Here is a 57,671-nt window from a genome sequence, read left to right as displayed (position 1 = left end):
GTTATGTGGACAGATTCGCTGCAGGCTGTGATTATGATTATTACGTCAACAATTGTAGCGTTATTAGTAATCGATGGATTGGGTGGATTCGGACAATTCTTTGATACCTTGCAAACGAACCACTCAGATGCGCTTTCCGTACCTGGTAATGGCTATTTTAATATCCTAACCTTTCTTGGGATGACTCTACCATGGTTTTTCTTTAGCTTGTCTAACCCGCAAGTTAGCCAGCGAATGTTCATGCCATCCTCGTTAAAAGGGTTACGTCAAATGCTGATTGGCTTTCTTGTGTTCGGTCTCATTTACACCTTTGTATCAGTCTTATGGGGTTTTTCCGCGCTTCAGTTATTTCCGGATCTTTCAACGGCAGATCTGGCAACTCCCAAATTGTTGTCATCTGACCTTGTTCCACCTGTACTAGGTGTTATCGTAATGATCGGTATATTAGCTGCCGCTGTCTCAACGATTGATTCAATTATGCTGACATTATCTTCAATGTTTGCTCGAGATGTCTATGGTAATTTGAAAAAGCGTCCAGATGATAAGAAGCAATTGCAAGTTGGAAAAATCGTCATTCCAATAATCGCTATCTTAGCATATGCATTTGCGGAACTAGAATTAAATTTAATTGCTGTATTGTCAGTTGCTGCATCTTCTGGGTTAATAGTTGGCGTTCCAGCTTTTTTCGGCACGTTCTTTTGGAAGCGTGGAACTGCTGCTGGTGTCATCTCCAGTGTATCTTTAACTGCAATTCTTGTTCTCATACTTGAATTTACTGGTATAAAACCACTAGGACTTGCTTCTGGTATTTGGGGGCTACTTGTTTCAACAATTCTTTTTATTGGGGTAAGCCTTCTAACAAAGGCACCAAAACAAAAAGCATATGCATTCATCAATATTTTAAAAACAGAATCAGAAAGCACCGAATAAAAGCCAAGGAGCCTCTTTTTATAATGAAAGGAGGCTCCTTTATATATGTGTACTATTCAGCTAAAGGGGCAATACATGCATCATCATTATTCCTAGCAGTATTTACATAGCTGGAAACATTATATGCATTTAATTTCTCCGCTTCAACGGTTTGCAAAAACTGATGTATTTCGTTTGGATGCTGTTTACCAGATGCAATCCATTCATCTTCTTGATTTTCAGGTAAAATAATCGGCATCCGATGATGGATATCCTGCATAAAGTCGTTCGCCTCTTTTGTAAGGATGGTACAAGTAAAAAGCTCTTTATCTTCTTGCTTCCATTTGTCCCATAGGCCTGCAAATGCGAATAATTTACGATCACTAACCTGAATTCGCTTTGGCTGTTTTTCTTTTCCATCACGCTTCCACTCGTAAAAACTATCAGCAACGATCAGGCAACGCTTTTGTGCCATCAACTTTTTAAAGCTTGGCTTTTCATGTGCTGTTTCACTTCTGGCATTAATCATTTTATAACCTATCTTTTCATCATTCGCCCATGAAGGAACCAACCCCCAGCGTAAATATCCTGCTCGCTTTTCATTCCCATCATGAATGATAGCCAATACATTTTGCCCAGGTGCAATATTGTAGCTTGGCTGATATGAATCAATAGCTTGTTCAATACCAAACTCATTCAAAATCTCCAGCTCATCAGCTAATAGCGTATAACGTCCACACATTGATTATCCCCCTTTTAGAAAACTTGCATATCACCACTTTAATGGTGAAAGCTTTAGTTGCACTTATGCACTTAGAAAGTATAAATACTTTTCTACCTTCTAAAATATACTTAAATCCCATTGTTTTGCAATATGTCGCAACAGACGGATTCCTGCAATACTGTTCCCTTTGTCATCCAATGCAGGTCCATAAACACCGATACCGCAGCCATCAAGAAATGGTAATTCCTCTTCTCGCACCCTGGGAGGAACTGCAGCAAGTATACCACCGGAAACACCGCTTTTCGCTGGTATACCAACATATGTAGCAAATTTACCAGAGGCATCATACATGCCACATGTCAGCATGAGTGCTTTTGCTATCCGCGCGACTTGTCTTGGTATAATTTCCTCCTGTGTATCAGGATCTTCCCCGTCGTTAGCAAGGATCATACCAATTCGTGCCAAGTCATCCATTGTAACTTCGATCGAACATTGTTTAAAATAAGTCTCTAATGTTATATTCAAATCAGACTCCAGAAAACCAACTTCCAATAAATAGTATCCAATTGCCCTATTACGCATGGATGAATCTCTCTCTGATTCATATACTTCAACATTTATAGCAGGGCGATAACCTAACATATCTTCTAAGAGTTCGAGTATTGGCTTTAGTTTTTCATCCGAAGTCTTTCCTTCCAATAGTGATGTTACTGTTATCGCACCAGCGTTAATTAGTGGATTAAACGGCTTTTTAACCTGTTTCATTTCCAAATGAATAATCGAATTAAACGCCTCACCTGCTGGCTCAACATCAACTCTATCAAGCATGTAAGCTACTCCGCGCTCCATACAGCCTACGATAAAGCTAAGCACCTTGGATATACTTTGCATAGTAAACGGAATACTATCGTCACCTGACCGTATCGTAATTCCATTTTTTCCGATAATCGTAATACCTAAATTATCCGGATCTGCTTCTTGTAAAACAGGAATATATGATGCTACTTCTCCATCAGTAGTATGTTTCCGATAAAACGCTACCCAATCGTCAACATAGCTCTGAAGCCATTCTTCGGTTTGCTCCGTATTCCAATTCGCTATACCTTGTACCATCTTATCACCTCTCATCTCGTAGTATGCCTATATTAAAGAGAGACTTTTGGCCGGATAAATTATCAGAATATTGCCTATTGCGTCCCTACTTATGCTACCATATATATAATTATTCTGTAAGAAAAGAAAAAATCTCGCCATTCTTATATTTTGGAATGCAATCCTTAATGGAGAGTACCATAGGTGCACCTATGAAGTAAGAAAGTAAGCTTTCTTAAAAATGCTTAACTTAAAATTAAATCTGTATTTCTCTGTTTTTATAAGCATCCCCACCATCTTAATGTGATATGTGATAAAAGCCTGAATAATTTAATGATTTATTGCAGTCATCCTTATTTGATTGGTTTCCGCTAATTGGGTTCCTGAAACTGTATTTCATAAAAAAATTGGAGGTTAGCAAAATGAACAAAAGAGAAAGTATTTTGCAAGCATTGAGTGAGATCCAGCAAGAAGATCTTAACCCAAAAGGAGGCAATGTATGGGCCTACGTTTACGATAGTGGATTACGTGAAGCTGAAAGAGTAGCAAAGGAGGCACACAATATGTTTATGAATCATAATGGGCTTGATTTCACCGTTTTCCCTAGTCTTTTAGAACTGGAAAATAATATTGTAGCAGAAATCGCAGAACTCTTTTCAAATGATGCGATGTCGGTAGCAGGCACTTTTACCAGTGGTGGTACAGAAAGTATTATCCTTGCTGTAAAAGCAGCAAGAGACTATGCAAGTGAGCATAAACCAACGATTACAGCTCCAGAAATAATTCTTCCAACCACTGCACATGCGGCATTTCATAAAGCTGCACATTATTTGGGAATTAATACAGTAATCGTACCTGTAGATAATACAACATTTAAAGTTGACTCCTATGAAGTAGAAAAATCAATAACACCAAATACAATCATGCTGATAGGTTCGAGTGTCAATTATTCTCACGGGGTTAGCGATCCCATTTCTGAATTGAGCTTGCTAGCAGAAAAATATGAAGTTTGGCTGCACGTTGATGCATGCATAGGTGGTTTTCTACTAGCTTACTATAAAAAACTGGGACTTCCTGTTATTGATTTTGATTTCAACCTTCCTGGTGTTTCGTCCCTGTCGGTTGACCTGCACAAATACGCTTTCACACCAAAAGGGGCATCGGTGATTTTATATCGGGATAAACAATTACGTAAATATCAATATTATACTTGCACCAATTGGAGTGGCTATCCGGTTATTAACACAACAATCCAGTCGACCAAATCCGGTGGTCCTCTAGCTGCTTGCTGGGCGACACTTAAGTATATTGGTGACGATGGTTATAAGAAATTAGCCGAAACGATATGGCAGGCGAAGCAGGAAATTACCAAGCATTTTATGAGGCTGGATGATTTATATATTTTAGGAGATCCTGAAGGAAGCCTGTTAGCCATTGGTTCTGATACGCTTGATATTTTTCAGTTGGCAGACGAGATGAAAAAATCAGGATGGTATGTTCAAGTCCAGCCAGGTGATTTAATACACAACCCTCTATCCACTTAACAATCACACCTGTTAACCGAATAGATGAATTTTTTCAAGAATTGGAGGAAGCAATTACTCATGTAAAGTTATATCCAAGGAACTCCCTTAAGCATGAAGTAGCCTTACTGGTCAAGGATCATGGTATAACTAGTGAAACTATATCAACCCTCTTGCATGCTGCAGGAGTAAAAGCAGACGGAAGTCTCCCAAGCGAAATGGCATCCATCAATGAACTACTCCATTTATTACCCCACGAAATTACAAGTGAAGCTTTCCTCTATATAACAAATGAATTATTCACACCCAATAAATCCTTTACTAAAGGAGTCGAATAGCATGAATCGTTGGGTACACCTTACCGGCTATGCGCTACTCATATTCAGCTCACAAGTTTTATGGGTTACGTTCTCCCCCATTACAACTGATGTTGCAAAGGATATGGGTACAAGTCTAGGTAATGTGGGTACTTTAGCGGCACTATTCCCTATCATTTATATTATTGTAGCGCTTCCGGCAGGGAGATGGCTTGACTCGCATTTTAAAATTGCATTAACTATTGGGGCCGTAACAATAGGATTTGGCGCGCTTGCAAGGTTAGCTGACCCTACAAGTTATTCCTGGCAGCTTGGAATTCAGGTTGTTATGTCAATTGGTCAGCCATTTATCATTAATTCAATTTCAGCGTATGCAAGCCGATACTTTCCGGAGAAAAACCGTTCAATGGCAATATCTATTTCAAGTGCCGCCTTATTTTTCGGTGTGATATTTGCCATGTTATTTAGTCCAATATTATATGTTCTTGGCGGACTTACATTAGTTTTAACAATATTTGCAATTCCATCGGTATTAAGTATGGTTTGGGTATTGTATACACTAGCTGGGGCAAAGACCTATACAGTTACGATTAAAAAGGAAGATACTCCTAAGCTTTCTGCTCTGCTGCGTGATAAATTCTTATGGACCCTCAGTGGATTGCTGGCAATTGGGCTAGGAGTATTCGATGCATTAAGCACCTGGGTCGAACCAATCTTTGACCAATATGGGATAGCCGGATCAACAAGTGGTCCATTATTGGCTTTAATGATTTTTTCAGGAATAATTGGATCTATCTTTATGCCTTCGTTAGTAGCCAAAAAAGATACTAGAAGAGCCTTCATAATAATTGCGGTAATTTTAAATGCAGCAACATTCTCGGCAATAATTATCTGGCAATGGGTACCATGGATTGCATTCTGGCTAATTGCTGACGGTTTCTTCCTACTTGCTGGATTTCCAATTATTATGGATTGGACAGAGAAACAATTCAGGCCGAGTCAACTAGGTACAGCAATAGGATTCGTAATGCTTACAAGTCATGCTGGAGGCATTTTATTAATATACCTTGTAAAAGTACTTTTGTCCCCACCATCATTAGCATTAGGCTTATTGGTTTTCATAAGCATATTGGGAATGCTACTAGCAGTAAAATTGCCAAAACGGCAAAAGCCAATAACAGATGTTCTTGAGAAAGATCAAAAAATAATTTAAAAAAATGAGGCTGCCATTTTCACTAATGGATAGCCTCATTTATTTCATACTTACCAAGATTTGCAGTGTCCTGAGAGCGAATGGTTTCCTGTATTGTCGTTTGGATACTCGCTGCAAGCTCTCCATGTTTCTTGTCCTGATAATCACTTGGATAAATTGGTTCAGTGATAGTCATCGTGATTGTCGATGGCTTTATTTTCCCCTTATCCTCCTCCATCATTTGGTAGGTTCCATTTATTGCTACTGGTACAATCGGGACTTTTGCTTTTGTTGCCAGCCGTAAACTGCCCGATTTAAATTCATTCAGATTGCTTCCCCTGCTCCTCGTACCCTCGGGGAAAACAACAATCGAATGTCCAATTTTAAGATGTGCAATTCCTTGGTTAATAGCCTTAACTGCCTGGCGACGGTCACTTCGATCAATGAATACACAATGAATCAATTCCATCCATGTACTTACTATAGGAAGCTTTTTTGTTTCTTTTTTTGCAATAAATCCAATTGGCTTCCCTAAATAACCAATCAAAACTAAGATATCAAATAGTCCCTGGTGATTAGCAACAAATAAAACAGCTTCGTCCGGTAGTTTTACCTGTCCGTAAACATGAACGTCCGACTTCGTTTTTTGTATCACTTTCTGTGAAACCATCTTTGGTCCAGCAAATATTTTTTCTTTATTTAACTGATTACTCGATTGTGATGCGAGCTTTTTAGATTTGCGCAGTTTAAAACCGCTCCCAATCACAATGAATATAGCGTATATGTATATTTTCAAGCTACGTATCATTTATAACCCCCCTCATCCAACAGCTTAATTATACCGTCGAAATATGGAAGCGCAAGTGGTAACTGCTAAAAAAAGAGACCGACCGAAGTCAGTCTCTCAAAAGCTATTTACTTACCAATAAATTGTTGTGTCCAATAGTTACCTTGCTCTACATATCCTACTCCAATATGCGTGAAGTCAGAATTCATGATATTTTTACGGTGACCCTCACTGTTCATCCAGCCATTCACTACTTCTTGTGGAGTGCGTTGACCTTTTGCAATGTTTTCACCAGCTGTTTGATATGAAATTCCAAATTGTTTCATCATATCAAAAGGAGAACCGTAAGTTGGGCTATTATGTGAGAAGTAGTTGTTTGTAGACATATCACTAGATTTCTCACGCGCAACCTTACTTAGTTCTGTATCAACCTTAAGTGGTTCTAATCCTTGAGCAGTACGCTCTTTGTTTGTTAGTTCAACCACTTGTTGTTCAAATTCATTTAATTGTTGTGATTGTGTTTGTTCTTGTTTCTCTGGTTGTTTAGTTGTTTCTTGCTGTTGTGGTGCTGGAGCTTCTGACTGCTCAATTGGTTGCTCTTGTTCCTGTTTCTCTGTTTGTTCTTGCTTTTGCTTATTTGCCTGTGGTTGTTTTTCTTTAGACTCAGGTTTTTGCTGTTTTTGTTCTTCTTTATTTGACTGTTCTTTAGGCTGTTTTTGTTGTTTTTCTATTTTATTCCGCTCAATTTGGAAATCTTCAAAGTAGTTGTTTAATAGATTATTAAGATTCTCTTTTGAGAATTGCTGCCCATTAATAGAGTAAAATACTTTATGTGATTTATCCTCCGATTGATCTGCGCTTGCAGATGCATCTGCAGAGGTTTGAAAAGCTCCACCAAATAGTAATGCTGCGGATAATGTTGTTACAATTATTTTGTTAAACATGTGTTTTACACCTCTCCTGTGGTTTTTTGTGTTGCAAAATAATCATACCACGTGTTTCTTGTAATAATTTTGGAAGCTATTGCCATACTGACTGATAAGACTCCTATCATTATAAACAATCCTATGATTATAGATTTAAAGATAGGTTACTTCCTAGATTATTAGGAAAAACTTAAAACTAAAGGAAAAAATTACTATTTAATCCCTATTGACACTCTTGAAATCCAACCTGTTATATTACAAAAGACAACATTTTGTAATCATACTGTTACTTGATTTATTTTACAGGTTTCTCTGTTGTACTGGCTTTTAAAGGCAATATATGTAAGTTCTTTATCTACCCCCAAAAACTATGATAAAGTATAGAAATGATATAGAGAAAAACTGTCATCATTGGAGGAGCTTATATGTTATCTAATGCAGAGATTGGAATCGATTTAGGTACTGCAAATATACTTATTTATTCAAAGACTAAGGGAATTGTCTTGAACGAGCCATCAGTTGTGGCTATTGATATGAATACGAAACAGGTCGTAGCTGTTGGATCAGAAGCAAAAGAAATGGTAGGTAAAACCCCACAGAACATAGTCCCAATAAGACCATTAAAAGATGGTGTTATCGCTGACTATGATGTGACTGCACAGATGCTTAAAGAATTTTTGAAAAAAGTAAGCAAAAAAATGGGGCTATCCATGCGTAAACCGACTGTTGTTGTATGCACTCCATCAGGAAGTACAACAGTAGAACGTCGTGCCATTCATAATGCCGTTACGAGTTACGGTGCAAAGCATGTTCATTTAATAGAAGAACCGGTTGCTGCTGCAATTGGTGCTGATTTACCTGTTGATGAACCAATAGCAAATGTTATTGTTGACATTGGTGGCGGCACATCTGAAGTTGGTATTATTTCATTTGGTGGTGTTGTTTCATGTAATTCCATCCGTATCGGTGGAGACAAGATGGACGAAGAAATAACCCATTTCATACGAAAAAAATACAATATTTTAATCGGTGAGCGTACTGCCGAAAATATTAAAATGGATATCGGCCATGCACATGAGGAACATACCGAGGAAAAAATGGAAGTACGTGGTCGAGACATGGTGACAGGTTTACCGAAAACCGTAACTGTTTCTTCGAAGGAAGTTTATTCTGCATTAAAAGAATCTCTTCAGCAAATCCTGGAAACAATTCGTGCCACATTGGAAGAATGTCCACCAGAATTAAGCGGTGATATTGTTGACCGCGGAATAGTGCTTACCGGAGGCGGCGCCTTACTAAATGGCATGAAAGACTGGTTAGCAGACGAAATAATTGTACCTGTCCATATTGCACCAAATCCACTGGAATCAGTTGCAATTGGAACAGGACGAGCACTCAAAATGATAACAAAATTACAAAAAGCAGCAAAATAAGATTCTAAGAAACCATGTCACCAGCAAGGGGGAGGCGTGGTTTTTTTCGTATGGATTGTGAAGGGGGGGCGGCTGTTGATGTTCCCGTTCTTCTGTTGATGTTCTCCCTCTTCTGCAGATTCTCGCCCTCCTTCTGTTGATTCAAGCTCCTCTTCTGTTGATTCAACCCCCTCTTCTGCAGATTCACGCTCCTTTTCTGTTGATTCATGCCTCTCTTCTGCAGATTCACGCCTCGCTTCTGTCGATTCACACCCCTCTTCTGCAGATTCACGCCCTCCTTCTGTTGATTCATGCCTCTCTTCTGCAGATTCACGCCTCGCTTCTGTTGATTCACGCCCTTCTTCTGTTGATTCACACCCCACTTCTGCAGATTCATGCCTCTCTTCTGCAGATTCACGCGCCTTTTCTGGCACTTTTCCATCAAAATACTAGATAACTATTTACAAATTTTTCTGAATATAATACTATATAGATAGTGAATCATGTAAAAACGTCTCCGCGTTTATGACACATGATCGATAAAGCACGAATCAAATGAATGCTGCCTAATCTGTTTACAGTCCTATTCCAGTTCTGATTCAACAGGTAAAAGCCAGTTCAAATTGACTTACAGGGTAGTCTGTAGTCATTTTGGGGTGGCTTATTTTATTTAAGAAAGGAGTGAGCAAATGGCTGGAGCACTTGAAAATATCAAGGTTCTGGATTTGTCACGTGTACTTGCTGGCCCATACTGTACAATGATTCTTGGTGATCTTGGTGCAGAGGTTATAAAAGTAGAAGCACCCGGTGGAAGTGACGAAACGCGCAAATGGGGTCCTCCCTTTCAGAATGGAGTTAGCGCTTATTACCTTAGTGCCAATCGCAATAAAAAAAGTATAACTGTCGATCTAAAGTCGGAGGAAGGTATTGACGTTATTAAAAAACTCGTAAATGAAAGCGATGTCATCATTAATAACTTTAAATCCGGGAAAATGAAGCAATTTGGTTTGGACTACGAAACACTCGCAGAAATAAACCCTGGTATTGTATATTGTTCCATTACAGGATTTGGTGAAACCGGTCCATACAAGGATATGCCGGGATATGACTTTATTATTCAGGCGATGAGTGGTCTTATGAGCATTACTGGTGACAAGGAATCAGGTCCGCAAAAAATGGGAGTAGCGATTACTGATATTTTAACAGGATTATATGCTTGTATAGGAATTCAGGGTGCACTGCTCGAACGTACACAATCAGGTAAAGGACAAAAATTGGATATTTCTCTTTATGACTCTGCCGTCAGTGCTCTCGTAAATATTGGCAGTAACTACTTAATGGCTGAAAAGATTCCGACTGCGCTTGGGAATCATCATGCCAATATTGTACCCTACCAGACTTTTAAAACAGTTGATGGAGAAATGGTCATTGCAGTTGGAAACGACAATCAGTTTAAGAGACTTTGCAATGTTTTAGGGAAACCGGAATATTCATCAGATAAGCGATTTCAAACAAATCCCGATCGTGTTGAACACCGGGATGAGCTTGTTCCGTTATTACAGGATGTTCTTTCAACCAAATCAACAGCATACTGGCAGGAAAATTGTGAAGAAAACAATATCCCATGCGGACCTATCCAGACAATTGATCAAGTAGCAAACGACCCGCAGCTTAATGAACGGGATATGTTTATTGATAGTATTCATCCGACTGCAGGAGCTATTCGAATGATTGGGAGTCCACTTAAACTTTCACGAACACCCTTTCAGCTAAAACACCACCCACCAGATGCTGGTGAACATACTGATGAAATCTTAAATCAATTAGGAATATCAAAAACGAACAATTAGGAGATGATTAGATGGATTTTAATTTTTCAGAAGAACAAACGATGCTGCGTACTACGGTAAGAAACTTTGTTGATAAAGAGATAATGCCTAATATTGCTGACTGGGACCGCGAAGGAAAATTCGACCCTTCCATTATGAAAAAACTCGCCGATCTTGGATTAATGGGAGTTTGTATTCCAGAAAGATACGGTGGCAGTGGGATGGATTATAATTCACTTGCAATTGTCTGCGAGGAACTGGAGCGTGGCGATACAGCATTTCGTACTTCAGTTTCCGTCCATACCGGCCTTAACAGTATGTCCTTACTTCAATGGGGTACTGAACAGCAAAAAGAAAAGTACTTAATTCCGCAAGCAAAAGGTGAACAGGTTGGCGCCTTTGGATTAACCGAACCTGGTGCTGGATCAGATGTTTCCGCATTACAGTCCACTGCTGTTAAAGATGGTGATCATTATATTTTAAACGGTCAAAAAACATGGATTTCCTTATGTGATACGGCTGATAATTTTCTTGTTTTTGCCTATACCGACAAGGACAGTAAACATCATGGTATTTCTGCTTTTATTGTTGAACGAACATGGGAGGGTTTTTCCTCAAAAGCTACGAAAGGAAAGTTAGGTATTCGAGCAGGTAACACTGGGGAGCTTTTTTTTGACAATGTAAAGGTTCCAAAAGAAAACTTACTCGGTGAAGAAGGAGAAGGATTCAAAATAGCAATGGCATCACTTGATAACGGGCGATTTACAGTTGCTGCTGGTGCAGTCGGGCAAATAAGAGCATGCCTTGAAGCAAGTGTGAAATATTGCCATGAACGCGAAACATTTGGAAAACCAATCGGAAAACATCAGCTTGTTCAACGCATGATTGCCAACATGGAAGCAGGACTGCAAATGAGCAGCCTCCTCGTTTATCGTGCCGGTGAATTAAAAAACGAAGGAAAACGAAACACGCGCGAAACGTCAATTGCAAAATGGCAGGCATGCGATTTCGCCAACAAAGCAGCTGACGACGCCGTTCAAGTTCACGGGGCATATGGCTATTCAGATGAGTATCCTGTTGAACGTTACCTGCGTAACTCGAAAGCACCAGTTATTTATGAAGGAACCCGGGAAGTCCATACTCTAATGCAGGCAGATTATGTATTGGGTTATCGACAGGATAAGCAGTTAAATAAGATGTTGCCAGCTTGGGAAGGAAAATAGTCTAAGGAGGGTCTCACATATGTTCGAAAATGAAACAAAAAGTATTTTTATTAATGGTAAATGGCGAAATGTAGATTCACAGCAAACGGATACTATATACAACCCGGCTACACTGAAACCAATAACAAAAGTGGCTTATGGTGGAGCAAACGAAACTGAAGAAGCAATCAAAGCTGCATCAGAGGCATTTCAACTATGGGGTGAAATGACAGGTCGTGAACGATCACGCATATTATACAAAGCACATGAACTTATGCTTGAAGAAGTCGACCGATTAGGGGAAATTTTAACGATCGAGCAAGGCAAACCAATTAAAGAGGCAAAAGGTGAAATTAAAGGTGCTGCAAGCTTTTTACTTTGGTATGCCGAAGAAGCAAGTCGTGCGTACGGAGAATGGATTCCTTCTTCTAATAAATCTAAGCGACTGCTAGTTATTCCGCAACCTGTTGGCGTGGTCGGTGCTATTACACCGTGGAATTTTCCCGCATCCATGATAACCAGAAAAATAGCACCTGCATTAGCTGCTGGCTGTACGATTGTGTTAAAGCCAGCTCCAGAAACACCATTATCAGCCATCGAAATTGTCAAGATACTTGAACGCGCCGGCATGCCTAATGGTGTTGTAAATTTAGTGACTGGAGATGCAGAAGCAATCGGAAATACAATGCTAACGAGTAAAGAAGTTCGTTTGATAACATTCACTGGTTCAACAGAAGTCGGAAAACATTTAATGCGAGAAAGTGCTGATCACGTTAAAAAACTATCACTTGAGCTTGGCGGTCATGCACCGATTATCGTGTTTGACGATGCAGATATTGATAAAGCAACTACCCTTGCATTAGCAAGCAAATTCCGAAATAATGGCCAAACGTGTATTTGTGCTAATAGGATATATGTTCATGATTCCGTTAAAGACATCTTTACACAACAGCTTACTAAAAAAGTCGAAAAGCTAAAGATAGGTTATGGGCTTGATGATGATACAGATCTCGGTCCACTAATCAATCAACAAGCATCAGAGAAAGTTCAGAAACATCTTGATGATGCTATTGAAAAAGGGGCAGCAATTGTTACAGGCGGTGATAAATGGTCCGGAGACATGGAGGGTTATTTCTATCAGCCTACTGTTCTATCATGCATTTCGGATGATATGCTTATCATGAACGAAGAAACTTTTGGCCCCGTCATGCCAATTCAAACGTTTACAGACGAAAAGACAGCAATCCAAAATGCAAATAACACAGATTACGGATTAGCCGCCTATATTTTCACAGAAACAACAAGCCGCGCTATCCGTGTTTCTGAAAAGCTTGAATATGGAATTGTTGGTGTGAATGATGTATTTCCAGCGGTTGCTGAAGCACCATTTGGAGGTATCAAGCAATCAGGTGTTGGGAAAGAAGGCGGGCATTACGGTATGGATGAATTTCTGGAGATGAAATATGTATCGATGGGGATAGAATAAAGTAGTGCTCCCACCTCGCTCTGGTGGGGGCACTTTAGTTACCCATATAATGCTCATACTGCTTATATAAATCATTCAATGCAGATGCCAACGCATTCCCAGCTTTACCTAAATAATGCTCCTTCACTTCGTCAACAGGCATTTCAATTCCATCCTGCAAACTATGTCCTCTAAGTAATTGCTGCACAAATTGCCTTCCATGTTCTGTTGCCAGTGTACAATTAGCTGCTACAATCACGCCATATTTTTTGTCAATTTCAGCAGTGATGGTCAATGTTTCATACATATTTTTCGCAGCCATACCAGATGGCAGCCTGGCATGGCCAGCTATAAAGACTGTATTCATAACAATTCAGATCCCTTCGCAATTATAAATCTGGCCCGCGATAACCTAATTGCCTCGAAATAGTTTGAGCAGATTGCTTTGTCTTACTTTTTAGTAGTTTTAGGTTATCTCCTTCAAAATGACTGGATAACCCGCTGACAGCTAATGCGGCGATAACTTGGTTGCGAGAATCAAAAATTGGATAAGAAATTCCTGTCGTATCAGCATCTTGCTCCCCAATACTATATGCATATCCATCCTGGTAGATTGTTTCCAGCTGCTCCATTAATTGCTGTTTATCGATTGGAGTATGATCACCTAACCGATATAGTTCTGAATTACTTAATATTTCTTCCTGCCGTTCACGTGACATATTAGCAAGCAGCATCTTAGGACCAGATCCCACATACAGTGGTGAACTTTTTCCAATTCTAGTATACAATCGCAACGCTCTTGAACTGTCCACTTTTTCAATGTACGTCGCTTCATCCTGACTAGAGATAACCAAATGAATTACTTCATTAATCTCCTGTGCGAGCTCTTCCATATATGGTAAAGCAATCGTTCTTATCTCCAGTTGGTCTGATACGATTTGTCCCAATTCAAGTAACTTTAATCCCAATCGGTAGCGGCTATCATGTTCGTTTTCCTTTGTTTTATATAAAAAATCACTAGATTCCAAAGCGGATAACAGTCTGTATGCGGTTGGTTTTGGGATTTCAGCCTTATTAGCAATCTCTTTCAATGTTAATTCCGGTGTTTCCATTGTAAAGTAATTTAGTAGTTTTAATGCCTTTATCACACTTTGATTCATGGCCGAAGTCTCCTTGTTGCATCTATTTTCACCAAAACGCTGTAATTATAATAAAGAGGTTGCCTCATTTGATGTAGGACAACCTCAACAAATCCATTAAATATTTACATGCTCTTTTTCTGTATTACCTGTTTCCAGTATGTTTACATCTCTTTTTGCCATTTCCTTCATGTAAATTTCACCCGGGACACACTGTTCTGGAGGGTATACACCTCGTTTAGAAATTGTACCATTTCCAATCATTTGTGCAACTACCGAAATGGTATTGGCTGTAGCACGGGCCATTGCTGTAACATTATTTACTCTATCTTTATAAGTCGTCATTTCGTATTCATATGTTTTTGGTTTTCCATCTTTTTCACCTGAAACTTTTATTCGTAATAAAACTGCATCGTCCTTCTCTTTTAGATCTACAATTGGATCAAGGACCTTTAACAATACCTCTCTTGGATTGATTTTTTGTCCATTGACATCTACTTGATAATCCATCCGCGTCAAATTAAGATCAACAAGTAATTTAAACTTTTCTGCATGACCAGGATAACGGATTGTTTTGTATTCCAGTGTTTTTAAGTTCGGATATGATATCGATAATGTAGATGTCCCACCAGATGTATGGAAAGCCTCCAATGGTCCAAATTTTTCAAAATAAACACGTTCAACCTCAGTCAACGATGAAATTTCCTGCTTCACTCCGTTTCGAACAATAAGGGATGGGTCTGTATAATGATCAAATACACCTTCCATGGAAAATACATGATTATATTCAAATGGTGGCTCTGGTTTAAGCGGGATACCACCTACATATAGTTTAATTTCCTCTAGCTTATCTAACTTGCTAGCACCATGACCGGATAAAATGTTAATCATACCTGGAGCAACGCCCAAGTCAGGGATTAAAGTAACCCCTGCAGCTGCAGCATCCTCTTTCATCGCCAAAACTTTATCTGTCATGTGGCCAATGTGACCACCCAAATCTACTGAATTAACCCCAACTTTAATTGCTGTCTTTGCAACAATTTCATTAAACGAATAAAACAAGGCGTTTATGATCACATCAAACTGGCGCATATAGTTAGCCAATTCCTGCTCATCACTAGCATTTACCTGATAAGCTGTCAGTTTAGTAGAATTTAATTGATCACAAACCCGCTGGGCTCTCTCCAAATCAATATCTGCTAACCCTACAGCAGTTACACCTTCACTTTCTACTAAATCGCGTGCAGCTTCTTTCCCCATTAATCCAGATCCTAATACACCTATTTTCATACATCCTTCACACTCCCTGTATAAGATTTTATATTTAATTCCACCTTGTATACCTATTTTGAACAGTCGCTTTTGCTTTTCTTTGTCTGGCTGCGGCTCCTACCGACTAGTGGACTTCCTTCTCCTCCTTACGAAAATCAACGTCGTTTCGCTTACGATCTTCGCGTTTCCTTTATCTCATACGGATCAGTCCACTCCATACGTCGCTGAACAGTCGCCTTCGCTTTTCTTTCTACTCAACGTCTATTTGGGCGCGTTGGAGTTTCCCGCTGAAATCCACATAGACTGCTTTCCATTCAGTGAATACATCAAGCGCCTGAACACCAGAATCGCGATGTCCATTACCGGTTCCTTTTGTACCTCCAAATGGCAGATGGATTTCTGCTCCTGTTGTACCTGCATTGACATAAACGATCCCTGTATCAAGGTCACGTTGTGCTTTAAACACACGATTGACATCACCTGTGAAGATCGAGCTTGATAACCCAAATTCCACGCCATTATTTACTTCGATCGCTTCTTCAAAGCTTTTCACGGGTACCAATGAAACAACTGGCCCGAAAATCTCTTCTTGTGAAATACGCATTTCAGCTGTTGCGTCCGTGAACAATGTTGGGGCAAAATAGTGACCCTTTGCATGATCACCCTCATCCATAACATAGCCACCAGCCAGCATTTTAGCTCCTTCATCTTTGCCTATCTGAATATATTTTTTAATTTTTTCAAGACCTGCATTATTAATGATCGGTCCTACTTTTATTGACTCATCAAGACCGTCGCCGATTGTTAATTTCTCCATTTCAACAAGCAGACGCTCTTCCAGTCTTTCTTTTACATCTTCATGAACAATTACGCGGCTGCATGCTGTGCAGCGTTGACCACTAGTTCCGAAAGCACTCCATAAAATACCTTCGACGGCAAGGTTAAGGTCCGCATCATCCATGACAATTACGGCATTCTTCCCACCCATTTCTAGTGATACTTTTTTCAGCTGTTCCCCGCATTTACTTGCAATGCTCCGGCCAGTATCGTTTGATCCAGTAAATGATATAACACGAATATCATCATGGTTTACCATTGCATCACCAACCGCTGATCCCTTTCCAAAGACAACATTCACAACACCTTTTGGCAATCCTGCTTCTTCAAATATCTTAGCGAGTTCAAACGCCATAATCGGTGTTTCTGTCGCCGGTTTCCAAACAACTGCATTACCAGAAACAATTGCTGGAAACGACTTCCATGTTGCAATGGCGATTGGGAAATTCCATGGTGTGATAATTCCAACAACACCAACAGGACAACGTTGACTCATAGCAAATTTATCCTTTAGTTCTGCTGGTGTCGTTTGACCAAACATACGACGACCCTCTCCAGCCATGTAAAATGCCATATCAATTCCCTCTTGCACTTCGCCTCGTGCTTCTTCAATTACTTTTCCATTCTCCATTGTCAGTAATTGTGATAAACGTTCTTTACGTTCTTTCATGATGCTTCCAACACGGAACAGTACCTCCGCACGTTGTGGTGCCGGAACTAGCGCCCATTCCTTTTGAGCCTTTTTAGCAGCTTTAACAGCAGTGTTTACATCCTCACTGCCTGATAAAGGTACGTCAACAACTGTTTTTCCATTTGCTGGATTAATAACCGCGGTCGATTCATTAACATCGATCCAATTACCATTGATAAAGTTTTTAAGTTTTTCTGCCTTGAGTAATGTTTCAGTCATTCTAAATACCTCCTAAAAATTAGTGTGTAATCTATTTTGTAGCACGATCACGAATTTGCGTAATCGTGGATGAAACTGAAATCTGTTCTTTGTCGGTCAAAATCTCAATCACTGCTGGTCTGTTTTTTTCTAAGGCCATTTCAAGAGCTTCAGCAAACGCCTCTATTGTAGTAACCTGATAACCGTCAGCACCAACACTAATCGCTAAATTTTTAAAGGAAACAGTTCCTAAATCAGTACCAACCACTTTCTCCGGGTACTGAATTTCCTGGTGCATGCGAATGGTTCCATACATGTTATTATTAAAAACAAGACATATGACTGGAATATTATTTCTAACTGCTGTTTCCAGCTCCTGAACGGTCATCATAAAACCTCCGTCACCAGATAAAGAAACAACTGTTTTTTCCGGAAAGGCCAATTTCGCCCCAAGCGCTGCTGGCATTCCATAACCCATCGCTCCAGATGTTGGCCCTACATACGTATGTTTTTCGGTAAATGGATAAAAGGCATGCAGCCAACCAGCAAAATTACCCGCATCATTTGTTAATAAAGCATCTTTGGGCAACTTTTTTTCCATCAACGCAATAATATGTTTATTGATTCCGTCATTATGAGAAACATTTAAACTGTTTACCTCCTCATGTGCTTGACGACGCTCTTTCACCCAATTAATCCATGAACAATCGACATCTATCTTAGCTAACACTTGTAATGCTTCACCTACATCAGCTACAATTCCTGCATCAGGTGCGTAAACCTTTCCGATTGTGTCATAACTTAAATCAATATGGATAAGTTGTTTGTTTGCTGTAATAATTTGATAATCCTGTGTTGTTACCTCTGAAAGACGGGTGCCGAGTGCGATAACCAGATCTGCCTGCTCTACGGTTTGCAGCACTTTTTTATTGGTCCCAAGCCCAAGATGCCCTACATATAATGGATGATTATTCGGAAAAACATCCTGCCTGCGAAACGCTGCCATTACAGGGATTTTATACTTTTCAGCAAAAGCTACCAGATGTTCTTCTGCCTGCGAGCTTTTCACTCCACCTCCAGCTATAATCAATGGTTTCTTTGCTGATGAAAGCAATTCTTCAACATGGTCAATTTCCTGTTGCGCTGGTACTGGTGACGGATTAACGGTTACAGGTCCAAATTGCATAGCAGCTTCAACTGGGAGAACATCCTCCGGCAGCGAAATAATTACTGGTCCCGGTCTTCCAGTTTGAGCAATTCGGAATGCCCTCTGAACAATTTCAGGCATGCGCTCCGCATCCTTAACCTCCACTGCCCACTTGGCAATGTGCTGAAAATAACGGTCAAGATCAACTTCCTGAAATCCCTCTCTGCCTCTAAACTTGCTATGTACCTGTCCTAGAAATACGACCATTGGAGTTGAGTCTTGGAATGCAGTATGCACTCCAATTGATAGGTTTGCCGCCCCAACGCCACGTGTGGCAAGCACAATACCAGGTTTTAAGGTCGACTTTGCATACCCTTCAGCCATAAATGCCGCTCCACTCTCATGTCTTGCACTTAAAACACGAATACTCTTCTCGTCATGCAATGCGTCTAATACAGGCAAATAACTTTCACCAGGAACACAAAACACATTTTTAATCCCCTCTATTTTCAAGCATTCCACGATTGCTTGAGCTGCTGTTATGGTCTTCGTTATTCGTGTTGCTTCTACCGTACTCTTCACTTTTGGACCACCTCCTTAAAATCTAACTTTTGAATCCTTTCAATCACATCATCTAAACGTTCGGTAGTAACTGTCAGCGCTACTCTGATAAAGCCTTCACCACGTGGGCCGAACGCGTTTCCAGGTGTTACGATAACTCCTGCTTCCTCCAGTAATTTATTAGCGAATGACATGGAATTAAAGCCATCAGGAACCTTTGCCCAAAGGAAAATGGTGCCGTTCGGCTTATCAGCATAGATACCAAGTTCCTGGAAGGCATTGTGTAATTTCTCCATTCGTTCCTGATAAATCTTGTTATTCTTGGCTACTTGGGAAAAATCACTTTTCAACGCAGTAGCAGCCGCTTTTTGAATAGGGAGGAATTGACACGTATCAATGTTGCTTTTAAACGTTGATAATGCCTTAATAACTTCTTTATTTCCAACCATGAAACCAATACGCCAACCAGTCATATTAAAGCTCTTTGACAAGGACCCAAATTCCACAGCATTTTCTTTCGCACCAGGAACTTGCATCACACTAGGCGCCTTGTACCCGTTGTAAGTAACCATGTCATAGGCGGCATCATGAACGAGCAAAAGATTATTTATTCCAGCAAATGTAATCGCTTTCAAAAATGTGTTATAACCTACAGTTGCCGCCGTTGGGTTACTCGGGTAATTTAAAAGCATTAATTTTGCCCGTTTTACTGCAGCACCCTCAACTTGGTCATATAATGGAATATAGCCATTCTGTATATCCAATGGTAGTGGAACACTTTCTCCTCCAGCTAAATGAACAGCTGTCCGATAGACAGGATAACCAGGATCAGGAACTAATACCATGTCATTATGGTTTAGCGTAGCTTGCATTAAGTTGGCTATTCCTTCCTTTGAGCCAATTACAGCCATAACCTCCGTGAATGGATCTAAGTCAACATTATAATGTTTCTTATAAAAATCAGCTACTGCCTCTTTGTACTCTACGCATCCGCTATATGTCGAATACCGGTGATTTTCAGAAATCCTGGACTCCTCAGTCAATCTATCAATCACAAAATCTGGTGTCGGCAGATCAGGCGCACCAATCCCTAAATCGATTACATCTACTCCACTTGCTTCCAGTTCCTTTTTCTTTCGTTGAAACTCTGAAAATAAATAGGGTGACAAATTCTTTACTTTGTCAGAAACAAAGTTCATTCTTTCACCTCCGTATTTCATATAGTAAAACGTTGTTTCATATCTAATTTAAGTATAAATCAGTATTTTAAAATTTGCAATTGTTTTTAATATACAGAATTCAAATGATTCGAAAGTCTTGTTTACTTTTCATTCCAATAATCAAAAGATATAAGTTTCAAACCCCCTCATTCATTGTTATTATGAAGGTGGTTAGAAAACTTGGCTTATCGCAAAGCCTTAGTTGTACTTTTACAGTAAGAAAGTATAAATCCTTTCTTAACTGTCAAAAAATTTCTGAACAAATGAGGTATGATAATATGAACACGGAGAAAACATATGCGAACCAATTAGATCAAAAAGATAACTTAAAAGATTTTCGTAAGGAGTTTTATATATCAAATGGGACCATCTATTTAGATGGTAATTCATTAGGGCTCTTATCAATGCGAGCTGAACAAGCGGTAGATGACGCCGTTAACGCATGGAAAAAATACGCGATAGATGGATGGACTGAGGGAGAACATCCCTGGTTTTATTTATCCGAAAAATTAGGATCGATGACCGCACCTTTAATAGGAGCAAAAAAGGATGAAGTAATTGTAACGGGATCCACAACGACGAACATGCATCAGCTTGTTGCCAGTTTTTATAAACCGAACAACAAGAAAACCAAAATACTTGCAGATGAATTAAACTTCCCTTCTGATATTTATGCTCTGAAAAGTCAATTAAAACTAAAAGGGTATGATCCAGATGAGCACCTTATTCAAGTAAAAAGCAGAAATGGAAATACACTTGAGACAGAGGATATTGTAAAAGCCATGGCTGATGATGTAGCTTTAATTGTGCTGCCAGGAGTTCTCTACCGGAGCGGACAAATTCTTGATATGGAAAGGTTAACCAAAGAAGCACATAAACGCAATATTACAATCGGTTTTGATTTGTGTCATTCAATTGGTGCAATCCCACATCAACTATCCGAGTGGGGTGTTGATTTTGCATTCTGGTGTACCTATAAACATTTAAATGCTGGTCCGGGAAGTGTTGCCGGTCTGTATGTTAATCAAAAACATTTCGGCAATGAACCAGGACTTGCTGGCTGGTTCAGTTCTTCAAAAGAAAAACAATTCGATATGGAGCATACTTTGACACCGGCTGAGGACGCTGGTGCCTATCAAATTGGTACACCACACTTATTAAGTGCTGCACCTCTACTTGGGTCATTGGAAATATTTAATGAAGCAGGGATTAAACAGGTTCGCCAAAAATCTCTTGAGCTTACTCACTATTTAATGGAACTAATCGACAGTGAATTATCCGATTATAATTTTACTGTAGTTAGTCCGACAGATGAGGTTACTCGTGGTGGCCATATTTTCCTTGAGCACAAGGAAGCCGCTCGTATCTGCAAAGCATTGAAAGCCGATGGAATCGTACCGGATTTTCGGACGCCTAACGGAATTCGCCTTGCCCCGGTTGCTTTGTATAATACATTTGAAGAAGTGTGGAAAACTGTTCATACTCTCAAACAAATTATGAAGGAAGAACGCTATAAAAGATATGAAAACAAACGGGGGGTAATTGCATAATGACAGAATCAAAGTGGATTGATATCTCACAACCATTAACAAATGATATGGCACACTTTCCAGGAGACACGCCATTTGACTATTCACTTACCTATTCAATAGAACAAACCGGATCAGTTAATGTCGGGCAAATGACAGGAAGTTTACACACCGGAACACATATTGATGCACCTTTTCACTATGATTCAAAGGGAAAAACGATAGAAGAGCTTGACATAAATCTAGCGATTGGAAAAGCAAAAGTAATTGATGTTAGTGATGCAGAAAAAATTACAGCCGAAACATTTCAGGGTTATGAATTCAAAGGTATCTCGAGAGTGTTGTTGCATACCTCTCTGCCAAATAATCCAAACCGCTTCCCAGATAAAATGCCAGATTTAAACCCTGGTGTTGCTCCTTTTTTAAAGGAAAAAGGCGTAAAACTAATCGGTGTTGACATGCCTTCAGTTGATGCTCCTGATAGTAAAGATTTGGCCACCCATCATGCATTATATGACAATGGGATTTTTATTTTGGAAAACCTCATGCTCGACCATGTAGTACCAGGAGATTACGAGCTAGTTGCTGTCCCGCTCGCTATTACAGGTGCTGATGCTAGTCCAGTCCGCGCTGTATTAAGATCACTTAGTTAAAGGAGGAAATTTTTTTGAGCGATAATAAGTTCACTAATGAAGAGGGGATTCATACCGATTTTATGGAAGATATGAACTACGGTGATTACTTGCAGCTAAATCAGTTACTGACTAGCCAGAAACGTTTATCTGGACATCATGATGAAATGTTATTTATCATCATTCATCATGTCAGTGAGCTTTGGCTTAAATTAATTATTCATGAGACGAAAGCTGCTGTGACCTCGATTCAGGAAGATGACCTGCATACTTCGTTTAAAATGCTTGCACGTGTTTCTAAAATTCAGGAACAAATTATCCAGGCTTGGGATGTGCTATCAACATTAACACCTGCTGAATACATGGAGTTTCGTGACAAACTTGGCAATGCATCCGGTTTCCAATCCTATCAATATCGTTTGGTTGAATTTGTTTTAGGTTATAAAACACCACATGTCCTTAAGATTTACAAAAAGGACCCAGAGATCCATGCAATATTGGAAGATGCCTACTATAAACCAGGGCTTTATGACGTTTCGATTCAGGCATTAGCACGTAACGGTTTTGATATTAATCCAGATGTACTTAATCGCGATTTTTCCAAAACATATGAAAAGGATGACTCAGTTGAACAGGCCTGGATGAAAGTATATCGGAACGTATCCGACCATTGGGAGCTCTATCAGCTTGCAGAGAAATTGGTCGATGTTGAAGATTGGTTCCAGCAATGGCGCTTTCGCCATATGAAAACGGTCGAACGGATTATTGGACATAAAACGGGAACAGGCGGTTCATCTGGAGTCGGTTACCTAAAACAAGTATTGGATCACTACTTCTTTCCTGAATTGTGGGATTTAAGAACTAAAATATAAATCTTTGTCTATTTTTTTGCGCAAAGAGTAAATAATGATATAATACTGTACAACATTAAAGAAAAGGGAGGCAAAATATGAATTCAGAAAGAGATCAATGGTCATCCAGACTTGGCTTTATTTTATCATCAACAGGTGCGGCAATAGGTCTTGGGGCAATATGGAAATTCCCCTATATGACCGGAATGAATGGTGGCGGCGCCTTTTTTCTACTTTTTATTGCGTTTACAGTTATCATCGGCCTTCCTTTATTAATTTCTGAATTTATAATAGGACGCGGGGCACAAAAAGAAGCGATTAGTGCTTTCAAAAAACTTGCACCTGAAAGTGGCTGGTCAATAATTGGTCGTTTGGGTGTATTTGGATCATTTGTCCTTATGTCGTTTTACAGTGTCGTAGGTGGATGGGTACTAATTTATAGTGCATTATCCATCCCAGGTTTAATAATTAAAGACAACGCCAACTATGAGCAATTATTTGGTATGATTACCGGAAATCCTTTGATAACGATTTTAGGTTTAGGATTATTCTTAATCATAAATATTGTTGTTATTACATTTGGTATCAAAGGCGGTATTGAAAAGGCAAGTAAAATATTAATGCCATTATTGTTCATCTTTTTTATTGTATTAGTCATTCGCTCCGTCACATTTGAAGGAGCTTCGGAAGGATTGAGATTCTTTCTTCAGCCTGACTTTTCCAAAATAACCGGCGAAAGTGTTTTGTACGCATTAGGGCAGTCCTTCTTCTCCTTAGCAGTAGGTTTCTCGGTAATGGTTACGTATAGTTCCTACTTAGGGAAAGATGTTAGCTTACCGTTTTCAGCAGGTTCTGTATCAATTATGAATATTTTCGTTTCCCTGTTAGCTGGTTTAGCCATCTTCCCTGTTGTCTTCTCATTTGGACTTGAGCCAACAGCGGGGCCAGGATTATTATTCATGGTTTTACCTGAAGCATTTGCTCAAATGCCTTTTGGGGAAATATTTTTAGGCTTATTTTTATTATTATTCTTATTTGCTATACTAACGTCATCATTTAGTATGCTGGAGATTATTACGTCGGCTTTTACCGCTAATAAACAACGGTCACGTAAAAAAGTAGCATGGATTGCAGGTTTGATTGTCTTTATTGCAGGGATACCAGCTGCACTATCTTCGAGCACTTTAGCTAATTTTAAAATTTTCAACCTGACTATTTTTGATGCAAGTGATTTTCTCGTGAGTAATATATTATTGCCTGGTGGGTGTTTATTAATTGCATTGTTTATTGGATTTAAGATGGATAAAACGCTGATGAGGCGAGAGTTCAATGAAAGCAATAATTTGTCACCAAATATGTATCAGCTATGGTTCCAAATTATGCGATGGTTAGTGCCTATTACTATTGTGATTGTATTCTTAGGATCATTGGGAATATTATGATGAAAAGATGCCGAATATGGCATCTTTTTTCATGGTTCTTTTGTTGTTGCTGATAGCATTCAAAGGGCCTTTGTTGAAAAACCCATTTATTAACGGAACAAGGATCCGCTTCGACTGTTTGACGGATCCTCATTCCGCTATTTGCTTGAAAACCCTCGTTTTAAGCATGAGGGCGGATCCTCATTTCGAGTGGCAATACTTCATCCTTCTATTGTATAATTCTGCCAGTTTGAGTACAAACATACCACATACCCCTAAAACCTTTAAACAGCTTTATTCATAAATGATTAGTAAAATGGATTAAGGGGAATTTTGAAAATAGGAGGAATAAAAATGACAAATCAAATTATTATTGTCGGCGGTGTTGGTGGCGGAGCAACAGCTGCAGCACAAATTCGCCGCGTTGACAAAGAATCAGAAATCATACTTTTTGATAAAGGAAATTACGTAGCTTTCTCCAATTGCGGAATGCCTTATTACATTGGTGGTACCGTTGATGAACGGGATGACTTACTAGTTGATAATCATGAATTTGCCAAAAAGTATGATATAAACCTCAAAACAGATTCAGAAGTTGTTTCAATTAATCGTGAACAAAAGCAAATTGAATATAAAAATAATGGAGCAATCCAACATGAAACATACAATAAACTAGTCCTTTCACCTGGTGCTTCTGCAATTGAACCCAACTTGAAAGGATTAAATCCTAAACAGACATTTACGTTGCATACTATTCCAGATATGGACGACATCTATGCATTTATTAATGAACACAAGCCACGCACCTGTGCGATAATAGGCGCCGGTTTCGTTGGACTTGAAATGGTAGAGAATCTAAAATCCCTAGATATAGAATGTACTGTGGTTGACCGCTCTAAACAAGTAATGAAGCTAGTCGACGAAGACATGGCTACAATAATCCAAGACCACTTAAAAGCGAAAGGAGTTAACCTTATCTTAGAGGATGGTCTCGATTCATTTACCAATAATGGTTCAACTCTACATTTAAACAGTGGAAAAAGCATTCAGGCCGACATGACCATTCTAGCAGTTGGTATAAAACCGAATACCAAAATCGCTGAGGACAGTTCACTCGATATTGGTGAAACTGGGGCAATAAAAGTTAATGAATACATGCAAACAAATGACCCTGATATATATGCATTAGGGGATGTGGTTGAAACACAAGACTATTTGACTGACACGCCACGCCATGTAGCACTGGCTTGGCCAGCGCACAGACAGGCATTTATTATCGCAAACCATCTGCAGGATAACGATTTGGCCTATAAAGGAACACAAGGTTCAGCTATTTTTAAGGTCTTTGATTTGAGCGTTGCAGTATCTGGATACAGTAGTCATGCACTTAATAAACTAGCTATCCCATTTAAAGAAGTAACCCATGAATCGTTGTCACATGCAGGTTATTATCCCGGAGCTGAGAAAATTAGCATGAAAATCCTCTTTGAAGAAAATAATGGTCAAATTCTTGGAGCACAAGTCATTGGTGAAGATGGCGTTCATAAACGTCTAGCTGTAATTGCTACAGCAATGAAAGGGAAAATATCTGTTGAAGATTTGGCAGAACTTGAGCTCGGATATGCACCACCATACTCGTCACCCAAGGATCCTATAAATATAATTGGATACAAGGCAGGTAGTATGATGGATAAATAAAAAATTAAGCACCAGGAAAATACCTGGTGCTTTTGAATATTATATTAGTTATTTTTTGATTTGTTGGCTTTTTCTTGTTTCTTTTCAGCCTTTTTCTCAGCTTTTTCTTGTGCCTTCTCGGCTTTTTCTTCCGCTTTTTCTAATTTCTTAGCTGCTTTCTCCTGTTTCTTTTCGGATTTCTTGGCAGCTTTCTCCTGAGCTTTTTCTAATTTCTTAGCTGCTTTTTCTTCTGCTTTTTCAGCTTTTTCTTGTGCCTTCTCTAATTTCTTAGCCGCTTTTTCTTCTGCTTTCGCTAACTTCTCAGCAGTTTTATCTGTTTCATTATCGTCATTTTCCACTTCGGATGCTACAACTGTTAACTCGGATTCTTCCTCATTTGTTGGTTCCTCTTCATCTGCTTCAGGTTCAGTAGTATCTTCTTCTGACTCTTCCGCATTACCAGCACGCTTTTCAATCTTTTCTGCTAGTTTTGCAAAAGATTTTTGGATGTTTTTCAGAATTGCAGCTTGTGCATTCGGATTATCGATTTTCAGAAGTACAGCTGATAGAGCATCAATGTTATTTGCAAGATTTATTCTTACTTCGTCTGTTTCTTCATCTGTCTCTAGATCTGTGTCCTCTTCAGCGACGACATCATCTGTTTCCGTAGTATCTTCTTCTGGTGCATCGCCTTCTGTTGTAGTACCTTCTTCATTTTCTATTCCGTCTTCTTCTGTATTGGTACCTTCTTCAGTTGACGTATCGCTATCTGAATCTGCATCAGTCTCACTATCAGCAGTTTCATCTGAACCTTCAGAACTATCTAGCATATCTTCTGCCTCTTGCTGTGTTGCAGCTGCTTTTTCTAGAAGTTCAGCCGCTTCTTCTGTTTTTCCAGCGTTAATAAGTTCATTTGCTTCAGCAATACGCTCAGCAGCAAACTCAGCTAGTAATTGGCTTTCCTTATAATCATCAAGCGTAATCGCTAATTGAATATTCTCTTTTACTGCTTTAATAAAATAGAAGAAGTCCCCAGGAATTAAATTTGGTGCTTCAGCTTCCTCTTCACTTCCATCTTCTTCATTTGTGCCTTCTTCTGTTTCTTCTTCTGTTCCTTCTTCCGTTCCTTCTTCTGTTTCACCATCTGCTTCTTTGACAGTAAGTTTGTCGTCTACACTCGCAAACGCCATACCAGGTCCTGCTGTTAATGCGAATGTCACAACTAGCATCGCACTTACTACAATCTTAATAAATTTTTCGGATAATTGCATGAATATATTCCTCCTTTATTTAACTTAATACATCTTTCGAGTTTCTATAGGGGTTTATGTATGTTCCTGTAATATTTTTGTAAAAATACTGAAATATGCCTATAATAAAGTATGTATAAAGTCCCATAAACTGCAGAATCTCCTATAAGAGAATATTAGAGAGCTTGGCATTTGTTAAAGGAATTCTTATAATTATTTATGCATTCTTAACTGGTAAAAAACTCCTGAAAGTATATTTTTACCTTCAGGAGTAATTTCTACAGATCTTCTTCAAATCGATAAACTAATCTATATTTATCTTCATCTAAAACTTCACTAACATGAACCCGAACGCCATGACCGAAAACTATTTCGTTCTCTGTCATTGCAACAATCATTGCCTTTGTATTAGTTTGATTATCCAGATAAATGTCACCCACAACAGGCTTCATCTCACTATCTTTTTCTGCCAGAAACTCTGGAGATTCATCTTCTCGTTGTTGTTCTTCAGATACAAGCGCTTTATCATAATATGATATGTCTTCACTGTCTTCCATTTTACCTGGTACCATAACAACATATTCACTATGTTTTACCCCATTATCTCTAGTAGTAACTACATTGCCATCTTCTACATTATCGACTTTTTCGATTTCATTTAATGAGTAATGATCAAGAAAATCTGGGGCGGGTTTAACAATTAAAATATAATCCCCTGGTTCAGGCTTTCTATTTTGATCAACTGTGTAGCGTTTACCATAAAAAATAAACGTATCCTTATGTTTTGGTTTATACGGATGTATTTCGCTCGCTTTGGATAATATCTGCTGCATATCTTTTAAACGATATAAGTGGACAGATTGTTTAAACATCGGCTTTACCGAATATACTTTATGAAGTTCATTTTTGTAAAAAACAAACTGACCCTTCCTTACCTGAAATAACTTCACTATAAGTTAACCTCCTTTTGTATATATTATTACATACTTATTTTCCCTTAATACTAACTAAATTAAACATGAGTCAAGAAAACCGACATGTGTTTCTGCCAGATAGAGATTTCTAAGCTACTTTATTGTTTTTGAGATAGCCTGTTAATAATGTTGCAATAGTGAGTCCAGCCATTATAGCATACACGAAAGCACCATGGTGCAAATTAAATAAGTCAATAACGAATGCATCTTCAGTGCTCATCTCCCCGGCAATCCAAGCAAGAATTCCAGCTCCAATTACATGCTATCCACGGCTGCTTTTCGTGAACTCGCACAATTAATGTTTTGGTAAACCCCTTTGTCGCCATAGCGATTACAACCGCATTATCACCGGATAATACAATAATTTTAAGTAAAAGCTATCATCAATTCAAATGTAAATTCAATTCCTGCTTATCGTCAAGCTTTAATGGCGAAAGCCTTAATTGAACTAATGCAGTAAGAAAGTAGTTATCTGCCTAGGAGTTGCCACCTTTCTACAAGACCGATTATATTATACTATGTTCTGTATAATTGTAAAGTGGACTAGAAGATTCTATGTGGTAATTTGGGATATATAATGTATTGTTCATCTAGGAGTGGTGAAGAGGATAGTAAAGGGTGATAATCATAGATTTCTCAGTATGCTTACCTAATATATTCGTGTGCTCGAATTTCCTGCTATGCTAGTCCTGCTAACTCATACTTGTTCAAGCATACCAATTGTCTTATCTCCTATTTGAATAGAACAGATTATGACAGCTTTATCTTGCGTTTTCATCCATGTGAACAAAAGGTAAATCGGTGTCAACCTCCCCTAAAATACGTTTTGTTGTTATTTTTTCACCACTTAGCCATGCTGCGAAATCAAAGACAACAGGTTCCCGATCACCACCTAAAGCGAACCAGGCCTTTAGGTCTTTCGGGAAATATGCAGCAGTGTGAATTGTTCCCGACCAATTTTTATATTGATTGGAAAAAACACCCTTGTCCGTATCGTTCAGCATACGAAATGCTTTATAGGCATCAGTTGCAGTCTGTTGTTGTGCCCTAATAGCGTCCATTCGTTTGTATGAATCATCCAAGTGATGACGATTCTCATCCTTCATTACTTCAAAGTGATTCGTACAGATATTTGATTGGCGCACTTCCACCCCTCTTGGTGTTGCTTCAACTACAAATGTTTTTTCACTTTTATCCAGCACAATGTAGCTAAAAGAGTGACGATGTGGAATTTCCTTGAGCATCGAAATTGCCTGATTTACATACGCACAGCTTTCCAAAATAAGCCGTCCAATCATATTGCAAATAAACCCGTCACCAGGCTTTTTACGGTGCATAAAATTATAGCCTAAAGCAAGACCTTTTTCATTCATTCCATCCATCCGACCCGTTATTCGCTGTGATGGACCAATTACAGCATAGCCATGATCACTTGGCTGAAATATAGTGTACCTGCCTTCGTACGTTTTAGGATGATAATCATAATTGCGAATCATATAGTCATTGCCTGTGAAAATGGAACAGCCGCTTTTAACGTATTCCAGCCTGTATCCGCCAAAGTCCTGAAGAATATCCTGCATGTCCCACTCAAGCGCATCCTGCATGCCTACAAGTTCATCCCAAACCCCTGGAGCAAACCTTTTTATAGCCTGCTTTACTTCATTTATGTCAATTATGAAACGTGGTTTTCGCACCCGCCATTGCTTCTTGCGATTCTTAACCGTTAACGAGTTTTTCAAAAGTTCTCCCTGTCTATGTCCGAAATCGTAATGTGTGCCTTTAAATTGCAGAATGTCACTATATATTTTTTTCAAAAATAACGCCCCAATCATGAAACTTATTTCATCTAATTCCGTATCTATATATGTAACATATCACAACATAGGAGCTGAAATCATGACAGGAATCTTAACAACTACTATTTTATCATTCATATTATATGTGGTGCTAGCTGGTATCATTATTGCCAAGAATAATAAATCAAAAGTAGTCACAAGTAAAATCGCAGGAATTGTATTTGTTGTTCTATTTATAATCGGTGGAATCATGAATTACTTTATTCTGCTGCCAATTACCGTGCCAAATATGGTAATTTCTAATATTGCAATAGCTGGTGCAGGGATCTTTTTGGTATTTGGAATGACCTCCACCAAACTTCAAAAGAAGGCAAAAGGAACATATGAAGCTGTATTAGGGCTAATTATTATCCTTGCTGTATTGGCTGTTCCAACCATAATCGTATTAGGAATTCTTACATTGGATGACACGTATGAATCAATTGAAAAGAAAGATGTTGAAGAAGCAAAACCACTGGATGAGGATTCTACGCCAATAGCAGTATCGCCTGAGGTAGCGCGTAATAAAATCCAAAAATCAATGGGCGTTGTTCCCAATACACAATTTTACGATCTAGGTAAATTACAAGTTCAAAAGATCGATGGTCAAGTTAAGTTTGTTGCTCCCCTAGAGTTCACAGGGTTTTGGAAGTATTTCCGCGGAAAAGAAACGGAAGGATTTTTCACCATATCTGCAACCAACATCAATGCTCAGCCTGAATTCATCGATAGTAACATGAAGTACACCAATTCCAGTTACTTAAATCATAATGTTCAACGTACTATATATGGTGCTTTTCCGAACTATATTCCAAGCGGTGAAGCTCAAATCGAAGTAGACGAAGATGGTAAGCCATGGTATGTCCAAACGTTATATCAGCCAATCGGCATAACGAACAAACCGGATATGCAAAATCTGCAGGTTGCTATTGTTGACCCTGTTACAAGTGAAGTTAGTAAATACAAAACAGATGAAGCGCCAGAGTTTGTCGATGGATCAGTTAGTTCTGATGTTGCTACAGATGAAAATGAGTATTTCGGTAAATATGTCCATGGATGGTTAAATTCTCTCTTTGGTAAAAAAGATGTAAAAATACCGAATGAATCAGGTACTGAAAGCAGTGTAACACCTATTTTTGATGAACAGGGAGATATGTATTACTTTACCGATATGGCGTCGCCGAGGGAAAATATTGACTCTGCTTTAGGTTATACACTAATAAATGCGCGTACAGGTGCACTAACCTATTACAATGGAAAGAAAAACAATGGAATTATGGACAGTAAAGGTGCAAAAGAAATCGTAAACAAACAATATCCGGAGAAAAACTGGACCGGATCTATGCCGATACTCTATAACATTGACGGTAATCCAACATGGGTTGTTAACGTACTGGACCCAAATGGTTTATTCAAACAGTATGCATATATCAAAGCAGGCGATGCAGACTTTGTTGTGTTTGGGGAAACAGCAAGAGAAACATTGGAAGCATATCGGCTGCAGCTTGCTCAGGATCCAAGTAATGTCGAGGCATCCGATGAATCAGCATTTGAGACTATTCGCGGAGAGGTTAACCGTGTATTAGTAACAACAACACAGAAAACAGGTCAAGTCATTCAATTCCTGTTAAAAGATGACCAGACGATTTATACCGTTAATGCTGGAAAGGAACCACTAGCCTTATTCCTGCAAGCAGGAGATAACGTAAAGCTTAAAGCAAACATACGGGATAACGGAACTGGCATTGTTGATACAATAGAAATTGATCAATTGTCGAAGTAAGGAAGTATTTATACTTTCTTAACCGCAAAAAATGTGGCTTGGACAAAATTGTTTTGATCAAAGTAAAATCCGAACTATGATTCAAAATTCTTGAAATAGAATTCGAATCAGTTCGGATTTTTTTGTTGCTGTTTAGCGTTAAATTGCGACACAATTTGAAAAGTAATTTATGTGCGATGACACCGCTTCGGAAATACATTCCGCTTTCCGCGGGCAACGCTTCAGCTTCCTCGGAAGCAAAAACCGCTTCCTGTGGGATCTTCAGCTGTTGCTGTTCCCGCAGGAGTCTCCATGTATTTCCTACGCTACTATGCTTATTTCACCCTAGAAATTAACAAATAATTATTGTGATGGATAATAACAAAATTTTAAATTTAAACCAGCAGTTGGAATATGCGAGACTCCTGTGGAGCGAGGAGGCTCGTGGTGAGCCCAGGGAAAGCGAGTATTCCAACTGCGTGGTTAGAGAGCCACACTAAATACTACAACCGGTTATCTTAGTATGTGTCGCATTTTATATCACTACGGATTAGATACAACTTATGAAAATCAACGTTCTAAACATCCTATCCTGTTATTATTCGGCTTTAAAGTGGAAAGTTTTAGTTATGTCCTATCTCATTTTTTACTTTCCTTTTATTTCTTCCATTAATACCGAAAGTGCTTCCCAGCGTTCCATTTTTTCCTGCAGCTTATCCTCAGCTTCCTGTTGCTGTTCATAGAACTTTTGTACTTTTTCAAGGTCACTCCCTGCATTATTAATACCTTCCTGTAACTCCTCAATTGCAGCTTCCAATTCGGTTATCTCATCCTCAATTGTTTCCCATTCCTTCTGATCTTTATAGGACATCTTTTTCCGATTCTGTTGTCTTCTGGGTTTCTCCTTAACAGAAACGGATGAGTGTGATTCTTTTTGTTCTGTTTCATGCTCCAGAAACTCACTGTAATTCCCCTGATAACGCTCAATGGATTCATTATTTTTAAAAACCAGTAAATGATCAACAACACGATCCAAAAAATACCTATCGTGGGAAACAGTGATTACAACACCAGGGAATTGATCCAAATATTCCTCAAGCACTCCTAACGTTTGGGTATCCAAATCATTTGTTGGCTCATCCAAAAACAATACATTCGGCTCAGTCATTAGTACTTTCAGTAAATAAAGACGTCGTTTCTCCCCGCCGGAAAGTCTGCTAATATAGGTCCACTGCTCGGAACGTGAGAATAAGAACCTTTCTAGCATCTGTTCGGCAGTGATTTCTTCACCGCCTTTTGTATGAACTACTTGTGCAACTTCCTTAATAAAGTCAATTACCCGCTTATTCGTATCGAGTTCTTCCTCACCTTGTGTATAATAGCCGATTTTTACTGTTTCTCCAATTTCGACTTCTCCTTGATCAGGGAGGACGCGTTCAGCCATGATATTCAATAACGTTGTTTTCCCGGAACCATTCGGCCCAATAATACCAAGTCGTTCACCAGGTACAATGAGATAATCAAAGTCAGCTATTAGTTTTTTGCCTTCATATGATTTCTCAATCCCCTGAACTTCAATAACCTTTTTGCCCAGACGGGTAGAGCCTACTTGGAAAGAAACATTTTGTTTACTGGTATTAAAGTTCTTTTCCTGCATGTCATTCACACGATCAATACGTGCCTTTTGCTTGGTTCCCCGTGCTTTAGGTCCACGTTTAAGCCAGGCAAGCTCTCTCCTCAGCGTATTTTGGTGTTTTAACTGATCACTAGCCTCAAGAGCCTCACGCTCTGCCTTTTTCTCGAGAAATAATTCATAATTGCCTTCATATACATATAGATTGCCGTTATCGAGCTCATATATATGATTTGTCACACGGTTTAAAAAGTAACGATCATGGGTGACAAGCAGCAATGCTCCTTTATACGTAACTAAAAACTTCTCAAGCCACTCAACTGTTTCATTATCCAGGTGGTTTGTCGGCTCATCCAAAATCAATAAATCTGCAGGCTGAATAAGTGCTTTTGCGATTGCCACGCGCTTTTTCTGCCCACCGGATAATTCAGTAACATTCTTATGAAAGTCAGTAATTCCCAGCTTTGTCAGAACTGTTTTGGCAGAAGTGTTAGCCTCCCATGCCTCCTGATCATCCATTTGCTGTTGCATGTTGAGCAGATGTGTTTGAGCCTTTTCACTATCTGAGTCTTGTTCCAAGGCCTGAAGAGCTGTTTCATATTCTCGCATAACCTTCATTATTGTTGATTCACCATAATATATTTGTTCTATTACTGTCAGATTCGGATCGAGTTCCGGATCCTGTGCCAAATACTCAATTTGGTAGTCTTTTGCATGTTTTATCGTCCCTTTTTCAGGTTTATCCATTCCTGCAATTACCTTTAAAAAAGTCGACTTCCCAGTGCCGTTTACGCCTATCAGCCCAATCCGGTCATTTTGTGTAATCGTACATGTAACATCCTGAAACAATAATTTATCGCCATATGATTTATATAAATTTTCGATAGTGAGCATAAACATTACCTTCCTATTGTTGAATCCTCGTCACCTTTACGACCTTTCAGTATCTTCTTCAAAAAAATAATGATTAAAAATAATAGCCACGATGTTCCCATATAAAATATAACCTTGCTTACCTCATCCATTTCTGAGAAAAAGAAAGCCATACCTATCCAGATAACACCTAACCCTAAGATTTGGTACCCTAAAAATTTAATATCTATCTCCCCTTACAAAGATATTCAGATGCCGGCTATCAGTCAACTTCAATTTCCCTCACAACATTTACTGTTTCAATTGCGGCTACTGCTGCATCTGCACCTTTATTCCCTGCTTTTGTACCTGCACGCTCAATAGCTTGTTCAATTGTTTCGGTCGTTAACACACCAAAGATTACAGGCTTACCAGATTGAACTGATGCATTGGATACGCCTTTTGCTGCTTCATTACATACATAATCAAAATGTGGAGTAGAGCCACGAATAACTGTGCCAAGCGTTATAACAGCATCATAATTATTACTCATCGCCATCTTTTGGGCAACTAAAGGGATTTCAAATGCGCCTGGCACCCAAGCAACATCAATATTTTCCTCATGTACACCATGTCTTTGAAGCGTTCCAACAGCCCCATCCAGTAACTTACTTGTTATAAAATCATTGAAACGTGCGACAACTATTCCTATCTTCAAATCTGTTCCTACTAACTTGCCTTCAAACGTTCTCCCCATTATAATCATCTCCTTTAGTTATTATGAAAGTTGAATAAGTGGCCCATTTTATCAAATTTTGTATGCATGTATCTTTCGTTTTCTTTTCGTGTGCCCGTTTGGATTGGAATACGCGCACCGATTTCTATTCCATACGACGAAAGTGCAGTCATTTTTTTCGGATTGTTGGTTAACAAATCCACCTTTTTCACACCTAAGTCCTTTAAAATCTGTGCACTTAAGTCATATTCCCGTAAGTCTGGTGCAAACCCTAACTGTTCATTTGCCTCAACCGTATCCATTCCAGCATCCTGCAGCTGATATGCTTTAAGTTTATTAATTAGTCCGATTCCCCGGCCCTCCTGGCGCATATATACTAAAACACCTGCACCTGCGTCATTAATCTTATTCAAGGCTTCGTGTAACTGTGGTCCGCAATCACAACGGTAAGAACCAAATATATCGCCAGTCAGACATTCTGAATGAACTCTTGCCATCACCGTCTCATCAGAATGAATATCACCTTTAACAAGCGCAACATGCTCCTTATCATCAAGATCGTTTGTATAGCCGTATACTTTAAATATCCCAAATTCAGTAGGTAAAATTGTTTCAACAGCACGAGTTACATGAACTTCATTCTGCTTTCGGAAAGCCTTCAAATCTTCAATTGTTATGAATTTAAGATCAAATTTCTCAGCCATTTGCTTCAAATCAGGAACGCGTGCCATTGTTCCATCCTCATTGATAATTTCACAGATCACACCTGAAGGAAACGACCCACTTAACGCTGCTAAATCAACCGATGCTTCTGTATGACCAGAACGAGTCAATACGCCTCCGTCCTTAGCAACAAGTGGAAATACATGACCAGGCTGTTTAAAATCAGCAGCACCGACACCCGAATCAAGCAATGCTCTAATTGTCTTGGAACGTTCTGCCGCACTAATACCAGTTGTTGTATCGACATGATCAATACTTACGGTAAAAGCAGTTCCAAATGGATCACTACTCTGACTTGTCATCATAGGCAGGTTGATTTTTTTAGCCAAATCCGCCTTGATTGATGTACACACCAATCCTTTAGCATGGGTTATCATAAAATTGATTACTTCTGGTGTAGCCTTTTCAGATAAGGCAACAAGGTCCCCCTCGTTTTCTCTATCCTCATCATCGACTACGATTACTGGTTTTCCTGCTTGTAGATCTTTTATCGCTTCCTCTATTGTGTTAAACATATTCTCCACTTCCTTCGCTTAAATGAGTCCATTTCTATTTAGGAATGCTTGATTAAAACCATTATTATGATCGTTCAATTGATGATTAAGTAGATTTTGTACATGTTTTGCGAGCATGTCACATTCAATATTTACAACATCACCCTCATCTTTATCACCTAGAATAGTTTCTTCTACTGTATGCGGGATAAGTGATATCGTAAATGTACTTTGCCCAACATCAAATACAGTCAAGCTAATACCATCTACAGCAACAGAGCCTTTCATCATGAAATATTTCGCTAGTTCTTCCGGAATCTCTATATCATAATAAATAGCATTTTCCTGCTTTTGTTTCCGAGTGATTTTTCCGATACCATCAACATGGCCAGATACAAAGTGTCCACCAAACCGGCCATTCGCCGCCATTGATCGCTCCAGGTTTACCTTTGAACCTTCTGTTAAAACATTTAATGAAGTAGACTTAATTGTCTCCGGCATGACATCAACTTGGAAATCATTTGAAGAATAATTCGTGACCGTTAAACAAATTCCATTAACTGAAATACTGTCACCAACATGAACATCTTCCATAATTTTAGTTGAACTTAACGTCATTTCCACCGACTGCTCAGAAGCATGTTTCATTTCTTTGACGGTGCCCAGCTCTTCAATTATTCCTGTAAACATCTGCTTCTTCCTTTCGCGGTTCCGCAATAATTTTTATATCCTTATCAATCATTTCTACATGCTTAATCTCAAGTGACAATGTATCTGCCATCGATTGAAATCCATTACCTTCAATGAAAGTTGGAGCTGTTTTACCACCAATAAGCTTCGGCGCCATATAGGTTATCAATTGATTAATTCGCCGTTCTTCCAAAAAAGAACCATTAACCGTAGCTCCACCTTCCACAAACAAAGACATTATTCCTTTAGATCCTAAATCAAGTAGTGCATCTTCAATTGTTAATCGTTCCATTTTGATAACATCTATTCCACTTTTCTCTTTAAAAGGTGCCATATCTTGCTCTGTGACATCCTTCCCGGTAAAAAGCCATGTATCTGCTTGCTGATCATTTAAAATAGCAGCATCTAAAGGTGTACGGAGTGATGTGTCCAGAATAACTCGTATTGGGTTTTTCCCACCACTTGGGATACGCGTTGTAAGACTCGGATTATCAGCAATAACAGTTTCTACACCAACAAGAATTGCATCATGTGTATGTCGATAGTGATGTACATCGAGTCTTGCAGCTTCTCCAGTTATCCATTTGCTGTCACCAGTTACAGTGGCCGTTTTGCCATCTAAACTAACAGCGGACTTCATCGTGACATATGGTGTTTTCGTATTTGTATAGTGGAAAAAAACACTGTTTATCTCTGCTGCTTCTTTTTCCGCGACACCAAGTTCGACTTCTATACCAGCTGCTCGCAGCGTTTCAATCCCACGTCCAGCTACTTTTTCATTCGGATCCGTAACAGCTATAACTGCTCGACTGATTCCTTTTTCAACAATAAGGTCAGCACAAGGCGGTGTTCTGCCATGGTGGCTGCAAGGCTCAAGTGTGACATAAATCGTTGCACTTTTTGCTTTATCACCAGCCATGTTCAGCGCATGAACCTCTGCATGTGCCTCACCAGCTTTTAAATGTGCACCAAACCCTAACATCTCACCATCTTTTACAACTACAGATCCCACCGGAGGATTAGGACTTGTTTGGCCAGATACTGACCTTGCAAGGTTTAAAGCAAATTTCATATAATATTCATCGTTCATCTCTTGATCCTCCCTATCGTAACCAATTAAAAATGCCCCTGAATAAGCTTCAGAGGCATAAGGGTAGAATTTTTTTAGTATAGCGCATCTTCAAAATGTTTGATTAAAAATGAATACACAAATAACAAATAACATTGCCTAGTCATTTTTAGTAAAACATGCGTACTACCTGAAAAATTCCTTCTCCCATCCAGACTATAACTGTCGGCTCTGGAGTTTCACCAGATCCACCGCTTGGTTTTAGAAAACTTAGCTTATCGCCAAGCCTTAATGTCGAAAGTCTTAGTTGCACTAAAAACCGCACGGGTCACGGACTAAGAAGTATGCACTTCATCACCGCCGATTGGGAATTTCACCCGACCCCGAAGGAACCCGTTAATAAACGGGGTAGTTAATATTAAGTTTTAAATTAAATTCTATTATAATGTAATCATATACATATTGATTGTTTAAATCAAGAAAAATACGTGTAAAGTGAAAAAAGCAGCATCTTGTAATAAGAAGCTGCTTTTACTGTATAAGTTTCGGTTTAGGAAATCGTTGAGTGTTGTTTTTGCAGGTTTTTGACCATATATTTTTATTGAAATGACAATGTTTTAGAATTAATTATACACTGGAATATTTATACACATTTTTCTGTATCTATTTTAAGTTAGCCATTTTTTAGCCAAATTAAAATTAAACCTTCCTCCACTTTCGATAACAAGAATAGAAGGAATTTTTTATGGCAGGAAAGTCTAATGAAGCAATTGGCGATCAAGAATTTGAAATCGGAGGTTCTGATATACGAGTATACATATCGTGACGTAAAAATTCTCTAAAGGGCCGTGAGATTCGATATGAACCTACGGATGGGGATATGGTGAGTTGTGTAATAGGATGTCCGGAGAGGCAGTAATAGTAAGACACCCTAATTTCTTAGGGTATCTGGTGGGGCGGCAAGATGTAAGCTCTCCTCAAACCCTTTGATGCAAAAAGATTGGTAAAACAAAAGTTACCAACAAAAAACGACTCGTTAAGGAGTCGTATTTTGTTGTTATTCCGTATTTTCATTTGTATTTTTTACCTCAAGCATTACATTATCAATTACAATTTGGTGCTTGTCGGCAAAATTACCCATTAAAAGTTTAAGAGAGGTTAGATCATCCGCTGTCATTTCCCATTCAAATTCAAAGTGTTGCATGTCTTCATTTACAGAAATAAAGTCACTAAAATAGCGCTGATAAGCTGCATTTTCGACTGTAACTTCAAAGTCTCTTGGAAGACTCGACTTGGCATCAAAAGAAAGACTGTACGTATTTCCTTTACTCAATTCTATGTCCTTTTGCTCAATGAGAACACTCCATTGTTCATTACCTGCCTGATCAATATCTAGTTGCAGCATCTCATCAACGATGGATGTTTTTGCTTGAGCATCAAAGTGGATATATTCGGACCACGCTTCCATCCCATTGGAAAAGTCCCCGTTTTGTAAAGGATGTAGATCTACTGGGTTCGATGTTTGCACAAGCCTAACATCATCCAAATACACATTTCCGCTTTGGCCGCCAACTTCAAATAAAAGCTGCGCTTCTCCATCGGTCTTATCAGCCGGCATTTGAACCGTTATCGTATTAGAATTCATCTCCTCATTTAGATGAACCTCCTGAGCAGTTAAATAACTTGTTTGACCATCTTTACTCACGAGTTCAACCTGCATGCTTCTATCTTCCGTTGCTCGAGCTTGAAAAGTTAATTCATACTCCTGATCTTGCTTTAATGGAATACCTATTTGCTTGAACTGGATATCTTCAAGAGTATTCCCTTCCTGTACTGGATGGATTTCAAGCTCCCTTTCAGCCTCTGAAACTTTAGCTTCAGCAGAGGCGTCGTTTAGGAGTACCAGCTCCCAATAATCCATACGTGTCATATCTCCTTGATCGAAAGTACCATTATAAATCAGGTTTCCATCGCCTAAGGCAGGCTTCGGTTGATTGCCTTCCTGATCACTAGTGATATCTTCGACACGAACATTTCCTATCCAGACAGGCGCGGTGCCATTACTGCCCATATTAAACTCAAGCCTTGCTCCTAAGTCTGTGTCTTGATTCAAAGTAAAGGTATATTCGTACGATTGTACATGATCGCTCAGCTGCATCGTTTTTTCGCCAGAATAGTTGGCGTAACCTCTTTCCGCTCCACCAGAAACTTTCGTCATGATGTTCCGACTAGTATTCGATTTAGCATCAAACGTTACTTGATAGGTGTGACCTTGAAGGATCGCTAACTTCTGAATCTGTTGCAGCGACCACAAAGCATTCCCTGCATTAGTAATTTCCGTCTTTGCAAAAGTAAATCCATCAAAATTGTCTGTTGAAATCGTTCCATCCCCCTGAAAATCAGGTAGTTTTACAAAATTCCAAAGTGTTGAATGAAGTGAATCCTCTGGCTGAGCTACCACGGTAATAGGTTCTTCGTAAGCTTGATCATAGATCAAGTTTCCATCTTCTAATGGTTGTTTGGCATCTTCAGGAAGCTCTTCTTTTTCCAAAACTGGCTCTACAGGCTCTCGATAATCTCTTCCTGTCAATTCATACACTCTTACGTAATCTACTTCCATTTTACCTGGGAATTCCGTTGTTTCATCAGGATTTCCTCCATACCATCCACCGACAGCCAGATTTAATATCATATAGAATTCTTGATCAAAAGGTGCTGGATAAGCATATTTATCCCCTTGATTTGTCCCTTTACTGAACCAGTCATTCAAAGTCTGATAGAGTTCTCCATCGACATACCAGCGAATTTCACCTGGTTCCCACTCGATCGAATACGTACGAAAATCTGTATAATCTTCTCCTTCTTTGAAGTGATACTCGCTGCCTCGATAGGTGTTATTTGGATACTCTTCTCCATAATGAATCGTCCCACCAATTTCACTCGTTTCTTTCCCTGCCGCTTCCATGATGTCGATCTCCCCAGATGTCGGCCAATCGCCATATACTTCATCTTCCGGCATCATCCAAAAGGCGGGCCAGTATCCTTGCCCTTCAGGTAGTTTCATTTTTGCTTCAAATTTTCCGTATTTCTTACTAAATAATCCTTTAGTTTTCAATTTTGCGGAAGTATAATCATAGGATCCAAATTTATCGGTGATTGGCTCTTCTTCCTTTTTGGCTTCAATGACTAATTTGCCATCTTCAATATAGGAGTTATCACTTGAGTCTGTGTAATATTCAAGCTCATTATTCCCCCATCCGGGCGAAATGCCATCTCCATTATCATCGACAATCCAGTTTCCTGTATCATACGTCCATTTCGTCTGATCAATCTTTTCTGACATGAATTCATCTGACCAAACCAAAGACCAATCGGACGCTTTTTCGTTTGCATTATAAATAATCACTTGGTTGAGAGTAGAATTCCTCGAAATGACGCTGTTCTGAACGGATTTTTCAATATAAACAGTACCAGATACCTGAATATCCTCTAATTGAATGTTTCCTGGACTTGCTCCTTCAGTGATGAACAAATCGCCTTTAATTATGGTTTCGGTAAGCGTTACATTTGCAGCGTTGATCCAAGCATTTCCTTGGATGGATTCTCCCTTGTAGTTCCCTTCATTATGATAGAAAGCTTCAATAGAAGAATCCATCATTTGAAGAGCATTTAAACGCTTGAGTGGACGGTCTGACTCTAACTCCTTACCAAAGTTTGTTTGTACTTGAGGTGGAAGCAATGAATCGATCATTTTTGCGGCTGCCTCCTGCTTGATAACAGATTTCTTATTAAAATCTTTAGAAATTGATTCATAAGCTTTGTAAACATCATCCGTACTGATTCCGAATAAATTACCAAGCAAAATCGCGTATTCATCATAAGACATGGAAGCATGGACACCCTTTTTCTCATTCAAGTCATCAAACAGCGCCCGATCTGACCACCGTTCGATCAATTCTTGAGACCCTTTTTGACCATGGACTGGAAACGACACGCCAAAGAATACAAGAACGACCAATAAACAACTAAGCAATGTTTTTTTCAAACATACTCCTCCTCACATTAATCAAACTAAACTTAAAGAAACCGGTTTCGTTAACCATCAAAAAAATTTAGCGCTCAAACCCTTGATTCGTTACCGTTTGCTTATACCAGTAGTAGCTGTCTTTCCTCGTACGCTCAAATGTCCTGAAGTTAACATGAATGATACCAAATCTCTTCTCATACCCTTCTGCCCATTCGAAATTATCAAGCAGCGACCACACTATGTACCCTCGGATAGGAACTCCTGCTTGAATCGATCTGTGCAACGATGTAAGATGCTGTTCCAAGTATTGAATCCTCTCTTGATCATGAACGGCTCCATTGTCTACTTCATGATTATAGCAAGCGCCATTCTCTGTAATATAAATTGGAACATCCCCATACGTTTCGTGGATATTAGTTAAGACTTTATAAAAACCATCAGCATATATTGGCCACCCAATATCTGTTCTGCGATTATCTAACGGAACCTCTTCTACTTGGAACAATCCTTCATCCTTCTTGAAACGCCCAAGGTTTCCTGTATAATAATTGATTCCCATGAAATCAATCCGCTGTGAAATCACCTCAAGGTCTCCTTTTTCTATTTTTAAAATTGCGTTATGTTCTGCAAAAAGATTAATCAGTTCATCAGGATACGTTCCTTTGAAAACAGGATCCATAAACCATTCCTTCTGCCACATCATGGAACGATTACAAGCTGCTATGTCTACTTCACTTGAAGTATAAGGTTCTAGCCAGCCAACATTTGGAGCGTAGCCGATTTCACCGTGTGGAACAAGGTCTCTAAACGACTGTACAGCTTTTCCATGGGCTAACAGTAAGTGATGCGAAACATCAACACCTGCTTGTAAATCTGTTTTTCCAGGTGCATGGATTCCTAAATAATTTGATAAGAAAGATGCACACCAAGGTTCATTTATCGTGATCCATTTATTCACTTGACCGCCAAACTCCTTGAACATAGCAATCGCATACTCCTTGAAAGCATCGACAGTTTTTCGGTTTTCCCAGCCTCCCTCTTCTTGTAATACCTGAGGCAGATCCCAGTGGTAGAGAGTAATCATAGGTTCAATCCCATGATCGAGTAATTCTTGAATCAAGTTACGGTAATAAGCTACTCCATCCGGGTTCAGATCACCAGTTCCTTGAGGGAGAACTCTCGACCAGGAAATTGAAAATCTGTAGAGATTGACTCCAAGATTTGCTAAATGCTGAACGTCCTCTTTATAAAGGTGATAACTATTACATGCATCGTCTCCATGATCGCCGTTTTTTACGTTACCAGGAGTATGGGCAAATACATCCCAAATGGACGGTGTTCTTCCGCCTTCATGAGCAGCACCTTCTATTTGATAAGAAGCTGTAGCTGCTCCCCACTTCAATGTCTTTGGAAATTGAATGATTGTCATACTTGTAACCTCCTATTTTTATCTATTAGGGGGTAACTACCTTTCTATACTAGATGAACGAATGACCAGCTCCGGATCTACTTTGACTGGATGGATATCGTGGTTATCTTGAATAAGATCATCAAGCATATAGGCAGCTAGCTTTCCTAACTTCTGTTTATCTTGTTTGACGGTTGTGAGCGGCGGATCACTATATCGACAGGCCTCTATGTCATCACAACCGATCAATTGAATGTCTTCTGGGACAGATAATCCTTGTTCCTTCATTGCTTTTAATGCTCCAAGTGCCATCATGTCAGAAGCAGCAAATACTGCCTGCGGACGATCTTCAGCACTCAATATTTCTTTCATAGATTGATAACCGCTTTCTTCAAAGAAATCACCATAGCGAAGCCACTCTTCTCTGACGGGCAGCCCGAATTTCTTCATTGCCTCAATATATCCATCGTTTCTGATCCCAGCTATTAATGAGTCCTGCTTTCCTCCTATATAGGCGACCTTTCGAATTTGATTCAAGTAGAGGTACTCCACCACTTTCATGCCGATTTTTGCATTATCGGTCATAATATGGCTCGAATGTGGACCTTCTAACTTTAAATCGATTCCAATACATGGAATATTACTTTGATCAATTTCAAGGACGGCTTCTTCAATTTCATCACCTGCGATAACCAAACAGCCATCTACGTGGAAATGTTTACACCTTTCCAGATACTTGCTTTCGCCCTGATAAATCTTTTCGTTTGAGAAAAGCAGAAGATCGTAGCCTAAAGCTCCGACTGATTTTTTGAAAGTGTTGACCACTTCGTTGAAGAATGGGTGCTTAAAATCCACATTTATTTTACCTGCATAAATTAAACCAATTAAATTTGATTTTTTTGTAGCTAAGGATTTTGCTGAGAACGTTGGCTGATACTTCGTGTCCTCTATGATTTTATAGACTTTTTGCCTTGTAGCATCGCCTATACCTTCATAATTGTTGATAATTTTTGAAACTGTGGCCGGTGATACCCCAGCCATTTTAGCAATATCTCTAATTGTTAAGTCCATCGTGTATTACAACTCCTTATGCATTATCCGCTATCATGTTACTCATATTGTACCAACAATTAAAAGAAGTAGCACTGACTACTTGATAGATCCTTCTGTAATACTAGAAATGAACCATTTATTGAAGATAAGAAATATAACAATAAGAGGTACAGTTGCCCAGAATACTCCAGAAAGCAGCATCCCGAAATCAACACGAAAAGCGTTGTTCAAGGAAGCAAGCGCTACTTGCAATGTATAAGAGGAAGGATCACGCAGCACTGTGAATTGCCACAAGAATTCGCCCCATACAAGTGTAAACACAATGATTCCGAGTGTAGCGAATGCTGGTTTAATAATCGGCAGAACGATACTTCTGTAAATCCTGAAATTCGAACACCCATCAAGCTTCGCTGCTTCCATCAACTCATCTGGAACGGATTGGCTGATGTATTGACGCATAAGAAAGATTCCTAACGGATTAAGCAGGAACAACACCCCAGCTCCGAGCAATGTATCTAACCACCCTAGCTGTGAAATCAAGTAATATTGAGGGATTAACCCTAATTGAGGCGGAATTACCATCGTTAGCAAAATACAGATGAACAAAAAGTTTTTACCTGGGAAGTGGAATTTTGCGAACGCAAATCCAGATAAAGAACTAATGATTAACACCGCCACAGTTACCGTTGTACATAAAAGGACTGTATTCCACATCGCCTGGAAGAAAGGAATCGTATCCAGCACCTTTTGAAAGTTTTCTATAAGCATTCCACCCGGAAGAAGCGTAGGAGGGATGGAATTATAGGCTGCACTCGGTTGAGTAGCCATTACAAACATCCAGTAAAATGGGAAGAGTGATAAAATAGAAGCTAATGTCAAAACAATATATACGGGAAGTGTACCTGATCTGGATGTTTTCTTATTATTTTGCTTCATTTATTTTACCCCTCTCTTCTTTTTATTACCGACACCTGATGTTAACCAAGTATTCAGAGCTGCCGCAGCTATAATGATGATAAGCAATAATACTGCAGTTGCTGATGCTGTTCCGAATGAACCTAAATTAAATGCATCTCGGTACAAATACATTACGACTGTCATCGCTTCATCCCGATTGAAAGCTGATGCTCCAAGGAATACAGTTGGTTCAGCGAAAAGTTGAAGCGCTCCAACGGTAGACATGAATACAGTCAATATAATAAATGGTTTCAATAAAGGAATCGTGATATGAAGAAACTGTTGTACTTTATTCGCACCATCAATTGTCGCCGCTTCATATAAATCTTTAGGAATACTTTGAAGACCAGCTAAGTAAATGATGGTGTTATAGCCTACCCATCTCCAGAAAACCATTAAAGATATCGCAATTTTGGCTCCCCACTCTGAAGTTTTCCAGCTGATAGGATCGATTCCAAACCATCCGATGACATAGTTTGCAAGGGCACTTTCATTAGTACTGAAGAACACGCCAAACACTAACGCGACAGCTACCATTGATGTAATATAAGGCATGAAAATCGTAACTCTGAAAAAGTTAGTGAATCGTATAACAGCCATATTTAAGAAATATGCGAGTATAATTCCAACTATTAATTGAGGTGCAGTCCCCATCAAACCGATAATCACAGTGTTATATAATGATTTCCAGAACAATGGATCTTGCAGTACAATGGCAAAGTTACTGAACCCTACATAATCCATTTCACCTAAACCGTTCCACTTCTGAAAAGCTAGCACGATACTAAAAATAGCCGGGTAGAGTCCTATAATGCCAAAAACGATAAAGAAAGGAGCTACATATAAATAACCTGAAATCATATCTTTCTTTTTCTCAGACATTTTGCTGACTTTAGCAGAGGAGACCCGTTGTTGAGTTTGTGTATTTTCCACCTCTATTCCCCCTTATGTAATGAGGGCTAGATGAGGAACCCATCCAGCCCAGTTGATTACTTTTTAAGCAAGCCTTCGATACGCGTAACAGCGTCCTCCCATTCTTTCTCAGGATCTCCGCCTTCTTGAACATTTCTTAAGGCAGTCAAGATTTCGTTATTTACGGTTACATATTTAGGTCCTTTATAAACTTCAGGAATTTGTTTTGCCGCTTCTGCGAAGTATTTAGCTGTATTTTGGCCGCCAAAATATTCGTCTGAATTATTTTTAAACTCTTCCATTTCATACACTTCTGGAGCGGATGGGAATAAACCACTGTCTACAAATGATTCCAACTGATTCTCTGGAGATAAAAGCCATTTAGAGAACTCATACGCTTCTTCGCTATATTCCGTTTCTGAAGGAATCGCTATATAAGACCCGCCCCAATTACCAGCGAATTGAGTTGGCAGTGTAGTCACGCGCCATTTACCAGCGCCTTCAGGAGCATTCTCTGTCATGTAACCTTTCAACCAAGCTGGAGCCATTTCTACACCGAAACCACCTTTATTCAAAGCGTTCGCCCATTCTGGTGTCCACATTTCGAAGCTTCCTACATAGCCTTGTAAATCAAGTTCAACTGCATAATCGTAAGCTTCTTTAACTCCGTTATCGGATTCGCTTAGTAATAATTCATCATCACGATTGAAGTAACTAACTTGTAATGCATCCATATTTGCACGAAACGCCATTTCCATACTATCTACCATCGGTTTATCTGTAGCATCAAGTATTTTACCCGCTGCATCAGCAAAAGCTTCCGATGTAGAAATCAATTCGCTGACTTTATCAGGATCTGTTGGTAAACCTGCTTCTTCAAAAACATCTGTATGATAATACATGGCTTTAGGACCAATGTCTGTAGGAAGTCCAAACAAGAAATCTCCCTCGCCATTCTCTGCTCCATTCCATTTCCAATCTAAGTATTGATCTTTAATGTCTTCAGCGCCTAAATCATATAGATTCACAAAACGATCTTGTGCCTCGCGGTAACGGTCCAACTGATCGACTTCAATCATTGCCAAATCAGGAGCTCCTGTACCAGCAGAAATAGCAGTAAATAAACTGTTATGATGATCGCCCAATTCTGACGTCTTAATATTAATTTCCACATCCGGGTTTTCCTTTTCATACTCTTCAGCTAAAGATTCATAGTTAGTTGCTCCGAACACCCAAAAGTCCAGGGACACTTTTTCTTCACTGGAAGCCGACTTATTGTCCTCGCTGCAAGCAAATAAAATAGCACTAAAACTAAGCAACAAGACCATCAGTAAACTTTTTTTGAATTTCATTAGTAAAATTCCCCCTTAATAATAATCCTCTTATTAACCTTACTTACCTGAGAAACGACTACATAAGAAACAGATTAATTTACGAAACCGGTTTCGTAAAAGGTGAAAAAAAATGAATCAATTCCATTTCTTAATCTGATTATAACTATTAATGTATCCGTTTTCAATAGTTTTTTTCGAAAATTAGCAACTTTATTTAGATTTTAAGTAAACCGGTTTCGTGAACACTTTGAAATCCTGTTTTTCATACTTTTGCTCATTGGGAATTTCACTAAAACGTCGATATCAGCGAACGTAAGAAGATTATACACACTCTTTTCGAATCATTCTCTATAGAATGTTTGCAATCCCACAAAGGTGAAAAGGTCAGATTTTGTTGAATAATAATTAATATAGCAATGAACATCTTGGAAATACAAAAATATAGCTTACGGTATCCCTCCTACTATTACAATCGAACGCGAACAGCAAAAAGTGTCATGTTATTTTTTTAAAATTCATGACACTTTTTTGGGTCTGAGATTCGATTATAGGTGTAGAACCATTAACTTTCTTTTATACGTTTTTTTCGAACACTGTAACCATACAACACTACTCCACTTAACAGCACAATTGCTCCGATTAATAGAAAGTTATACATTGATGTAGCCGTATCAGGTAATAGCTGGCCTACACCTGAAGATATGGTTTCTTCAGATATGTTTGTCATAGAAAATGTGAATTCAAATTTACTGCCTAACCCTTGAAATTCATTGCCAAGCTTATAAGGCATTAAAATTTTAAATCTGATCACTTCTGAATCGCCATCAGTTAAGTTACGTTGCTCCAGCGTAGTAAAATCTTTCAACATACCATCGAATAATACAGACGATTCATCTTTAACGGTCAAATGAAATTCATCATATAGCTTTTTAGATCCATCAATAAAAGTGTTTGTAAATTTATACTGAATCCCCTGATTACCATCATTTGATACGGTTAAATTTTTAATAGCATAATCCCCGGGCTTCATATTATTGAGATTAAAAAATATACTGCTGGGGCTAGTTGCTAAGTCGATTTCTTCAATTTCATTCACATTACCTTCAGAAGCATAACTATTAATTGGAAAAATCAAAATCAAAACTATTGTAAGAAGCACTATTATCACTTTATTTTTTCTCATAAAATCACCCCAGCAATGTTTAAAAATTTCACATCATACATTTCTAACTTTTATCTTCGCCGGACATCTGAGTTGCCTCGAATATTAAGTCAAGACTTATACTTTCACCTTGGAATTTATTTTGTTCCATAAAAAGACTATTAGGATATTTTTTCTCATTGTTTACAAAGCTAATTTCAATGTCGATACTCATATTAGCACCGGATTCCAACGCTCCTCCTTCTGAACCCATAATCACTTTACCTGAATTTAAATCAGCAAGAGTTCCATTGAATACTTCTGTTTCGCCTTGATTAACTATTACATTAAATTGTTCTAAAAAGTCATCCACGGTGTTCATACCGTTATCTGGTAACTTTTGGTTTGTCTTATCTGTCCAACTTCCTTCTATTGCCATCGAGCTCATTAAAATTTCCTTAATTGCCAATGACCCGTTGTTCTTTAAAGTTATGGTTTTAGTTAAGGATTCTCCAGGTTCCAAATTGCTGAATTCAAATGACGTTTTTTCTTGTCCTGTTAAGACCAAATCCAACGTTCCTGCAGTAAATGTGTTATCAATTTTTTCTACGTCATTAAAAGCTGCAAACGTTCCAGATCCTACTAGTGATAATCCTAGAGCTCCTGCTAAAATAACTGTGCCCATCTTCTTCTTAATATTCATTACTTATTCCTCCTAAAATTTCTGCCCGCATGGGTATATTTATTTTTGTAAATCTTCTTATTGTAAATTGATCGATTTTGTTCTTGATTCAATTTCTTTAATCGTTGCACGAAAGGTTAGAATTGCATAACCCAGTAACAACAATCCAGGTACGATTAAGAGAATTGCAACTCCGATTGGTGAACCAGCATAATTAACTAAATAGCCTGCAAACGGAACAGTGAATCCAGTGTATTTTGAAACCACATTCTCTGGTAAAACAAGGTTCATGTCAGCATTTTCGTTATTGTCCCCTTTCGTTCTATATAGGGTTAATCCATCATTCTTTACAGCTTCAACAACTCTATGGGTTACAAAATTATTACCATCTTGGTTAAATGTGATTACGTCACCTTTTATAAGTGTACTTGTGTCATTGATCCGCTTCACCAAGATGATTGAACCTGTACTAAATTCAGGATCCATTGACCCGGAAAGCACTGTCTTAAACTGATAACCGAAAAGCTGTGGTTCATCACCAGAAACCCTAGCTGAAATAACTAATAAAGTCATGCCGATTAACGTTACAATCAGAAGTGTCGAGATTATCCTGCTTATTCGATTCATCTTATTCTTTTTCCACATCTTTTCCCACCCCTTTCACTGCTTCCCTCCAATAGATTAGTGTGCGTTCTTCTCATCATAAAAATCGGCAGTATCCTCTTTACTTACTTGGTTATTTGCTTCTTGTCCCTTATTAGCAGATTCTTTCGCTTCTTCTGCATCAGTCTTATTTGATTTCTTTGTGAGATCTACGTCTTCATCAACTGCTTCCTTGTCCGTGTTATTATTCAATCCCTCATTGCTAGATTTACTGCTTTGTTCTGTCTGCGTAGACAAGGCTATGCAACTATTGATTTCCTCTTGCGTAATTGTGATTTCCTTATTACCCCAAATTTCCATCAATGGTCCATCAGGGTTATCATTATTCGGATCCCCGTGTCCTAGTCGTTGATATGCCTTAAACTTATATTTGCCTGGTTCCAAATCATTAAGATTATCAGGTTCAAATTTTAAGATGATTGATTCACCAGTTTCTAATGGTTGTATCACACCTGAATACACAACATCTCCAAGTCTATTTTTGTTAGGGGCTTTGTCTTGATGATAATGAACATCATACGCTGATTCTCCATTCATATCACCGTCACCACCATTTATCACACCTGAAAATAACCCGGATACATCTCGTTCACAAAAACCATATTCAGCGTTTTCGCCCGAAAATTTCAATGAACTTTTATCCCAATATTCTTCCTGAGGTGGATCTTTTACATCATCAAGCTCCCAATTAACGTGCAATTCTCCATTAATTTCTTCAATGTCATTAAAACTTGCGTTCGTATGAGAATTGAAATAGGTTCCTGCTATTAAGATGCAGCACCAAATTATAAATACTTGTATGACAGTAGCAGTCTTATTATAGCTAGTAAGATGTTTTCTCGTCCGTTTTTTCCTCATTGTTCTCCCACCTTCCACTACGTTCTTTTTAATGAACAATAACATTAAAAAAATTAGTCTTTGTTTCTACTTAAGGTCAAGGATTCACTATGTAAATTAACAAATCGTTCTATATAATGAACTTTAAATGAAGTATATGTCAAAATACCTAGATTGAAAAACCTCAAATTCACCCGAATATTACGGTTATGAGCATCTATGTATCTTAAATACGCTTTTTCCTCCATTTTTCTTATTATTCCGTATTTTTTAAAGAACATATTATATTTTATAAAGAACGAATTAGCAAGAAGTGTATTGGTCATCAAATCGCAGTCCACCATGTCGTTGGTGATTATTATGGAGAGATTTCACTTAATAATGAAGATACGCTGTTGGTTGATGCCCTGCTTGGGTGTATTGCAGAACATAATGCGAAGTGGCAGGAAAGTTCCTATTGATGATTAGGAAAATCACCCTCTTTCCGTGGACGAACAATCAGATCTAACAATAAAAAACTGTTAAAAACTGATTAAATCACGCCGGGAAAGCCTGAATCCGGGCTTTCTGAGCCATGATTGGGGGGGGATTATGACTCCTGCGAAAAAATGGGCTGGCGAGCCTGCGTATAGAGGGGGGATACTAACGAGGAGTAGAGGGGACATCCTGAAAATCCGATTACTCGCCCCATCGACCTCACGTCGTGTGTGGCCGCGAAAAGCGAGCACATCCCCATTCCTAACCGAACTACATATGCTCCTTTACGCTAGTGGTAATGTAAACCAGAAAGTGTTTATGTTTTTTTCGGAAATAACTCCGATTTCTCCGCCATGCCGGTCTATTATTTCTTTAGCTATAGCAAGCCCTAAGCCGCTTCCACCTGTTTTGCGGCTTCTGGATGTATCCAGTCTATAAAACCGTTCAAATATATTTTCCCGTTCATGTTCTGGGATGAAATCACTTGGACCACTTACAAGGATTTGATAAACAGAATTTTGCTGTTCGCCAAGTACATGAATTCCACCCTCACCATTGTAATAATGGATAGCGTTCTCTAAGAGGTTATTTATAATTTGCTGAATACCTTCCTCATGAATATGTAACTTACATGAGGATACATTTATAGACAAGCCAATATCTTTTTCCTCCATTTGCAATTTAAACATTGCAACACACTGATCAATCAGATTAGCAATATCGACTCCTCTACTTTGGGAATAGGTTTGGGAAGTTACATAATCCCATTCCTTAAGTTGTTCCAATTGTTCTATCATAACTGTAAGACGTTGCGATTCCTGGTACAACGCCTTGTAAAGCTCCTGATTCCCTTGAATATCGCCTCGTTCCAATGACTGAAGATATCCATTTAAATTAGTTAAAGGCGTACGAAATTCATGTGATAGATCAGATACAAGCTTTTGGCGGTGTTGCTCGTTCGTATGCAGTTGTTGAATAAGAGCATTAAATTGTACAGCAAGCTCGCCTACTTCATCCTGGGATGTCACCTCAACAGGATCGGGATAATTGCCTTTTTTTAATTGCTTAGTGGATTCTATTAAGCTGCGAATTGGTCTGATTAGTTTTTTTGTCATATAAAAATGCAATAAACTCCCCATAAAAATCGCTGTAATTATAAAGATCCACAAGTAATTAAATAGCGTTGCATTGAATTGCTGCTGGCGTTGTTCCTCCAACCCACCCATGGCGTCCACTAAAAAACAAGCAGTATTATAAGTCGCCAGTCCACTCACGACAATTGCAGAAGCAACAACAAGGAAATTTAGCGCAGATAACCGCCATAAGAATCCTTTAGGAAATTTTGATATAATCCGTTTACGTATTGACAAATTTATACCCCATTCCCCGAACAGTCTGGATACGCTTGGGTTTGGATGTGTTATCCTCAATCTTTTCCCGCAGCTTTTTGATATGCGCATCAATCGTGCGATCCAGCACTGTATGATCTGCATATGGATATATTTGCATGACTAATTGTTCACGACTAAGCACCATATTCGGATTTTGCATTAAAAAATAAAGAAGATTAAATTCAAATTTCGTTAGCTTAATCGATTTGTCGTAAAGAAGCACTTCACCTTTTCGAGGCTTAATACATAACCCGTCATATACAATTTTTTGGCAAAATTGACCTGTACGTCGCAATACTGCTTCGACGTGTGCCATGAGTTCATTTGGATCGAAAGGCTTCGTGACATAATCATCTGCTCCCATTTTCAGCCCATCAATCTTATCTTCAATCTTCGCTTTTGCTGAAAGCATTATAATGGAAACCTCATTACGTTCCTGAGCACGTACCCATGCACAGAAATCTTCGCCACTAACTTTAGGCAACATTAAATCAAGGATGACCAAACAAGGATGATGTTTTAGAAAAATACCTTTTGCTTCCTCACCATCAGCGGCTTCTACCACATCGTAATCATTTTTTTCCAAATGTATTTTTATTAGTTCACGAATCATCATATCGTCTTCTACGACTAAAATTGTTTGTTTCATATTGAACACCTCTTTTCTATTTTAAACTAAAAAGAGGATCTATTTCATCTTTTCAAACTCCTGAACCATTAACTCATAATTCATAGCACCTAATGCCTTAAACTGAATTACTCCGTTCGAATCAATCATGTATGATGTGGGAATAGGCTGTATTTGATATTGATTTGCCACTTCCACTGTTTCATCCATTAATATTGGAAATGTCAGTTCAAACTTTTCTACAAAATCGGATACATCACTTTTCGTGCTCTCTGTTTCAGTAAGATTAATCGCTAAAATTGTAATATCTTTATTTTGATGAAATTTCTCCATATCTGGCATCTCCGCGCGACATGGAGGACACCAAGTTGCCCAAAAGTTAACAAGAACTCGCTTACCACGAAAATCGGAAAGCTTGACTGTCTTCCCTTTCAAAGTCGTAAGTTCAAAATCGGGTGCCATATTTCCTATTTCAAGTCCAACTTTATTGTTACCTTCGCTTTCCTCACTTGTACTTTCTTCTTTAGTGTCATCCTCTACAACATAATCTCCACTATCAGCCGTTTCCTCAGAGCTGTTTAGTACATCGTATACTGCCCAGGCAAGCATCCCGGTAATTATGAGGATTATAATTGTTTTTTTCATAATTTAAACCTCCAATTTTTATCCTAAAATAGATAACCACGTATCCTGAACGATCCTTAATAGAAAAATTGAAATACGTGTCATTTGCATTCGCCAAGCCAAATTGTCAAACCTGCAGCAGCATCATTATGAATTCTTCCTTCTATGGTGATAAGTCAACAGTGCCAAGCTTATTACAAAAATAACTAATAAGAACCAGCGAGCCATCATATAGCCAAATAATGTTGTAAAAGGCAGTATAAAGGATAGAAGCAATTGCCCCAAACTCCACCCGACAAAAAAACCACCTGCTGCCGTACGAGATGATATCCTCTCGTGCACGAATACATAAATGAAAGTCAATACTATGAGTAATAGCAAATGCCCCCATGCTAAGGTGCTTTCGTTCCACATAATATCGATAAATTCATAAACAAACGATGCCCCCAAGAAAACTGGAACAAATGATGCCAGTAAAGGAATTGTATCGATATTTTTTCGTTTTGCCTTATAACCAACGTTTATTATCAGAAATAATACTGCAACGTAAAAGGCGTGTGAATTACTAGGGTACGCTAGTATGGCAAGTGGATCTTTTACAAATACAGATAAGCTTAAGAGAACCTTTCCAATCCATATAAAAATGACAAAATTAATAAGTAATGATATTATTTCTTCCAATTGTTGCTTTTTCATTGTTTTCTTTAATGGACTTATTATGTAAAAAAACAACAGACCAGAAAGAACACTTATTACAATAATCGCAACGTTGGTTAATACCCAAGCTGATGGCATAGTATGACCTCCATGTTCCCATTTCGTTATTCATTATAAAGAAGTTATGTGAAAGTTTAATGAAAGAATTAATTTTCTTTAAAACAATTCTACTTGGAGTTTATACAAATAATTAAGCAATACATATATCTGCTATAATACTGGTAAAATAACAGAAATTTAAGGAGTGATTCAGATGCAGTTACCTAAAGGAAAATCCAATTGCATTACCGATGTTGAGGGGGTGCAGGTTGGACATGTAACTTTGTACGAGAAATTGAATGAACAAGATACGGTTTGTACTGGTGTTACTGCTATATTGCCCCATAAGGGTAATATTTTTTCAAACAAAATACGTGCAGCAAGCTCAGTTATTAATGGATATGGAAAAACTGCAGGCCTTGTCCAAGTAGAGGAGTTAGGCTTACTTGAATCACCAATTATGCTTACCAACACGCTCAGTGTAGGAACTGTCTGGCAAGGAACACTCCAGTATATGCTCAACGAAAATAAAGAAATTGGAGACTCAACAAGTTCACTTAATATCGTTGTTGGTGAATGTAATGACAGCTACCTGAATTCAATACGACTGCAATCCGTGAAGCCTGAGCACGCGATTCAAGCCATAGAGAGTGCTAACAGTAATCCTGTTGAAGAAGGTGCGATTGGCGCAGGAAAAGGGATGGTGTGTTTCGGGTATAAAGGGGGAATCGGCACAGCATCACGACTTGTAGATACGTACACTGTTGGCTGCCTCGTATTAAGTAATTTTGGCAAACGGGATGATGCCTTATTTACAGATTTCGGAAGCAGCATAAAATTGGATACACCTGATGGATCAATTATGATGGTTGTAGCAACAGATGCACCGCTATATGACCGGCAGCTGAAACGGCTTGCCAAACGATGTGCAGCGGGGTTGGGCAGAACTGGAAGCAATATCGACAATGGCAGCGGCGATATAGCAATCGCTTTTTCAACAGCGAATACATATAATCATAACGCCACTGTACAGCTGGAGTCGATGTCATTTATACGTGATGACCACCCTATTATGAGTAAACTTTTTCAAGCCGTAATTGAAGTGACTGAGGAAGCTGTTATCAGTTCTCTGAAAAATGCCGATACAACAGAAGGACGAAGTGGGCGAGTTGTTGAAAAAGCACCGCTCAGTTTGTAACCTTTATCGATTCTATGTCGAACTTTATCTATTCCGAGTCGATGTTTATCTATTGCGTGTCGAATATTACCGTTTCGTTGTCGATCTTTATCGATTCACCATTTGGCATTCGCTAGCCTTAGCAACACCTACGCAGTAAGAAAGAGGCTCTTTTATAAAAGAACCTCTTTGATTAATGCTTTCTTCATGGATTCAGCTGAATAAGTTTCTGGTAATGTCAGCATAACAAATTTATTGTTAAAGCGATTAATTTCATCTAGTTTGTCTTCAATGGTATCTGCTTCATTATTCTCCTGAAAGAATTTAGTTGCACTTATCATTTCATTTATTTGAGAAATAATAGGACGCTCACTTGTTGGAGCATAATTCACGTCATCACATTTTTTCATATATGTTTCCACAACTTTTTCAGCAAATCCCTCAGCCAATAGGTTTTTACGTATTCCTTCTTTAACTAGTGAAGAAAACTGACTAAATTCTTTTTTTCTGAGACTGCCAATAATGAAGTTATAACGTGTGCTGTTATTCATAACGATGCAGTATTTTTTTCGGTTATAGTAAAAAATATGTGCATGCCATGAGTACAGTGGTTCGTTGTCTGCTATCTGTTCATTAGATGTTTTTATTTTTAATTCATCGGCCAGCTTTTTTGTACATTGAATTTGTAAAATATGAAACACACCTCCTATGTAACACTATTTTGATTTTGCAAAAAATGACCCTGGAACATCTGCTTCAAACCGCATTAACTTACCTGACGTAGGGTGATTGAAGGACAATACCTTCGCATGAAGACCAAGCCTCCTGATTTCATTCGTTTTGGAGCCATATTTTTTATCACCTACAACTGGGTTTCCCAGATCCTGCATATGAACGCGAATTTGATTTTTCCGCCCAGTTTCCAGCTGAATTTCAACTAATGAAAACTTTTTGTTCGATTGGATTACATTATAATGTGTAATTGCATGTTGTCCGTCATTCTTATTGGGGCTGGAATATACCAAATGTGTAC

General features: G+C 38.7%; 50 protein-coding genes and 1 riboswitch (2 of these 51 running past the window's edge). Of the genes, 14 read left to right on the top strand and 36 right to left on the bottom strand.

Going from position 1 to position 57,671, the window contains the following annotated elements; all coding sequences use genetic code 11:
* Positions 1-930: the 3' portion of a sodium:solute symporter family protein gene (locus tag BMY13_RS16250; protein ID WP_092505896.1), read on the top strand. The gene continues 540 nt to the left of window position 1, outside the view; the window shows 930 of its 1,470 coding nt (coding positions 541-1,470); its start codon lies off the left edge, out of view; the stop codon is at positions 928-930.
* A gap of 52 nt (positions 931-982) precedes the next feature.
* Here the strand turns inward: BMY13_RS16250 and BMY13_RS16245 are convergent, their stop codons facing one another.
* Both BMY13_RS16245 and BMY13_RS16240 read right to left on the bottom strand, forming a co-directional pair.
* Complete coding sequence (locus BMY13_RS16245) at positions 983-1,651, bottom strand: SOS response-associated peptidase (RefSeq protein ID WP_092505894.1); 669 nt, start codon at positions 1,649-1,651, stop codon at positions 983-985.
* A 99-nt stretch (positions 1,652-1,750) separates the two neighbouring features.
* Positions 1,751-2,746 carry a glutaminase gene (locus BMY13_RS16240; protein ID WP_092494306.1) on the bottom strand — a complete coding sequence of 332 codons (996 nt, stop codon included), beginning with the start codon at positions 2,744-2,746 and terminating at the stop codon, positions 1,751-1,753.
* Positions 2,747-3,147: 401 nt separating this feature from the next.
* Here BMY13_RS16240 and BMY13_RS16235 point away from each other — a divergent pair, with 401 nt between their 5' ends.
* Both BMY13_RS16235 and BMY13_RS16230 read left to right on the top strand, forming a co-directional pair.
* Entirely contained in the window at positions 3,148-4,269 is a 1,122-nt protein-coding gene (locus BMY13_RS16235) for a pyridoxal phosphate-dependent decarboxylase family protein (protein ID WP_092505892.1), read from the top strand.
* A gap of 318 nt (positions 4,270-4,587) precedes the next feature.
* Positions 4,588-5,778 carry an MFS transporter gene (locus BMY13_RS16230; protein ID WP_175476839.1) on the top strand — a complete coding sequence of 397 codons (1,191 nt, stop codon included), beginning with the start codon at positions 4,588-4,590 and terminating at the stop codon, positions 5,776-5,778.
* 22 nt (positions 5,779-5,800) lie between these two features.
* On the opposite strand, the gene BMY13_RS16225 is transcribed toward BMY13_RS16230, so the two are convergent.
* Entirely contained in the window at positions 5,801-6,565 is a 765-nt protein-coding gene (locus BMY13_RS16225; RefSeq protein ID WP_092505888.1) for a lysophospholipid acyltransferase family protein, read from the bottom strand.
* 107 nt (positions 6,566-6,672) lie between these two features.
* Positions 6,673-7,488: a CAP domain-containing protein gene (locus tag BMY13_RS16220; RefSeq protein ID WP_092505886.1), complete on the bottom strand. Its 816-nt coding sequence runs from the start codon at positions 7,486-7,488 to the stop codon at positions 6,673-6,675.
* A gap of 407 nt (positions 7,489-7,895) precedes the next feature.
* On the opposite strand from BMY13_RS16220, the gene mreBH reads away from it, so the two are divergent.
* A complete protein-coding gene (mreBH, locus tag BMY13_RS16215) occupies positions 7,896-8,903 on the top strand; it encodes a rod-share determining protein MreBH (protein WP_092505884.1) in 1,008 nt (335 codons plus the stop codon).
* A gap of 17 nt (positions 8,904-8,920) precedes the next feature.
* On the opposite strand, the gene BMY13_RS16210 is transcribed toward mreBH, so the two are convergent.
* Positions 8,921-9,316 (bottom strand): hypothetical protein, encoded by a 396-nt coding sequence (locus BMY13_RS16210; protein WP_092505882.1) that lies wholly within the window; start codon positions 9,314-9,316, stop codon positions 8,921-8,923.
* Between the two features lie 255 nt (positions 9,317-9,571).
* On the opposite strand from BMY13_RS16210, the gene BMY13_RS16205 reads away from it, so the two are divergent.
* From BMY13_RS16205 to BMY13_RS16195, 3 genes are read left to right on the top strand one after another with little or no spacing between them, the layout of a single operon-like run.
* A complete protein-coding gene (locus BMY13_RS16205; protein WP_092505880.1) occupies positions 9,572-10,732 on the top strand; it encodes a CaiB/BaiF CoA transferase family protein in 1,161 nt (386 codons plus the stop codon).
* Between the two features lie 11 nt (positions 10,733-10,743).
* On the top strand, positions 10,744-11,934 hold the full coding sequence (locus BMY13_RS16200; RefSeq protein ID WP_092505878.1) for an acyl-CoA dehydrogenase family protein: 1,191 nt from the start codon (positions 10,744-10,746) through the stop codon (positions 11,932-11,934).
* Between the two features lie 19 nt (positions 11,935-11,953).
* Entirely contained in the window at positions 11,954-13,399 is a 1,446-nt protein-coding gene (locus BMY13_RS16195) for an NAD-dependent succinate-semialdehyde dehydrogenase (RefSeq protein ID WP_092505876.1), read from the top strand.
* A gap of 34 nt (positions 13,400-13,433) precedes the next feature.
* On the opposite strand, the gene BMY13_RS16190 is transcribed toward BMY13_RS16195, so the two are convergent.
* The 6 genes from BMY13_RS16190 to BMY13_RS16165 all read right to left on the bottom strand — a co-directional run bounded on the left by BMY13_RS16190 (position 13,434) and on the right by BMY13_RS16165 (position 20,422).
* Positions 13,434-13,745: a DUF3870 domain-containing protein gene (locus BMY13_RS16190; protein ID WP_092494316.1), complete on the bottom strand. Its 312-nt coding sequence runs from the start codon at positions 13,743-13,745 to the stop codon at positions 13,434-13,436.
* Positions 13,746-13,767: 22 nt separating this feature from the next.
* A complete protein-coding gene (locus BMY13_RS16185) occupies positions 13,768-14,538 on the bottom strand; it encodes an IclR family transcriptional regulator (protein WP_092505874.1) in 771 nt (256 codons plus the stop codon).
* A 96-nt stretch (positions 14,539-14,634) separates the two neighbouring features.
* A complete protein-coding gene (locus tag BMY13_RS16180) occupies positions 14,635-15,807 on the bottom strand; it encodes a saccharopine dehydrogenase family protein (RefSeq protein ID WP_092505872.1) in 1,173 nt (390 codons plus the stop codon).
* A 232-nt stretch (positions 15,808-16,039) separates the two neighbouring features.
* A complete protein-coding gene (locus BMY13_RS16175; protein WP_092505870.1) occupies positions 16,040-17,536 on the bottom strand; it encodes an aldehyde dehydrogenase family protein in 1,497 nt (498 codons plus the stop codon).
* Between the two features lie 31 nt (positions 17,537-17,567).
* Positions 17,568-19,244 carry a thiamine pyrophosphate-binding protein gene (locus tag BMY13_RS16170; RefSeq protein WP_245736134.1) on the bottom strand — a complete coding sequence of 559 codons (1,677 nt, stop codon included), beginning with the start codon at positions 19,242-19,244 and terminating at the stop codon, positions 17,568-17,570.
* The gene (locus tag BMY13_RS16165) at positions 19,241-20,422 is read right to left on the bottom strand and encodes an aminotransferase class I/II-fold pyridoxal phosphate-dependent enzyme (RefSeq protein WP_092505868.1); all 1,182 of its coding nucleotides are present in this window, start codon (positions 20,420-20,422) and stop codon (positions 19,241-19,243) included. Before BMY13_RS16165 ends, BMY13_RS16170 begins: the two co-directional genes overlap by 4 nt.
* A gap of 284 nt (positions 20,423-20,706) precedes the next feature.
* On the opposite strand from BMY13_RS16165, the gene kynU reads away from it, so the two are divergent.
* The 5 genes from kynU (at position 20,707) to BMY13_RS16140 (ending at position 26,574) form a co-directional block, all read left to right on the top strand.
* Entirely contained in the window at positions 20,707-21,993 is a 1,287-nt protein-coding gene (gene kynU / locus BMY13_RS16160) for a kynureninase (protein ID WP_425445164.1), read from the top strand.
* Positions 21,993-22,625, top strand: coding sequence for an arylformamidase (gene kynB, locus BMY13_RS16155; protein WP_092505864.1), 633 nt, complete (start codon positions 21,993-21,995; stop codon positions 22,623-22,625). Before kynU ends, kynB begins: the two co-directional genes overlap by 1 nt.
* Before the next feature lie 14 nt (positions 22,626-22,639).
* Positions 22,640-23,476: a tryptophan 2,3-dioxygenase gene (kynA, locus tag BMY13_RS16150; protein WP_245736133.1), complete on the top strand. Its 837-nt coding sequence runs from the start codon at positions 22,640-22,642 to the stop codon at positions 23,474-23,476.
* A 77-nt stretch (positions 23,477-23,553) separates the two neighbouring features.
* Positions 23,554-24,897 carry a sodium-dependent transporter gene (locus BMY13_RS16145; RefSeq protein ID WP_092505862.1) on the top strand — a complete coding sequence of 448 codons (1,344 nt, stop codon included), beginning with the start codon at positions 23,554-23,556 and terminating at the stop codon, positions 24,895-24,897.
* A 333-nt stretch (positions 24,898-25,230) separates the two neighbouring features.
* Positions 25,231-26,574 (top strand): CoA-disulfide reductase, encoded by a 1,344-nt coding sequence (locus BMY13_RS16140; RefSeq protein WP_092494324.1) that lies wholly within the window; start codon positions 25,231-25,233, stop codon positions 26,572-26,574.
* Between the two features lie 44 nt (positions 26,575-26,618).
* Here BMY13_RS16140 and BMY13_RS16135 read toward each other — a convergent pair whose 3' ends face one another.
* The 4 genes from BMY13_RS16135 to BMY13_RS16125 all read right to left on the bottom strand — a co-directional run bounded on the left by BMY13_RS16135 (position 26,619) and on the right by BMY13_RS16125 (position 30,591).
* Positions 26,619-27,824 carry a DUF5667 domain-containing protein gene (locus BMY13_RS16135; RefSeq protein WP_092505860.1) on the bottom strand — a complete coding sequence of 402 codons (1,206 nt, stop codon included), beginning with the start codon at positions 27,822-27,824 and terminating at the stop codon, positions 26,619-26,621.
* A gap of 257 nt (positions 27,825-28,081) precedes the next feature.
* Positions 28,082-28,753 (bottom strand): hypothetical protein, encoded by a 672-nt coding sequence (locus BMY13_RS16130; protein WP_092505858.1) that lies wholly within the window; start codon positions 28,751-28,753, stop codon positions 28,082-28,084.
* 112 nt (positions 28,754-28,865) lie between these two features.
* Positions 28,866-28,997, bottom strand: a complete 132-nt coding sequence (locus BMY13_RS19970) for a hypothetical protein (RefSeq protein ID WP_281243731.1) — start codon at positions 28,995-28,997, stop codon at positions 28,866-28,868.
* A 541-nt stretch (positions 28,998-29,538) separates the two neighbouring features.
* The gene (locus BMY13_RS16125; protein ID WP_092505856.1) at positions 29,539-30,591 is read right to left on the bottom strand and encodes a C45 family autoproteolytic acyltransferase/hydrolase; all 1,053 of its coding nucleotides are present in this window, start codon (positions 30,589-30,591) and stop codon (positions 29,539-29,541) included.
* Positions 30,592-30,673: 82 nt separating this feature from the next.
* Between BMY13_RS16125 and BMY13_RS16120 the strand changes: the two genes are divergently transcribed.
* Positions 30,674-32,395, top strand: a complete 1,722-nt coding sequence (locus BMY13_RS16120; protein WP_092505854.1) for an ECF transporter S component — start codon at positions 30,674-30,676, stop codon at positions 32,393-32,395.
* A gap of 625 nt (positions 32,396-33,020) precedes the next feature.
* On the opposite strand, the gene BMY13_RS16110 is transcribed toward BMY13_RS16120, so the two are convergent.
* The 19 genes from BMY13_RS16110 to BMY13_RS19570 all read right to left on the bottom strand — a co-directional run bounded on the left by BMY13_RS16110 (position 33,021) and on the right by BMY13_RS19570 (position 55,500).
* Complete coding sequence (locus BMY13_RS16110) at positions 33,021-34,901, bottom strand: ABC-F family ATP-binding cassette domain-containing protein (protein WP_092505850.1); 1,881 nt, start codon at positions 34,899-34,901, stop codon at positions 33,021-33,023.
* 241 nt (positions 34,902-35,142) lie between these two features.
* On the bottom strand, positions 35,143-35,616 hold the full coding sequence (gene ribH, locus BMY13_RS16100) for a 6,7-dimethyl-8-ribityllumazine synthase (protein WP_092505848.1): 474 nt from the start codon (positions 35,614-35,616) through the stop codon (positions 35,143-35,145).
* Between the two features lie 14 nt (positions 35,617-35,630).
* Positions 35,631-36,833 carry a bifunctional 3,4-dihydroxy-2-butanone-4-phosphate synthase/GTP cyclohydrolase II gene (locus BMY13_RS16095; RefSeq protein WP_092494333.1) on the bottom strand — a complete coding sequence of 401 codons (1,203 nt, stop codon included), beginning with the start codon at positions 36,831-36,833 and terminating at the stop codon, positions 35,631-35,633.
* 18 nt (positions 36,834-36,851) lie between these two features.
* A complete protein-coding gene (gene ribE / locus BMY13_RS16090) occupies positions 36,852-37,502 on the bottom strand; it encodes a riboflavin synthase (RefSeq protein ID WP_092505846.1) in 651 nt (216 codons plus the stop codon).
* Complete coding sequence (gene ribD / locus BMY13_RS16085) at positions 37,483-38,592, bottom strand: bifunctional diaminohydroxyphosphoribosylaminopyrimidine deaminase/5-amino-6-(5-phosphoribosylamino)uracil reductase RibD (RefSeq protein WP_092505844.1); 1,110 nt, start codon at positions 38,590-38,592, stop codon at positions 37,483-37,485. Before ribD ends, ribE begins: the two co-directional genes overlap by 20 nt.
* A gap of 174 nt (positions 38,593-38,766) precedes the next feature.
* A riboswitch (FMN riboswitch) is annotated at positions 38,767-38,966 on the bottom strand.
* A gap of 662 nt (positions 38,967-39,628) precedes the next feature.
* Positions 39,629-42,616 (bottom strand): carbohydrate binding domain-containing protein, encoded by a 2,988-nt coding sequence (locus BMY13_RS16080; protein WP_092505842.1) that lies wholly within the window; start codon positions 42,614-42,616, stop codon positions 39,629-39,631.
* 67 nt (positions 42,617-42,683) lie between these two features.
* Positions 42,684-44,027, bottom strand: coding sequence for a GH1 family beta-glucosidase (locus BMY13_RS16075; protein ID WP_092505840.1), 1,344 nt, complete (start codon positions 44,025-44,027; stop codon positions 42,684-42,686).
* 36 nt (positions 44,028-44,063) lie between these two features.
* Positions 44,064-45,077, bottom strand: a complete 1,014-nt coding sequence (locus BMY13_RS16070) for a LacI family DNA-binding transcriptional regulator (protein WP_092505838.1) — start codon at positions 45,075-45,077, stop codon at positions 44,064-44,066.
* A 78-nt stretch (positions 45,078-45,155) separates the two neighbouring features.
* Positions 45,156-45,995, bottom strand: coding sequence for a carbohydrate ABC transporter permease (locus tag BMY13_RS16065; protein WP_092505836.1), 840 nt, complete (start codon positions 45,993-45,995; stop codon positions 45,156-45,158).
* Positions 45,996-46,898: a carbohydrate ABC transporter permease gene (locus BMY13_RS16060; RefSeq protein WP_092505920.1), complete on the bottom strand. Its 903-nt coding sequence runs from the start codon at positions 46,896-46,898 to the stop codon at positions 45,996-45,998. It lies immediately after the preceding gene.
* Between the two features lie 107 nt (positions 46,899-47,005).
* Complete coding sequence (locus BMY13_RS16055; protein ID WP_092505834.1) at positions 47,006-48,280, bottom strand: ABC transporter substrate-binding protein; 1,275 nt, start codon at positions 48,278-48,280, stop codon at positions 47,006-47,008.
* A 544-nt stretch (positions 48,281-48,824) separates the two neighbouring features.
* Entirely contained in the window at positions 48,825-49,445 is a 621-nt protein-coding gene (locus tag BMY13_RS16050; protein WP_092505832.1) for an LPXTG cell wall anchor domain-containing protein, read from the bottom strand.
* 43 nt (positions 49,446-49,488) lie between these two features.
* Positions 49,489-50,106: a TasA family protein gene (locus BMY13_RS16045; protein WP_092505830.1), complete on the bottom strand. Its 618-nt coding sequence runs from the start codon at positions 50,104-50,106 to the stop codon at positions 49,489-49,491.
* 57 nt (positions 50,107-50,163) lie between these two features.
* Positions 50,164-50,712, bottom strand: a complete 549-nt coding sequence (gene sipW, locus BMY13_RS16040; protein WP_092494454.1) for a signal peptidase I SipW — start codon at positions 50,710-50,712, stop codon at positions 50,164-50,166.
* 54 nt (positions 50,713-50,766) lie between these two features.
* Entirely contained in the window at positions 50,767-51,606 is an 840-nt protein-coding gene (gene tapA / locus BMY13_RS16035) for an amyloid fiber anchoring/assembly protein TapA (protein ID WP_175476837.1), read from the bottom strand.
* Positions 51,607-52,346: 740 nt separating this feature from the next.
* Complete coding sequence (locus BMY13_RS16025) at positions 52,347-53,432, bottom strand: sensor histidine kinase (protein WP_092505824.1); 1,086 nt, start codon at positions 53,430-53,432, stop codon at positions 52,347-52,349.
* On the bottom strand, positions 53,419-54,102 hold the full coding sequence (locus BMY13_RS16020) for a response regulator transcription factor (RefSeq protein WP_092494341.1): 684 nt from the start codon (positions 54,100-54,102) through the stop codon (positions 53,419-53,421). Before BMY13_RS16020 ends, BMY13_RS16025 begins: the two co-directional genes overlap by 14 nt.
* A gap of 39 nt (positions 54,103-54,141) precedes the next feature.
* Complete coding sequence (locus BMY13_RS16015) at positions 54,142-54,726, bottom strand: peroxiredoxin family protein (protein WP_092505822.1); 585 nt, start codon at positions 54,724-54,726, stop codon at positions 54,142-54,144.
* Between the two features lie 126 nt (positions 54,727-54,852).
* Positions 54,853-55,500: a hypothetical protein gene (locus tag BMY13_RS19570; protein WP_175476836.1), complete on the bottom strand. Its 648-nt coding sequence runs from the start codon at positions 55,498-55,500 to the stop codon at positions 54,853-54,855.
* 175 nt (positions 55,501-55,675) lie between these two features.
* Between BMY13_RS19570 and BMY13_RS16005 the strand changes: the two genes are divergently transcribed.
* A complete protein-coding gene (locus tag BMY13_RS16005; RefSeq protein WP_092505820.1) occupies positions 55,676-56,659 on the top strand; it encodes a DmpA family aminopeptidase in 984 nt (327 codons plus the stop codon).
* A gap of 152 nt (positions 56,660-56,811) precedes the next feature.
* Here the strand turns inward: BMY13_RS16005 and BMY13_RS16000 are convergent, their stop codons facing one another.
* Complete coding sequence (locus BMY13_RS16000) at positions 56,812-57,339, bottom strand: DUF6933 domain-containing protein (protein WP_092505818.1); 528 nt, start codon at positions 57,337-57,339, stop codon at positions 56,812-56,814.
* Between the two features lie 15 nt (positions 57,340-57,354).
* Positions 57,355-57,671, bottom strand: partial view of an RluA family pseudouridine synthase gene (locus BMY13_RS15995; RefSeq protein ID WP_092494345.1) — the 3' end only. It continues 586 nt past the right edge of the window; only the last 317 of its 903 coding nucleotides appear in the window; the start codon falls outside the window, past its right edge; its stop codon occupies positions 57,355-57,357.

It is taken from the genome of Virgibacillus subterraneus (assembly GCF_900110695.1).
Lineage (GTDB): Bacteria > Bacillota > Bacilli > Bacillales > Amphibacillaceae > Lentibacillus > Lentibacillus subterraneus.
The sequence above is the reverse complement of the archived record's forward strand: the minus strand, read 5'-3'. Positions and strand labels throughout refer to the sequence as shown.

Excerpts from the sequence above, each read along its gene's own strand:
- BMY13_RS16075 (WP_092505840.1), bottom strand. The coding sequence starts at position 44,027 with ATGACAATCATTCAATTTCCAAAGACATTGAAGTGGGGAGCAGCTACA.
- BMY13_RS16055 (WP_092505834.1), bottom strand. The coding sequence starts at position 48,280 with ATGAAATTCAAAAAAAGTTTACTGATGGTCTTGTTGCTTAGTTTTAGT.
- BMY13_RS16070 (WP_092505838.1), bottom strand. The coding sequence starts at position 45,077 with ATGGACTTAACAATTAGAGATATTGCTAAAATGGCTGGGGTATCACCG.
- tapA (WP_175476837.1), bottom strand. The coding sequence starts at position 51,606 with ATGAGGAAAAAACGGACGAGAAAACATCTTACTAGCTATAATAAGACT.
- BMY13_RS16015 (WP_092505822.1), bottom strand. The coding sequence starts at position 54,726 with ATGAAAAAAACAATTATAATCCTCATAATTACCGGGATGCTTGCCTGG.
- BMY13_RS16195 (WP_092505876.1), top strand. The coding sequence starts at position 11,954 with ATGTTCGAAAATGAAACAAAAAGTATTTTTATTAATGGTAAATGGCGA.
- BMY13_RS16065 (WP_092505836.1), bottom strand. The coding sequence starts at position 45,995 with ATGAAGCAAAATAATAAGAAAACATCCAGATCAGGTACACTTCCCGTA.
- BMY13_RS16220 (WP_092505886.1), bottom strand. The coding sequence starts at position 7,488 with ATGTTTAACAAAATAATTGTAACAACATTATCCGCAGCATTACTATTT.
- BMY13_RS16140 (WP_092494324.1), top strand. The coding sequence starts at position 25,231 with ATGACAAATCAAATTATTATTGTCGGCGGTGTTGGTGGCGGAGCAACA.
- BMY13_RS16200 (WP_092505878.1), top strand. The coding sequence starts at position 10,744 with ATGGATTTTAATTTTTCAGAAGAACAAACGATGCTGCGTACTACGGTA.
- BMY13_RS16120 (WP_092505854.1), top strand. The coding sequence starts at position 30,674 with ATGACAGGAATCTTAACAACTACTATTTTATCATTCATATTATATGTG.
- ribD (WP_092505844.1), bottom strand. The coding sequence starts at position 38,592 with ATGAACGATGAATATTATATGAAATTTGCTTTAAACCTTGCAAGGTCA.
- BMY13_RS16235 (WP_092505892.1), top strand. The coding sequence starts at position 3,148 with ATGAACAAAAGAGAAAGTATTTTGCAAGCATTGAGTGAGATCCAGCAA.
- BMY13_RS19570 (WP_175476836.1), bottom strand. The coding sequence starts at position 55,500 with ATGCCATCAGCTTGGGTATTAACCAACGTTGCGATTATTGTAATAAGT.
- BMY13_RS16175 (WP_092505870.1), bottom strand. The coding sequence starts at position 17,536 with ATGACTGAAACATTACTCAAGGCAGAAAAACTTAAAAACTTTATCAAT.
- BMY13_RS16190 (WP_092494316.1), bottom strand. The coding sequence starts at position 13,745 with ATGAATACAGTCTTTATAGCTGGCCATGCCAGGCTGCCATCTGGTATG.
- BMY13_RS19970 (WP_281243731.1), bottom strand. The coding sequence starts at position 28,997 with ATGAGCACTGAAGATGCATTCGTTATTGACTTATTTAATTTGCACCAT.
- BMY13_RS16180 (WP_092505872.1), bottom strand. The coding sequence starts at position 15,807 with ATGAAAATAGGTGTATTAGGATCTGGATTAATGGGGAAAGAAGCTGCA.
- BMY13_RS16185 (WP_092505874.1), bottom strand. The coding sequence starts at position 14,538 with ATGAATCAAAGTGTGATAAAGGCATTAAAACTACTAAATTACTTTACA.
- BMY13_RS16110 (WP_092505850.1), bottom strand. The coding sequence starts at position 34,901 with ATGCTCACTATCGAAAATTTATATAAATCATATGGCGATAAATTATTG.
- BMY13_RS16145 (WP_092505862.1), top strand. The coding sequence starts at position 23,554 with ATGAATTCAGAAAGAGATCAATGGTCATCCAGACTTGGCTTTATTTTA.
- BMY13_RS16230 (WP_175476839.1), top strand. The coding sequence starts at position 4,588 with ATGAATCGTTGGGTACACCTTACCGGCTATGCGCTACTCATATTCAGC.
- BMY13_RS16225 (WP_092505888.1), bottom strand. The coding sequence starts at position 6,565 with ATGATACGTAGCTTGAAAATATACATATACGCTATATTCATTGTGATT.
- BMY13_RS16205 (WP_092505880.1), top strand. The coding sequence starts at position 9,572 with ATGGCTGGAGCACTTGAAAATATCAAGGTTCTGGATTTGTCACGTGTA.
- BMY13_RS16165 (WP_092505868.1), bottom strand. The coding sequence starts at position 20,422 with ATGAACTTTGTTTCTGACAAAGTAAAGAATTTGTCACCCTATTTATTT.
- BMY13_RS16135 (WP_092505860.1), bottom strand. The coding sequence starts at position 27,824 with ATGCAATTATCCGAAAAATTTATTAAGATTGTAGTAAGTGCGATGCTA.
- BMY13_RS16020 (WP_092494341.1), bottom strand. The coding sequence starts at position 54,102 with ATGAAACAAACAATTTTAGTCGTAGAAGACGATATGATGATTCGTGAA.
- BMY13_RS16245 (WP_092505894.1), bottom strand. The coding sequence starts at position 1,651 with ATGTGTGGACGTTATACGCTATTAGCTGATGAGCTGGAGATTTTGAAT.
- ribE (WP_092505846.1), bottom strand. The coding sequence starts at position 37,502 with ATGTTTACAGGAATAATTGAAGAGCTGGGCACCGTCAAAGAAATGAAA.
- BMY13_RS16005 (WP_092505820.1), top strand. The coding sequence starts at position 55,676 with ATGCAGTTACCTAAAGGAAAATCCAATTGCATTACCGATGTTGAGGGG.
- BMY13_RS16045 (WP_092505830.1), bottom strand. The coding sequence starts at position 50,106 with ATGAATATTAAGAAGAAGATGGGCACAGTTATTTTAGCAGGAGCTCTA.
- BMY13_RS16060 (WP_092505920.1), bottom strand. The coding sequence starts at position 46,898 with ATGTCTGAGAAAAAGAAAGATATGATTTCAGGTTATTTATATGTAGCT.
- mreBH (WP_092505884.1), top strand. The coding sequence starts at position 7,896 with ATGTTATCTAATGCAGAGATTGGAATCGATTTAGGTACTGCAAATATA.
- ribH (WP_092505848.1), bottom strand. The coding sequence starts at position 35,616 with ATGGGGAGAACGTTTGAAGGCAAGTTAGTAGGAACAGATTTGAAGATA.
- BMY13_RS16240 (WP_092494306.1), bottom strand. The coding sequence starts at position 2,746 with ATGGTACAAGGTATAGCGAATTGGAATACGGAGCAAACCGAAGAATGG.
- sipW (WP_092494454.1), bottom strand. The coding sequence starts at position 50,712 with ATGAATCGAATAAGCAGGATAATCTCGACACTTCTGATTGTAACGTTA.
- BMY13_RS16095 (WP_092494333.1), bottom strand. The coding sequence starts at position 36,833 with ATGTTTAACACAATAGAGGAAGCGATAAAAGATCTACAAGCAGGAAAA.
- kynB (WP_092505864.1), top strand. The coding sequence starts at position 21,993 with ATGACAGAATCAAAGTGGATTGATATCTCACAACCATTAACAAATGAT.
- kynU (WP_425445164.1), top strand. The coding sequence starts at position 20,707 with ATGAGGTATGATAATATGAACACGGAGAAAACATATGCGAACCAATTA.
- BMY13_RS16050 (WP_092505832.1), bottom strand. The coding sequence starts at position 49,445 with ATGAGAAAAAATAAAGTGATAATAGTGCTTCTTACAATAGTTTTGATT.